At 73.1% G+C, this 55,911-nt stretch carries 53 protein-coding genes and 1 riboswitch (1 of these 54 only partly in view); of the genes, 36 read left to right on the top strand and 17 right to left on the bottom strand.

Features of this window, described 5'->3' with window-relative positions; translation table 11 throughout:
• From fmt to ABZ576_RS31290, 10 genes are all read left to right on the top strand, one after another.
• Positions 1 to 113: the 3' portion of a methionyl-tRNA formyltransferase gene (gene fmt, locus ABZ576_RS31335; RefSeq protein WP_360748410.1), read on the top strand. The gene continues 820 nt to the left of window position 1, outside the view; the window shows 113 of its 933 coding nt (coding positions 821-933); its start codon lies beyond the left edge, outside the window; the stop codon is at positions 111 to 113.
• Positions 114 to 192: 79 nt separating this feature from the next.
• The gene (locus ABZ576_RS31330; protein ID WP_360748407.1) at positions 193 to 1,620 is read left to right on the top strand and encodes a transcription antitermination factor NusB; all 1,428 of its coding nucleotides are present in this window, start codon (positions 193 to 195) and stop codon (positions 1,618 to 1,620) included.
• 149 nt (positions 1,621 to 1,769) lie between these two features.
• The gene (gene rpe, locus ABZ576_RS31325) at positions 1,770 to 2,456 is read left to right on the top strand and encodes a ribulose-phosphate 3-epimerase (protein ID WP_360748404.1); all 687 of its coding nucleotides are present in this window, start codon (positions 1,770 to 1,772) and stop codon (positions 2,454 to 2,456) included.
• A 90-nt stretch (positions 2,457 to 2,546) separates the two neighbouring features.
• On the top strand, positions 2,547 to 3,590 hold the full coding sequence (locus ABZ576_RS31320; RefSeq protein ID WP_360748401.1) for a sugar-binding domain-containing protein: 1,044 nt from the start codon (positions 2,547 to 2,549) through the stop codon (positions 3,588 to 3,590).
• 213 nt (positions 3,591 to 3,803) lie between these two features.
• Positions 3,804 to 4,133: a barstar family protein gene (locus ABZ576_RS31315; protein WP_360748398.1), complete on the top strand. Its 330-nt coding sequence runs from the start codon at positions 3,804 to 3,806 to the stop codon at positions 4,131 to 4,133.
• Positions 4,134 to 4,266: 133 nt separating this feature from the next.
• Positions 4,267 to 5,709: a GuaB1 family IMP dehydrogenase-related protein gene (locus ABZ576_RS31310; RefSeq protein WP_360748395.1), complete on the top strand. Its 1,443-nt coding sequence runs from the start codon at positions 4,267 to 4,269 to the stop codon at positions 5,707 to 5,709.
• A gap of 376 nt (positions 5,710 to 6,085) precedes the next feature.
• Positions 6,086 to 7,573 (top strand): amino acid permease, encoded by a 1,488-nt coding sequence (locus ABZ576_RS31305; protein ID WP_360748392.1) that lies wholly within the window; start codon positions 6,086 to 6,088, stop codon positions 7,571 to 7,573.
• 27 nt (positions 7,574 to 7,600) lie between these two features.
• On the top strand, positions 7,601 to 8,053 hold the full coding sequence (locus ABZ576_RS31300) for an Lrp/AsnC family transcriptional regulator (RefSeq protein ID WP_121789788.1): 453 nt from the start codon (positions 7,601 to 7,603) through the stop codon (positions 8,051 to 8,053).
• A 253-nt stretch (positions 8,054 to 8,306) separates the two neighbouring features.
• Positions 8,307 to 9,095, top strand: a complete 789-nt coding sequence (locus ABZ576_RS31295) for a carbon-nitrogen hydrolase family protein (protein ID WP_360748389.1) — start codon at positions 8,307 to 8,309, stop codon at positions 9,093 to 9,095.
• 53 nt (positions 9,096 to 9,148) lie between these two features.
• Positions 9,149 to 10,846: an NAD(P)/FAD-dependent oxidoreductase gene (locus tag ABZ576_RS31290; protein ID WP_360748386.1), complete on the top strand. Its 1,698-nt coding sequence runs from the start codon at positions 9,149 to 9,151 to the stop codon at positions 10,844 to 10,846.
• A 73-nt stretch (positions 10,847 to 10,919) separates the two neighbouring features.
• Here the strand turns inward: ABZ576_RS31290 and ABZ576_RS31285 are convergent, their stop codons facing one another.
• Both ABZ576_RS31285 and ABZ576_RS31280 read right to left on the bottom strand, forming a co-directional pair.
• Positions 10,920 to 11,606, bottom strand: coding sequence for a DUF5995 family protein (locus tag ABZ576_RS31285; protein WP_360748383.1), 687 nt, complete (start codon positions 11,604 to 11,606; stop codon positions 10,920 to 10,922).
• 77 nt (positions 11,607 to 11,683) lie between these two features.
• A complete protein-coding gene (locus ABZ576_RS31280; RefSeq protein WP_360748380.1) occupies positions 11,684 to 13,123 on the bottom strand; it encodes a solute carrier family 23 protein in 1,440 nt (479 codons plus the stop codon).
• A gap of 223 nt (positions 13,124 to 13,346) precedes the next feature.
• Here ABZ576_RS31280 and ABZ576_RS31275 point away from each other — a divergent pair, with 223 nt between their 5' ends.
• Entirely contained in the window at positions 13,347 to 13,805 is a 459-nt protein-coding gene (locus tag ABZ576_RS31275; RefSeq protein ID WP_360748377.1) for a thioesterase family protein, read from the top strand.
• Here the strand turns inward: ABZ576_RS31275 and ABZ576_RS31270 are convergent.
• Positions 13,765 to 14,979, bottom strand: coding sequence for an MFS transporter (locus tag ABZ576_RS31270; RefSeq protein WP_360748374.1), 1,215 nt, complete (start codon positions 14,977 to 14,979; stop codon positions 13,765 to 13,767). The two genes, ABZ576_RS31275 and ABZ576_RS31270, sit on opposite strands and share 41 nt — an antisense overlap.
• 139 nt (positions 14,980 to 15,118) lie before the next feature.
• Between ABZ576_RS31270 and ABZ576_RS31265 the strand changes: the two genes are divergently transcribed.
• The 10 genes from ABZ576_RS31265 to ABZ576_RS31220 all read left to right on the top strand — a co-directional run bounded on the left by ABZ576_RS31265 (position 15,119) and on the right by ABZ576_RS31220 (position 24,302).
• Complete coding sequence (locus ABZ576_RS31265) at positions 15,119 to 16,396, top strand: ROK family transcriptional regulator (RefSeq protein ID WP_360748371.1); 1,278 nt, start codon at positions 15,119 to 15,121, stop codon at positions 16,394 to 16,396.
• Between the two features lie 313 nt (positions 16,397 to 16,709).
• Positions 16,710 to 16,840, top strand: a riboswitch (FMN riboswitch).
• Between the two features lie 161 nt (positions 16,841 to 17,001).
• Positions 17,002 to 17,607 (top strand): riboflavin synthase, encoded by a 606-nt coding sequence (locus tag ABZ576_RS31260; RefSeq protein WP_360748368.1) that lies wholly within the window; start codon positions 17,002 to 17,004, stop codon positions 17,605 to 17,607.
• On the top strand, positions 17,604 to 18,245 hold the full coding sequence (locus tag ABZ576_RS31255) for a nicotinamide mononucleotide transporter family protein (protein ID WP_360748365.1): 642 nt from the start codon (positions 17,604 to 17,606) through the stop codon (positions 18,243 to 18,245). The genes ABZ576_RS31260 and ABZ576_RS31255 overlap by 4 nt, the downstream gene beginning before the upstream one ends.
• Positions 18,242 to 19,537 carry a bifunctional 3,4-dihydroxy-2-butanone-4-phosphate synthase/GTP cyclohydrolase II gene (locus ABZ576_RS31250; RefSeq protein ID WP_360748362.1) on the top strand — a complete coding sequence of 432 codons (1,296 nt, stop codon included), beginning with the start codon at positions 18,242 to 18,244 and terminating at the stop codon, positions 19,535 to 19,537. The genes ABZ576_RS31255 and ABZ576_RS31250 overlap by 4 nt, the downstream gene beginning before the upstream one ends.
• Positions 19,538 to 19,559: 22 nt before the next feature.
• The gene (gene ribH / locus ABZ576_RS31245) at positions 19,560 to 20,045 is read left to right on the top strand and encodes a 6,7-dimethyl-8-ribityllumazine synthase (RefSeq protein ID WP_360748359.1); all 486 of its coding nucleotides are present in this window, start codon (positions 19,560 to 19,562) and stop codon (positions 20,043 to 20,045) included.
• Between the two features lie 34 nt (positions 20,046 to 20,079).
• The gene (locus ABZ576_RS31240; protein WP_028423093.1) at positions 20,080 to 20,352 is read left to right on the top strand and encodes a phosphoribosyl-ATP diphosphatase; all 273 of its coding nucleotides are present in this window, start codon (positions 20,080 to 20,082) and stop codon (positions 20,350 to 20,352) included.
• 51 nt (positions 20,353 to 20,403) lie between these two features.
• Positions 20,404 to 21,252, top strand: coding sequence for an ATP phosphoribosyltransferase (gene hisG, locus ABZ576_RS31235; RefSeq protein ID WP_360748356.1), 849 nt, complete (start codon positions 20,404 to 20,406; stop codon positions 21,250 to 21,252).
• A 16-nt stretch (positions 21,253 to 21,268) separates the two neighbouring features.
• Positions 21,269 to 21,736: a PH domain-containing protein gene (locus ABZ576_RS31230; RefSeq protein WP_360748353.1), complete on the top strand. Its 468-nt coding sequence runs from the start codon at positions 21,269 to 21,271 to the stop codon at positions 21,734 to 21,736.
• Positions 21,737 to 21,900: 164 nt separating this feature from the next.
• Positions 21,901 to 23,232: a hemolysin family protein gene (locus ABZ576_RS31225; protein ID WP_360748350.1), complete on the top strand. Its 1,332-nt coding sequence runs from the start codon at positions 21,901 to 21,903 to the stop codon at positions 23,230 to 23,232.
• On the top strand, positions 23,229 to 24,302 hold the full coding sequence (locus ABZ576_RS31220; protein ID WP_360748347.1) for a hemolysin family protein: 1,074 nt from the start codon (positions 23,229 to 23,231) through the stop codon (positions 24,300 to 24,302). The genes ABZ576_RS31225 and ABZ576_RS31220 overlap by 4 nt, the downstream gene beginning before the upstream one ends.
• Positions 24,303 to 24,441: 139 nt before the next feature.
• Here the strand turns inward: ABZ576_RS31220 and ABZ576_RS31215 are convergent, their stop codons facing one another.
• Positions 24,442 to 26,304: an AAA family ATPase gene (locus ABZ576_RS31215; RefSeq protein WP_360748344.1), complete on the bottom strand. Its 1,863-nt coding sequence runs from the start codon at positions 26,302 to 26,304 to the stop codon at positions 24,442 to 24,444.
• A 427-nt stretch (positions 26,305 to 26,731) separates the two neighbouring features.
• Positions 26,732 to 27,394 carry a hypothetical protein gene (locus ABZ576_RS31210; protein ID WP_360748341.1) on the bottom strand — a complete coding sequence of 221 codons (663 nt, stop codon included), beginning with the start codon at positions 27,392 to 27,394 and terminating at the stop codon, positions 26,732 to 26,734.
• A 218-nt stretch (positions 27,395 to 27,612) separates the two neighbouring features.
• On the opposite strand from ABZ576_RS31210, the gene ABZ576_RS31205 reads away from it, so the two are divergent.
• The 4 genes from ABZ576_RS31205 (at position 27,613) to ABZ576_RS31190 (ending at position 31,979) form a co-directional block, all read left to right on the top strand.
• Positions 27,613 to 28,569 carry a hypothetical protein gene (locus ABZ576_RS31205; RefSeq protein WP_360748338.1) on the top strand — a complete coding sequence of 319 codons (957 nt, stop codon included), beginning with the start codon at positions 27,613 to 27,615 and terminating at the stop codon, positions 28,567 to 28,569.
• Between the two features lie 41 nt (positions 28,570 to 28,610).
• Positions 28,611 to 30,137: an amino acid permease gene (locus tag ABZ576_RS31200; RefSeq protein WP_360748335.1), complete on the top strand. Its 1,527-nt coding sequence runs from the start codon at positions 28,611 to 28,613 to the stop codon at positions 30,135 to 30,137.
• Positions 30,138 to 30,370: 233 nt separating this feature from the next.
• The gene (locus ABZ576_RS31195; RefSeq protein WP_360748332.1) at positions 30,371 to 31,735 is read left to right on the top strand and encodes a peptidase C39 family protein; all 1,365 of its coding nucleotides are present in this window, start codon (positions 30,371 to 30,373) and stop codon (positions 31,733 to 31,735) included.
• Between the two features lie 103 nt (positions 31,736 to 31,838).
• Positions 31,839 to 31,979, top strand: a complete 141-nt coding sequence (locus ABZ576_RS31190) for an SCO1431 family membrane protein (RefSeq protein ID WP_360748329.1) — start codon at positions 31,839 to 31,841, stop codon at positions 31,977 to 31,979.
• Positions 31,980 to 32,042: 63 nt separating this feature from the next.
• Here ABZ576_RS31190 and ABZ576_RS31185 read toward each other — a convergent pair whose 3' ends face one another.
• The gene (locus ABZ576_RS31185) at positions 32,043 to 33,275 is read right to left on the bottom strand and encodes a glycoside hydrolase family 18 protein (protein ID WP_360748326.1); all 1,233 of its coding nucleotides are present in this window, start codon (positions 33,273 to 33,275) and stop codon (positions 32,043 to 32,045) included.
• Positions 33,276 to 33,604: 329 nt separating this feature from the next.
• Between ABZ576_RS31185 and ABZ576_RS31180 the strand changes: the two genes are divergently transcribed.
• Positions 33,605 to 34,777 carry an acyl-CoA dehydrogenase family protein gene (locus ABZ576_RS31180; protein ID WP_360748323.1) on the top strand — a complete coding sequence of 391 codons (1,173 nt, stop codon included), beginning with the start codon at positions 33,605 to 33,607 and terminating at the stop codon, positions 34,775 to 34,777.
• Here the strand turns inward: ABZ576_RS31180 and ABZ576_RS31175 are convergent.
• Positions 34,740 to 34,982, bottom strand: coding sequence for a hypothetical protein (locus ABZ576_RS31175; RefSeq protein ID WP_360748320.1), 243 nt, complete (start codon positions 34,980 to 34,982; stop codon positions 34,740 to 34,742). The two genes, ABZ576_RS31180 and ABZ576_RS31175, sit on opposite strands and share 38 nt — an antisense overlap.
• A gap of 225 nt (positions 34,983 to 35,207) precedes the next feature.
• Positions 35,208 to 35,642 carry a hypothetical protein gene (locus tag ABZ576_RS31170; protein WP_360748317.1) on the bottom strand — a complete coding sequence of 145 codons (435 nt, stop codon included), beginning with the start codon at positions 35,640 to 35,642 and terminating at the stop codon, positions 35,208 to 35,210.
• A 232-nt stretch (positions 35,643 to 35,874) separates the two neighbouring features.
• Here ABZ576_RS31170 and ABZ576_RS31165 point away from each other — a divergent pair, with 232 nt between their 5' ends.
• The 4 genes from ABZ576_RS31165 (at position 35,875) to fxsA (ending at position 39,971) form a co-directional block, all read left to right on the top strand.
• Positions 35,875 to 36,315 carry an Lrp/AsnC family transcriptional regulator gene (locus ABZ576_RS31165; protein WP_360748314.1) on the top strand — a complete coding sequence of 147 codons (441 nt, stop codon included), beginning with the start codon at positions 35,875 to 35,877 and terminating at the stop codon, positions 36,313 to 36,315.
• A gap of 51 nt (positions 36,316 to 36,366) precedes the next feature.
• On the top strand, positions 36,367 to 37,980 hold the full coding sequence (locus ABZ576_RS31160; protein ID WP_360748311.1) for an amidohydrolase: 1,614 nt from the start codon (positions 36,367 to 36,369) through the stop codon (positions 37,978 to 37,980).
• Between the two features lie 570 nt (positions 37,981 to 38,550).
• The gene (locus ABZ576_RS31155) at positions 38,551 to 39,345 is read left to right on the top strand and encodes a polyprenol monophosphomannose synthase (protein WP_360748308.1); all 795 of its coding nucleotides are present in this window, start codon (positions 38,551 to 38,553) and stop codon (positions 39,343 to 39,345) included.
• A gap of 68 nt (positions 39,346 to 39,413) precedes the next feature.
• On the top strand, positions 39,414 to 39,971 hold the full coding sequence (gene fxsA / locus ABZ576_RS31150; RefSeq protein ID WP_360748305.1) for an FxsA family membrane protein: 558 nt from the start codon (positions 39,414 to 39,416) through the stop codon (positions 39,969 to 39,971).
• 115 nt (positions 39,972 to 40,086) lie between these two features.
• On the opposite strand, the gene ABZ576_RS31145 is transcribed toward fxsA, so the two are convergent.
• From ABZ576_RS31145 to ABZ576_RS31130, 4 genes are all read right to left on the bottom strand, one after another.
• Entirely contained in the window at positions 40,087 to 40,461 is a 375-nt protein-coding gene (locus ABZ576_RS31145) for an RNA polymerase-binding protein RbpA (protein WP_009187548.1), read from the bottom strand.
• Positions 40,462 to 40,739: 278 nt separating this feature from the next.
• Positions 40,740 to 42,083, bottom strand: a complete 1,344-nt coding sequence (locus tag ABZ576_RS31140; RefSeq protein WP_360748302.1) for an MFS transporter — start codon at positions 42,081 to 42,083, stop codon at positions 40,740 to 40,742.
• Positions 42,084 to 42,140: 57 nt separating this feature from the next.
• Positions 42,141 to 42,917 (bottom strand): glycerophosphodiester phosphodiesterase, encoded by a 777-nt coding sequence (locus ABZ576_RS31135; protein WP_360748299.1) that lies wholly within the window; start codon positions 42,915 to 42,917, stop codon positions 42,141 to 42,143.
• Positions 42,914 to 43,567: a hypothetical protein gene (locus tag ABZ576_RS31130; RefSeq protein WP_360748296.1), complete on the bottom strand. Its 654-nt coding sequence runs from the start codon at positions 43,565 to 43,567 to the stop codon at positions 42,914 to 42,916. Before ABZ576_RS31130 ends, ABZ576_RS31135 begins: the two co-directional genes overlap by 4 nt.
• Positions 43,568 to 43,669: 102 nt before the next feature.
• On the opposite strand from ABZ576_RS31130, the gene ABZ576_RS31125 reads away from it, so the two are divergent.
• Positions 43,670 to 45,178 (top strand): PLP-dependent aminotransferase family protein, encoded by a 1,509-nt coding sequence (locus tag ABZ576_RS31125; protein WP_360748293.1) that lies wholly within the window; start codon positions 43,670 to 43,672, stop codon positions 45,176 to 45,178.
• Positions 45,179 to 45,338: 160 nt separating this feature from the next.
• Here ABZ576_RS31125 and ABZ576_RS31120 read toward each other — a convergent pair whose 3' ends face one another.
• Together ABZ576_RS31120 and ABZ576_RS31115 are read right to left on the bottom strand one after the other, a co-directional pair.
• Positions 45,339 to 46,949, bottom strand: coding sequence for a hypothetical protein (locus tag ABZ576_RS31120; RefSeq protein WP_360748290.1), 1,611 nt, complete (start codon positions 46,947 to 46,949; stop codon positions 45,339 to 45,341).
• Positions 46,950 to 46,989: 40 nt separating this feature from the next.
• Positions 46,990 to 47,184, bottom strand: coding sequence for a hypothetical protein (locus ABZ576_RS31115; RefSeq protein WP_030620070.1), 195 nt, complete (start codon positions 47,182 to 47,184; stop codon positions 46,990 to 46,992).
• Positions 47,185 to 47,550: 366 nt separating this feature from the next.
• Between ABZ576_RS31115 and ABZ576_RS31110 the strand changes: the two genes are divergently transcribed.
• The 5 genes from ABZ576_RS31110 (at position 47,551) to ABZ576_RS31090 (ending at position 53,066) form a co-directional block, all read left to right on the top strand.
• Entirely contained in the window at positions 47,551 to 47,943 is a 393-nt protein-coding gene (locus ABZ576_RS31110; RefSeq protein WP_360748287.1) for an ankyrin repeat domain-containing protein, read from the top strand.
• A 298-nt stretch (positions 47,944 to 48,241) separates the two neighbouring features.
• Positions 48,242 to 49,660 (top strand): HEAT repeat domain-containing protein, encoded by a 1,419-nt coding sequence (locus tag ABZ576_RS31105; RefSeq protein WP_360748284.1) that lies wholly within the window; start codon positions 48,242 to 48,244, stop codon positions 49,658 to 49,660.
• A 183-nt stretch (positions 49,661 to 49,843) separates the two neighbouring features.
• A complete protein-coding gene (locus ABZ576_RS31100; RefSeq protein WP_360748281.1) occupies positions 49,844 to 51,010 on the top strand; it encodes a glycosyltransferase family 1 protein in 1,167 nt (388 codons plus the stop codon).
• A complete protein-coding gene (locus tag ABZ576_RS31095) occupies positions 51,007 to 52,227 on the top strand; it encodes a glycosyltransferase (protein ID WP_360748278.1) in 1,221 nt (406 codons plus the stop codon). The genes ABZ576_RS31100 and ABZ576_RS31095 overlap by 4 nt, the downstream gene beginning before the upstream one ends.
• Complete coding sequence (locus tag ABZ576_RS31090; protein ID WP_360748275.1) at positions 52,224 to 53,066, top strand: SGNH/GDSL hydrolase family protein; 843 nt, start codon at positions 52,224 to 52,226, stop codon at positions 53,064 to 53,066. Before ABZ576_RS31095 ends, ABZ576_RS31090 begins: the two co-directional genes overlap by 4 nt.
• A gap of 227 nt (positions 53,067 to 53,293) precedes the next feature.
• Here the strand turns inward: ABZ576_RS31090 and ABZ576_RS31085 are convergent, their stop codons facing one another.
• The 3 genes from ABZ576_RS31085 to ABZ576_RS31075 form a co-directional block, all read right to left on the bottom strand.
• A complete protein-coding gene (locus ABZ576_RS31085; protein WP_360748272.1) occupies positions 53,294 to 54,163 on the bottom strand; it encodes a biotin-dependent carboxyltransferase family protein in 870 nt (289 codons plus the stop codon).
• 193 nt (positions 54,164 to 54,356) lie between these two features.
• Positions 54,357 to 54,974, bottom strand: a complete 618-nt coding sequence (locus tag ABZ576_RS31080) for an allophanate hydrolase subunit 1 (RefSeq protein WP_360748269.1) — start codon at positions 54,972 to 54,974, stop codon at positions 54,357 to 54,359.
• The gene (locus tag ABZ576_RS31075; protein WP_360748266.1) at positions 54,971 to 55,729 is read right to left on the bottom strand and encodes a 5-oxoprolinase subunit PxpA; all 759 of its coding nucleotides are present in this window, start codon (positions 55,727 to 55,729) and stop codon (positions 54,971 to 54,973) included. The genes ABZ576_RS31080 and ABZ576_RS31075 overlap by 4 nt, the downstream gene beginning before the upstream one ends.
• Positions 55,730 to 55,911: the final 182 nt, after the last annotated feature.

Genomic DNA, 55,911 nt, shown 5'->3' with positions numbered 1-55,911 from the left:
GTTCGTACGCCGTCGAGCTGCTCTGGGTGCAGGCCCAGGGCAAGAAGCCGATGCGGGCGGCCGACTGGGCCCGCGGGGTGCGCATCGCCGAGAGCGAGACGCTCGGCGGCTGAACCCGGACGGCGGGGGTGACGGTCCGTCGACGTAGGCTGGTACCGCACCCCCCTTCATCACATCCGGAGCACCTTTTTCGTGAGCGAGCAGTCCCGGCGGCCGCGCAGGCCCGCCAAGCCCTACCGCCGTCCCCAGAAGGACCCCGTCCGCATCCTGGCCTTCGAGGCGCTGCGCGCGGTGGACGAGCGGGACGCGTACGCCAACCTCGTGCTGCCGCCGCTGCTGCGCAAGGCGCGCGAGAAGGAGGGACCGGACGCGTTCGGCGCCCGGGACGCCGCGCTGGCCACCGAGCTGGTGTACGGCACGCTGCGCCGCCAGGGCACCTACGACGCCGTCATCGCCGCCTGCGTCGACCGCCCGCTGCGTGAGGTCGACCCGCCGGTGCTCGACGTGCTGAGCCTGGGCGTGCACCAGTTGCTCGGCACGCGCATCCCGACGCACGCCGCCGTCTCCGCCACCGTGGAGCTGGCGCGCGTGGTGCTCGGGGACGGGCGGGCCAAGTTCGTCAACGCCGTGCTCCGCAAGGTCGCGCAGGACGACCTCCAGGGATGGATCGGGAAGGTCGCGCCGCCGTACGACGAGGATCCCGAGGACCATCTGGCCGTCGTGCACTCGCACCCGCGCTGGGTCGTCTCCGCGCTCTGGGACTCCCTCGGCGGCGGCCGCGCCGGCATCGAGGAGCTGCTGGCCGCGGACAACGAGCGGCCCGAGGTGACGCTCGTCGCCCGGCCCGGCCGGGCCACCACCGAGGAACTGCTCCGGGAGGACGCCGCCGTACCCGGGCACTGGTCGCCGTACGCCGTGCGGCTCGCCGAGGGCGGCGAGCCCGGCGCGGTCGCGGCCGTGCGCGAGGGGCGGGCCGGCGTCCAGGACGAGGGCAGCCAGCTGGTCGCCCTCGCGCTGGCGAACGCCCCGCTCGACGGTCCCGACGAGAAGTGGCTGGACGGGTGCGCGGGACCGGGTGGCAAGGCCGCGCTGCTGGCCGCGCTCGCCGCCGAGCGCGGGGCCGTGCTGCTCGCCTCGGAGAAGCAGCCGCACCGGGCCGGCCTGGTGGCCAAGGCCCTGCACGGCAACCCCGGGCCGTACCAGGTCGTCGCCGCCGACGGCACCCGTCCCCCGTGGCGCCCCGGCAGCTTCGACCGGGTGCTGGTGGACGTGCCGTGCACCGGCCTCGGCGCCCTCCGCCGCCGCCCCGAGGCCCGCTGGCGCCGCCGCCCCGAGGACCTGGACAACTTCGCCCCGCTCCAGCGCGGACTGCTGCGCACCGCCCTGGACTCCGTGCGCGTGGGCGGCGTCGTCGGCTACGCCACCTGCTCCCCGCACCTGGCGGAGACCCGCGCGGTCGTCGCCGACGTCCTCAAGCAGCGCCCGGACACCGAGCTGATCGACGCCCGCCCGCTGCTGCCCGGCGTCCCCGACCTGGGCGACGGCCCCGACGTGCAGCTGTGGCCCCACGTGCACGGCACGGACGCGATGTACCTGGCCGTGATCCGCAGGACCGGATAACGCCGCCGGGGACGCCCACCCAGGGGCGCGGGGCCGTATCGACGCGCGGCCCCGCCGCGTGGGCGCGAGCGGCCCCCAGCGGCCCGGCAGCCGGACCGACCCGAGGACCGCCGCTGCATCCCGGCGCGGCGGCATGGCAGGCTTGGGTCATGGCCGTGCAGATCAACCCCAGCATCCTGTCCGCCGACTTCGCCCGCCTGGCGGAGGAGGCCGAGGCGGTCCGAGGCGCCGACTGGCTCCATGTCGACGTCATGGACAACCACTTCGTCCCGAACCTGACGCTCGGCGTCCCGGTCGTGGAGTCCCTGTCCCGTGCGACGGACACCCCGCTGGACTGCCATCTGATGATCGAGGACCCCGACCGCTGGGCGCCGCAGTACGTCGAGGCGGGCGCTTCGTCCGTCACCTTCCACGTGGAGGCCGCCGCCGCGCCGGTGCGGCTCGCCCGTGAGATCCGGGCCAAGGGCGCCCGGGCCTCCATGGCACTGAAGCCCGCCACGCCGATCGAGCCGTTCGAGGACCTGCTGCCGGAACTCGACATGCTGCTGATCATGACGGTCGAGCCCGGCTTCGGCGGCCAGGCGTTCCTCGACATCATGCTGCCCAAGATCCGCCGCACCCGTGAGCTGATCGGCAAGCACGGCCTGCAGCTGTGGCTCCAGGTGGACGGCGGCGTCTCGGCCTCGACGATCGAGCGGTGCGCGGACGCGGGAGCGGATGTGTTCGTCGCCGGCTCGGCCGTCTACGGTGCCGACGACCCGGCGGAAGCCGTACGCGCGCTGCGCGCGCAGGCGGAGTCCGCCACCGCCAAGGCGTCCTGGGCATGCGACCACTGAGCCACGGCGAAGTGAACGCTTGAGTGAACGCCGCCCATCAGGGCGGATCAGCCGCGCCGAATCTGCAAGGATGAACGGCGAATCCAGAGTGTGAACAGCAGTGAGGAGATCGCCGTGTCGGGTATGTCGGCGGGCCGGTCAGCCATGCGGATGGGACCCGCTGAGCTGGTGCAGGCGGCGGCCATGGCCCGCCGCTTCTACCTCGAGGGCAAGTCCAAGATCCAGATCGCGGAGGAGTTCGGCGTCAGCCGCTTCAAGGTGGCCCGGGTCCTGGAGACGGCCCTCGAACGGGATCTCGTACGCATCGAGATCCGTGTGCCGGCCGAACTGGACGCCGAGCGCTCCGACGCGCTCCGCGCCCGGTACGGCCTGAGGCACGCCGTCGTGGTCGAGTCCCCGCCCGAGTCGGAGGAGACCCCCGACCCGGAGAACCTCGGCGAGGTCGCCGCCGATCTGCTCGGCGAGCTCGTCAACGAGGGGGACGTACTCGGGCTGGCCTGGGGCCGCTCCACCATCCACATGGCCGCGGCGCTCGACCGGCTGCCGCCGTGCACGGTGGTGCAGCTGACGGGCGTGTACGACGCCGGGACCGCCGAGCGCGGCTCGGTGGAGGCCGTCCGCCGGGCCGCCCAGGTTTCGGGCGGCGACGCGCACCCCATCTACGCGCCGATGCTGCTGCCGGACGCGGCCACCGCGGTGGCGCTGCGCAACCAGACCGGCATCGCGCGGGCCTACGAGTACTTCGACAAGGTCACGGTCGCCTGTGTCTCCATCGGATCCTGGGAGCCGGGCATCTCGACCGTGCACGACATGCTCAGCGACGAGGAGCGCGCGCACTACGCCTCGCTCGGTGTCGCCGCCGAGATGTCGGCGCACCTCTTCGACGCGGAGGGCCGCCGGATCGGGCGTGACCTGGGGGAGCGGTGCATCACGGTCAAGGCCGACCAGCTGCGCCGCATCCCGGAGGTCGTGGCGATCGCCGGCGGGCAGCGCAAGGCCTCCGCGATCGACGCGGTGCTGCGCTCCGGGCTGGTCACCAGCCTGGTGACGGACACCTCGGCCGCCGACTACCTGATGACGGCCGGCCCGGCGCCGAAGCCGGCGCTCAGCCGTGCGGACCCGGACGGTGCCTGAGCGGGGTCGTGACGCCGTCGTGACGGGACGGCGGTGGCGGTATCCCGGGATGCCGCCACGGTCCGTCGCCCCGCCGCGCGGGCGCCGGCCGGTCCCTGGCCCGCGAGCGCTCCCGGATCCCACGACCGCGGGCCCCGGCGCGTCCTCGCCCGGCAGGGCGGGAGTCGCCGTACCCACCGAAGACCACGACGACTCGTACCGGGCGGTGCCGAGATGACGCGAGACCCGGGCGGCCGGTACACGGTCACCCTCGACCTGGACGGTGTCACGGACAAGGCCGGCCTGATGGACCGGGTGGCCCTGGCCCTGGCGCTGCCCGACTGGTTCGGCCGAAACTGGGACGCGCTCGCCGACTCGCTCGCCGATCCGACACTCTGGCCGGAGCGCGCGGCGGGGCGGGGACTCCTGGTCGTCGTCCGCGGCTGGCGGCCGTACGCCGACGCCCGGCCGGAGGAGTGGCGCACCGCCCAGGAGGTGTTCGCGCAGGCGGCGGACCGGTCGCCGGCGCTCACCGTCACCCTGGACCTTGGAGGAACCTCCTAGGTGATCGGCGGGGACCCTGGAGGTTCTGTCGGGGGATGACACCACCCCCGACATGGGAGAATGAAGTACGTGCTCTTTCCCCCGCGGCACACCTGCCCGGGGGTCACCTCTGATCGACTGGGATGTGCAGCACGTGCGTTTCCTCAATGACATCCAGCCCGCGTACGACCTGACGTACGACGACGTGTTCATGGTGCCGAGCCGCTCGGCGGTGGGCTCGCGTCAGGGCGTGGACCTCAGCTCGCCGGACGGCACGGGCACCACCATCCCGCTCGTCGTCGCCAACATGACCGCCATCGCCGGCCGCCGCATGGCCGAGACGGTCGCCCGCCGCGGCGGCCTCGTGGTCATCCCGCAGGACATCCCGATCGACGTCGTCACCGACGTGATCACCTGGGTGAAGAGCCGTCACCTGGTGCTGGACACCCCGATCGTGCTGGCCCCGCACCAGACCGTCGCCGACGCCCTGGCGCTGCTGCCCAAGCGGGCGCACAACGCCGGTGTCGTCGTGGACGAGGACCACCGCCCCGTCGGTGTCGTCACCGACGCCGACCTGTCCGGCGTCGACCGCTTCACCCAGCTCGAAGTGGTCATGTCCAAGGACCTGCTCCTGCTGGACGCCGACATCGACCCGCGCGAGGCCTTCAACACCCTCGACCACCACAACCGCCGCTACGCCCCCGCCGTCGACAAGGAAGGCCGGCTCGCCGGCATCCTGACCCGCAAGGGCGCCCTGCGCGCCACGCTGTACACCCCGGCCGTCGACGCGAACGGCAGGCTGCGCATCGCCGCCGCCGTCGGCATCAACGGCGATGTCGCGGGCAAGGCCAAGCAGCTGCTCGACGCGGGCGTGGACACGCTCGTCATCGACACCGCGCACGGCCACCAGGAGTCGATGATCAACGCCATCAGGACGGTGCGCGCGCTCGACCCGCAGGTGCCGATCGCGGCGGGCAACATCGTCTCCGCCGAGGGTGTGAAGGACCTGATCGACGCCGGCGCGGACATCATCAAGGTCGGTGTCGGCCCGGGCGCGATGTGCACCACCCGCATGATGACCGGCGTGGGCCGTCCGCAGTTCTCCGCCGTGCTGGAGTGCGCTGCCGAGGCGAAGAAGTACGGCAAGCACGTGTGGGCCGACGGCGGTGTCCGGCACCCGCGCGACGTCGCCATGGCGCTCGCCGCCGGCGCGTCCAACGTGATGGTCGGCTCCTGGTTCGCGGGCACGTACGAGTCGCCCGGCGACCTGCAGCACGACGCCGGCGGCCGTGCCTACAAGGAGTCGTTCGGCATGGCCTCCGCGCGTGCCGTGGCCAACCGCACCTCGGACGAGTCGGCGTACGACCGCGCCCGCAAGGGGCTGTTCGAGGAGGGCATCTCCACCTCCCGCATGTTCCTCGACCCGTCCCGTCCGGGCGTCGAGGACCTGATCGACTCGATCATCGCGGGCGTCCGCTCCTCCTGCACCTACGCCGGTGCCGGCTCCCTCGCGGAGTTCGCCGAGAAGGCCGTCGTCGGCATCCAGAGCGCGGCCGGCTACGCCGAGGGCAAGCCGCTGCACGCCAGCTGGAACTGACCGCTCCTTCCCACCGACGGCCCCCGTCGTTCCCGAGCCCGGGAACGACGGGGGCCGTCGGCGTGTCCGCGTCACGGCACCCCCTGCGAAGAGCCGCGGAACGGGCCGGTGAGATCGCCGTGCAACGGTCGAAAGCCCGAGCGCAACGATTTGTCATTCTGGCCCCAGGAACGCAATGATCATGCGGGGATGCGCAAGGTTGCTGCATTACGCCCGTGAAGGCCCGCCTCGTAGGGTGCTTCGCTAGTACGTGGTGTGGCGGGGACCCCGCTCGGTGGGTGCCTGCCCTCGCAGGCCCACCGGTCCCCCTCCACGCGGGCCGGCGGTGATGCCGGTCCACACCCCCGACCGACCGGCAGCGAGAAGGAGCCAGCGCGTGCTCGACCAAGGCGCACCCACCCAGAACGAGAGATCGGCCGCCCCCGCGTCCCCGGGCGTCGCCGCGCGCCTGATGCGTCGCAAGCCCGTGGAACGCCTGGTCGCGGAGGGCGGCCAGGGTGAGGGAGGACAGCTTCGGCGCTCCCTCGGGCTGTGGCAGCTGACCATGATCAGCATCGGTGCCACCCTCGGCACCGGCATCTTCGTCGTCCTCGGCGACGCCGTCCCGGAGGCCGGTCCCGCGGTCACCCTGGCCTTCGTGATCGCCGGACTCACGGCCCTCTTCTCGGCGCTGTCCTACGCCGAGCTGGCCGGCAGCATCCCGGTCGCCGGCTCCTCCTACTCGTATGCGTACGCAACGATGGGTGAGCTGGTCGCCTGGGTCTGCGGCTGGTGCCTCGTGCTCGAGTACGGCGTGTCGGTGGCCGCGGTCGCCGTCGGCTGGGGCGAGTACCTGAACGAGCTGCTGGACGGCACCATCGGCGTCACCATCCCCGCCGCGCTGTCCTCGGCGCCCGGCGAGGGCGGCGTCATCAACCTGCCCGCCCTGATCGTCGTCCTCCTGGCGATGGTGTTCCTGCTCGGCGGCGCACGTGAGTCCGCCCGCGCCAACACGATCATGGTCTGCGTGAAGATCGCCGCCCTGGTGCTGTTCTGCGCGATCGGTTTCCTGGGCTTCAAGTCCGGCAACTACCGCGACTTCATGCCGCTGGGCATGGCCGGGGTCAGCGCCGCCGGTGCCACGCTGTTCTTCTCGTACATCGGCTTCGACGCCGCCTCCACCGCCGGTGAGGAGGCGAAGGACCCCAAGCGGGACCTGCCCCGGGCGATCATGCTCTCGCTGATCATCGTCACCGCGCTGTACGTGCTCGTCGCGGGCGTCGCGGTCGGCGCCTGGAACTGGAAGAAGTTCGACGGCTCGGAGGCCACCCTCGCCGCGATCATGAACGACGTCAGCGGCCAGACCTTCTGGGGCACCCTGCTCGCGCTGGGCGCCGTCATCTCGATCGCGAGCGTCGTCCTCACCGTGCTCTACGGCCAGACCCGCATCCTGTTCGCGATGTCCCGCGACGGGCTGGTGCCCAAGGCCCTCGGCAAGGTCCACCCGAAGACCGGCGCCCCCCGTCTCAACACCGTGATCGTCTCCCTCTTCTGCGGTGTGCTCGCGGCGCTCATCCCGCTGGGCAAGCTCGTCGACGCCACCAGCATCGGCACGCTGTTCGCCTTCGCCCTGGTCAACATCGCGGTCGTCGTCCTGCGCTACACGCAGCCGGGTCTGGAGCGCACGTTCCGGGTGCCGCTCGGGCCGGTTCTGCCGGTGCTGGGCTTCCTGTTCTGCGCGTACAACATGTTCAGTCTCGACACCGTCACCTGGGTCGTCTTCGGATGCTGGATGGCCGTCGGGCTCGTGTTCTACTTCGTATACGGCTATCGCCGTTCCCGTCTCGCGACCGGTGAGGACCTCGCGGTGACGGCAGAGAAGTGACCGAACCGAAGAAGTGAACCACCCCCTGTGCTGAACGATCTCGACGAACGCATCGTGCACGCCCTCGCCGAGGACGCCCGCCGCTCCTACGCGGACATCGGGCAGATGGTCGGCCTGTCCGCGCCCGCGGTGAAGCGGCGCGTGGACAGGCTGCGGGCCACCGGAGCCATCACCGGGTTCACCGTCCGGGTGGACCCGGCGGCGCTCGGCTGGGAGACCGAGGGCTACATCGAGATCTACTGCCGGAGCAACACGTCTCCGGAGACCATCCAGCGGGGGCTGGAGCGGTACCAGGAAGTCGTGGCCGCGTCCACCGTCACCGGTGACGCGGACGCGATCGCCCAGGTCTTCGCCTCCGACATGCGCCATTTCGAGCGGGTGCTGGAGCGCATCGCCGGCGAACCGTTCGTGGAGCGGACCAAGTCGGTACTGGTCCTGTCGCCGCTGCTGCGGCGCTTCTCCTCCGGGGCACCGGGGTAGACGGGGGCGCGAGGGCGCGAGGGCGCCCACTGCGGCGGGGCAGGGCCTGTCGCCGGCTACCGCGGCCCCCTCGTGACCTGCCCTTCCGCGAAGCCGGGGACCGCTCGCGAGGGTGCGCAACGAATCGCCGCCGAAGGCTCCGCGCACGCAACGAACCGCGCACAGGCGCGCAACGGCTCCTGCTTGTCCGGCCGAGCGCGCCGACCGTACCTTCTTCGTGACCCCCGAAAACCCCGTCCGGTGAGGATCCCGTATGCGCACCGCCCTGCTCCAGAGCTCCGGCCGCCCCGGCTCGATCGCCGAGAACCTCAAGGTCCTCGACGAGGCCGCGGGCCGGGCCGCCGCCGCTGGGGCCGGCCTGCTGGCCGCGCCGGAGATGTTCCTCACCGGGTACGCGATCGGCGACGACATCGCCCGCCTCGCCGAGACCGCCGACGGCGACTCCGCCGACGCGGTCGCCGAGACCGCCACGCGGCACGGCCTGGCGATCGTCTACGGCTACCCGGAGCGCGACGGCGAGACCGTCTACAACTCCGCCCAGCTGATCTCCGCCGACGGCACCCGGCTCGCGAACTACCGCAAGACCCACCTCTTCGGCTGCTTCGAGCGCGACCACTTCACGCCGGGCGAGCAGCAGGTGGTCCAGGCCGAGCTGAACGGCCTCACCGTGGGCCTGCTGATCTGCTACGACGTCGAGTTCCCGGAGAACGTCCGCGCCCACGCCCTGGCCGGCACCGACCTCCTGATCGTCCCGACCGCGCAGATGCACCCCTTCCAGTTCGTCGCCGAGTCGATGATCCCGGTGCGCGCCTTCGAGAACCAGATGTACGTCGCCTACGTCAACCGGGTCGGACAGGAAGGGGAGTTCGAGTTCATCGGCCTCTCCGTCCTCGCCGGTCCCGACGGCGTCGCGCGTACCCGCGCCGGCCGCGCGGAGCAGCTGGTCCTCGCCGACGCCGACCCCGCCTTCCTGGCCGCCTCGCGGGAGAACAACCCGTACCTCACGGACCGCCGCCCCGGTCTGTACGGGTCCCTCGTCTGAGCCGCCGCCCGAGCCTCCCCTCTGTTTCACCTCGCGCAAGGAGTCCGTACCCCATGACGTCCACGGTGCCCAACGCCGTCGAGCACACCGACGAGCAGCAGCCGCCGATCACCATGTTCGGCCCGGACTTCCCCTACGCCTACGACGACTTCCTCGCCCACCCGGCGGGCCTGGGCCAGATCCCGGCCACCGAGCACGGCACCGAGGTCGCGATCATCGGTGGCGGTCTGTCCGGCATCGTGGCCGCCTACGAGCTGATGAAGATGGGCCTCAAGCCCGTCGTCTACGAGGCCGACCAGATCGGCGGCCGGCTCCGCACGGTCGGCTTCGAGGGCTGCGACGACTCGCTGACCGCCGAGATGGGCGCGATGCGGTTCCCGCCGTCCTCCACCGCCCTCCAGCACTACATCGACCTGGTCGGCCTCGAGACCAGGCCCTTCCCGAACCCGCTGGCCGAGGCCACCCCCTCGACCGTCGTCGACCTCAAGGGCGAGTCGCACTACGCCGAGACCATCGACGACCTGCCCCAGGTCTACCGGGACGTCGCCGAGGCCTGGAACAGGTGCCTCGAAGAGGGCGCCGATTTCTCCGACATGAACCGCGCCATGCGCGAGCGGGACGTCCCGCGCATCCGCGAGATCTGGGCGAAGCTGGTCGAGAAGCTCGACAACCAGACCTTCTACGGCTTCCTCTGCGACTCGGAGGCCTTCAAGTCCTTCCGGCACCGGGAGATCTTCGGCCAGGTCGGCTTCGGCACCGGCGGCTGGGACACCGACTTCCCCAACTCCATCCTGGAGATCCTGCGCGTCGTCTACACCGAGGCCGACGACCACCACCGCGGCATCGTCGGCGGCTCCCAGCAGCTGCCGCTGCGCCTGTGGGAGCGCGAGCCGGAGAAGATCGTCCACTGGGCCTACGGCACCTCGCTCGCCACGCTGCACGAGGGCGGCCGGCCCCGGCCGGCCGTGACCCGGCTGCACCGCACCGCGGGCAACCAGATCACCGTGACCGACGCGAACGGCGACATCCGCACCTACAAGGCGGCGATCTTCACCGCCCAGTCCTGGATGCTGCTGTCCAAGATCGCCTGCGACGACTCGCTGTTCCCGATCGACCACTGGACCGCGATCGAGCGCACCCACTACATGGAGTCCAGCAAGCTCTTCGTGCCCGTGGACCGGCCGTTCTGGCTGGACAAGGACGAGGAGACCGGCCGGGACGTCATGTCGATGACCCTGACCGACCGCATGACCCGCGGCACCTACCTGCTGGACGACGGACCCGACAAGCCCGCCGTGATCTGCCTGTCGTACACCTGGTGCGACGACAGCCTGAAGTGGCTGCCGCTGTCCGCGAACGAGCGGATGGAGGTCATGCTGAAGTCGCTCGGCGAGATCTACCCGAAGGTCGACATCAGGAAGCACATCATCGGCAACCCGGTGACGGTCTCCTGGGAGAACGAGCCCTACTTCATGGGCGCGTTCAAGGCCAACCTGCCCGGCCACTACCGCTACCAGCGGCGCCTGTTCACCCACTTCATGCAGGACCGGCTGCCCGAGAACAAGCGGGGCATCTTCCTCGCCGGCGACGACATCTCCTGGACGGCCGGCTGGGCCGAGGGCGCCGTGCAGACCGCGCTGAACGCGGTCTGGGGCGTGATGCACCACTTCGGCGGCGGGACCGACCCGGTGAACCCGGGCCCGGGTGACGTCTACGACGAGATCGCGCCGGTGGAACTTCCCGAGGACTGATCCCGGGAAACAGACGAAGGCGCGGGCGGCCGGCTCGGACTCCGGCCGCCCGCGCCTTTTCCAACGCCCGCGCTCAGTCGGCGAGCGGCGTCAGCAGCATCCGGCCCGCGAACCCCACCGCGGCGTCGAGCCGGTCGGTGAACTCCTCGGCGACATCGCCGCAGTGGCGCAGCGCCCACAGGGCCCGGGCCGCCGCCCACGTCGCGTCCCGGGCCCGCTCCAGGCTCCAGGAGCCCAGCAGATGGGTGAGCGGGTCGGCGATCTGGAGGAGGTCGGGGCCCGGCATCAGGTCCTCGCGGATGCGCTCCTCCAGCGAGACCAGCAGCTCGCCCACGCGGTCGAACTCGTCCTCCAGCTCGGCCGGTGCGCAGCCGAGCGTGCGGCAGGTGTCGACCACGGCCAGGGCCAGGTCGTGCCCGATGTGGGCGTTGATGCCCGCCAGGGCGAACTGGAGCGGCCGTACCCCCGGATGGCGGCGGAGCTGGAACAGGGGCCGCCAGCAGGCGGGCGGGCGGCGGTCCGCGGCGGTCGCGTCGACCGCCGCCAGGTAACGCTCGGCGAACCGCACGTCCAGCGCGGCCGCCGCGCCCGGATCCGTGAACTCCCCGGCGTCCAGGCGCCGGTCGACCTCCTCGGTGACGGCGAGGTACACCCGGTTGAACACGGCGACGCCGTCCCGTGCGGGCAGGACCGCGTCGAGCGCGCGCATCCGCGCGAGGACGGCGTCGACGGGGGCGGTGAGTTGTTCCGGCTGCGCCATGAGGGGAAGGGTCCCAGTCCGGGACCGGCCGGCGCGCCGACCGGCCCGGTGCTTCGCCGGAACGGGGGAACGCCTCACTACGAGGTGGCGCGCGGCGTCTTCCTGTCCGTCTCACCGCCGGGGCCGGCACCGGCGTCGGCGTCCGCCTCCGTGTCGTAGGAGGACGTGCCCTCGTCCAGCAGCGGCTCCTGCTCCTTCAGGTGGGCCGGGGCGAAGGCGCGCAGCGTGTGGTAGCCGGTGATGACGACCAGGGTGCCGAGGGCGATGCCGCTGAGCGAGAAGGTGTCGGTGAACTTCATGGTGACGTCGCCGACGCCGATGATGATGCCCGCGGCGGCCGGCACCAGGTTCAGCGGGTTGCGCAGGTCCACCTTGGCGTTGATCCAGATCTGGGCGCCGAGCAGGCCGATCATGCCGTACAGGATCACGGTGATGCCGCCGAGGACCCCGCCGGGGATCGCGGCCACGACCGCGCCGAACTTGGGGCAGACGCCGAAGAGCAGCGCGAAGCCGGCGGCGGTCCAGTAGGCGGCGGTGGAGTAGACCCGGGTCGCGGCCATCACGCCGATGTTCTCCGAGTAGGTGGTGTTCGGCGGGCCGCCGACGGCCGTCGACAGCATGGAGGCGACGCCGTCCGCGGAGATCGCCGTGCCGAGCTTGTCGTCCAGCGGGTCGCCGGTCATCTCGCCGACCGCCTTGACGTGGCCCGCGTTCTCGGCGACCAGGGCGATGACCACCGGCAGCGCGACCAGGACCGCCGACCACTGGAAGGACGGCCCGTGGAGGGAGGGCAGGCCGATCCAGTCGGCGTGGGAGACGCCGGAGAGGTCCAGCCGCCAGTGGTCGGTGAGCTTGCCGCTCGCGTCCACCGAGTGGATCTTCCCGAAGATCCGGTCGGACGCCCAGGAGATCCCGTACCCGAAGACCAGGCCCAGGAAGATGGCGATGCGGGACCAGAAACCACGCAGACACACGACGGCCAGACCGGTGAACAGCATCACCAGCAGGGCCGTCCACTGGTCCTGCGGCCAGTAGGTGGAGGCGGTCACCGGGGCCAGGTTGAAGCCGATCAGCATGACGACCGCGCCGGTGACGATCGGCGGCATGGCGGCATGGATGATCCGCGCGCCGAAGCGCTGCACGGCGAGCCCCACGAGGAACAGCGCGGCGCCGACGACGAAGACGGCACCGGTCACGGTGGCGCTCGAACCGCCCTGGGCGCGGATGACGGCGGCCACGCCCACGAACGACAGGGAGCAGCCGAGGTAGCTGGGCACCCGGCCGCGCGTGGCGAGCAGGAAGATCACGGTGGCCACGCCCGACATCATGATGGCCAGGTTGGGGTCCAGGCCCATGAGCACCGGCGCCACGAAGGAGGCGCCGAACATCGCGACCACGTGCTGGGCGCCCAGGCCCACGGTACGGGGCCAGGAGAGCCGTTCGTCGGGGCGTACCACCGCTCCGGGTGCGGGCGTGCGCCCGTCACCGTGCAGTTTCCAGCGCACGCCGAGGTCCATGGTGGGGTTTCGCTTTCTTACGTACGTCCAAGCGGTCTCGCACCATTGTCAGGGGTATCCGGCCTCCCCCTGCCCGGACGGTCCGCCCAGGGGCCGGGCCGGACCCGCGCGGCCGGACCTCCCGGCGGGGCCCACGGACTCGCGAACAGGGCTGCTGAGCGGTCGCTTAGTATGGAAACGTCTCAGCCACGATGTCCAGCCGCAGTGTTCAGGAGCCCGACCCGTGACCGCCCACGCCCCGATCGCGCCCGCCGTCGCCTACGGCCGGCTGATCCCCGTCACCGTCCACTTCGACGACCTCGACGCGCTCGGGCTGCTGCACAACGCCCGCTACCCGCTGATGGTCGAACGCGCCTGGACCGAGCTGTGGAACGGGTACGGCGTCCGCTTCGACGGCGACTGGGCGGCGGCCGGCGACGCCTGCAACGCGGTCCGCGAGCTGCGCATCGGCTACGAGGCACCGGTCACCCGCCCCGGCCCCTACGCCGTCCACCTCTGGCTGGAACGCCTCGGTACCACGGGCGTCACCTACGGGTTCCGGTTCTGCTCGGCCGACGGCACCGAGACCTACGCACGGGGCACCCGGGTGCTGGTGCGGCTGGATCCTGCGACCATGCGTCCCGCGCCCTGGAGCGAGACCTTCAGGGCCGCGGGTCGGGAACTGCTGCGGCCTGCCGGCTGACCTCCGGCCGGCCGCCGCGCTCGGCGGTGCGCAGCACACCCGCGAACACCGTGAGGCCGCACGCCAGCGCGGTCACCACGCCGAAGGACACCGTCAGGCTGGTCGCCTGGGCCACCCCGCCGATCAGGCTCGGCGCGATCAGCCCCGAGGTGTAGGTGATGGTCGCGACGCCCGCGATGGCCTGGCTCGGGTTGGGGCCGGCGTGCCCGGCCGCCGCGAAGCACAGCGGTACGACCACCGCGATGCCGAGCCCGGTCAGCGCGAACCCCGCCATCGCCACCGCCGGGTGCCCGGCGAGCACGATCAGCAGCCCGCCCAGCCCGGCCAGGACACCGCCGGCCCGTACGGTACGGACCGCTCCGAAGCGGTTCACCACCGCGTCCCCGGCGATCCGGGCCACGGCCATGGTCAGCATGAAGCCGGTCGTTGAGGCGGCCGCCAGCCCGGCCGAGCTGTCCAGCCGGTCCCGCAGGAACACCGCCGACCAGTCCAGGCTCGCGCCCTCGGCGAACACCGCGCAGAAGCCGACCGCGCCGATGAGCAGCGCCGAACGCGGCGGCAGCGCGAACCGCGGGGGCGGCTCCTCGTCCTCGGCGGGCTGGAGGTCCAGCACCCAGCGGCAGGCCATGAAACCGAGCAGGGTGAGGACGGCCGAGGCGAGGGCGAAGTGCAGGCGCGCGTCCGCACCCAGATGCGCGGCGAGCGTGCCGGCCGCCGAACCGATCAGGGCGCCCGCGCTCCACATACCGTGCAGCCCCGACATGATCGACTTCCCCAGCAGCCGCTCGACCTCGACCCCGAGCGCGTTCATCGCCACGTCCGCCATGCCCGCGGTCGCGCCGTAGGTGAACATCGCCAGGCACAGGCCGGCCAGGTTCGGCGCGAGCGCCGGCAGCACCAGGGACAGCGTCCACAGCGCCAGCAGGCCGCGCAGCGCCGTCCGGCTGCCGTAGCGGTGGCTGACCCGGCCCGCCAGCGGCATGGCGCAGGACGCCCCGAACGCGGTGAAGGCGAGCGCGAACCCCAGCTGCCCCGCGCCCAGCGAGGTGTGCTCCTGGATCCACGGCACGCGCGTGGCGAACGAACCGGTCACCGCGCCGTGCACGGCGAACACGGCCGCCACGGCGTACCGGGCGCGCCTCACCCCGTCGCGCGCATGACTCGTGTCACTCATGTTCCTGCCCCTCCCCGGGAGGTTCCCCGCCTCGCTCCGACGCCACGCACCGTAAACTATCAGGGACCCTGCCTGATAGATAGCGGCCGCGCGCCACGTCGGGCCGGGCGGTCCCCGCCGATCTGGGAGGATTCCCCTCATGCCCGCATCACCCAGCACCGCCCGGGCCATCAACGACCGGCTGGCCCTGCGGCTGCTGCAGCAGCACGGCCCGCTCACGGCAGGCCAGTTGAAGCAGCTGACCGGACTGTCCCGGCCGACGGTGGCGGACCTGGTCGAACGGCTCTCGGCCTCCGGCCTGATCACCGTGGTCGGCGAGTCGGGCGAACAGCGGCGCGGCCCCAACGCCCGGCTCTACGGCATCGTCGCCGACCGCGCCCACCTGGCCGCGCTGGACGTCCGTACCGGGGGCGTCCTCGTCCTGGTCTCCGACCTGGTGGGCCGGGTCCTCGCCGAGGCGTCCGTGCCGATCGACGGGCGCGGCGGTACCGGGGTCGCGGTGGAGCAGGCGGTGACCGCGGTGGAGCAGACCGCCAAGCGGGCCGACGCGATGGGGCCCCCGGCGCGCGAGGACGGCCGGGCCTGGGGGCGGCTGCACACCGTCGGCATCGGCGCGCCCGGCCTGATCGACCCGGCCACCGGCGACCTCCGCGACTCGGCGGGGCTGCCCGCCTGGCACCGCAGCCTGGTCGCCGCGCTCCAGGAGCGCCTGCCCGGCGCCCGGGTCACCGTCGAGAACGAGACCAACCTGGCCGCACTGGCCGAACAGCGCGAGGGTGCCGCCCGGGACCGGGACACCTTCGTCCTGCTCTGGCTCGGCCACGGTGTCGGCGCCGCGGTCGTCCTGGACGGCACCCTGCGCCGCGGCGCCTCGGGCGGCACGGGGGAGATCGGTTTCCTGCCCGTTCCCGGAACGGACACCCTGCCCTCGGCGACCGACTGCGGCGGGGGGTTCCACTCGCTGGCCGGAGCGGCCGCCGTCGCGTCCCTGGCCGCGGAGTGCGGACTGCCGGAGCCCGGGACGGCGGACGGCGCGGGGGTGGCCGCGGTGGTACGCGGCGCCGCGGCCGAGGTGGCAGGGGAGCCGGCCGGGAGCACCGGCCGGGCGGCGGCCTCGCCCGCCCGCCGCTTCCTCGGCGCCCTGGCCGACCGTGTCGCCGTCGGCGCCGCCTCCCTCGTGGCCGTCCTGGACCCGGGGTGCGTGGTGCTCGGCGGGGAGATCGGCCGGGCCGGGGGAGCGGTGCTCGCCGAGCTGGTGGCCGAGCGGCTGCGCCGTATGTCGCCGCTGGCCACCGAGGTGCGCCCGAGCGGCCTGGGCGGCACGGCCGTACTGCGCGGCGCCCTGCTCACCGCCCGGGATCGCGCCCAGGACGAACTGTTCGGACCGCCGGAGCGCTTCGGGCCGCCGGAGCGCTAGGGGGTGTCTCGTCGGTCAACCCGGCGTCGCAGGGCCTGGCCACACGTCTGCTGCACGTCTGCTGCGTTGTTCCTCTGGGCGGCCCGGCGGCGGGCAAGGGCCGTCGTCACCGCCGCCGGGCCCGTCCGCACCCTAAAAGGACTAGACCAGTGTGGTCAATGGGTCCGGACCAATGTCAACGTCCGCCCCCTGCCACCCCGTTGACCAGGGCGGCCGCACCGCGTGCGGCCCACGACACGCACTGTGAGCGAACCCACACCCCTCACCTGTCTGGGCGAGTACCGGGCGTGGCACACTGGCCCTGTACCAGAAGCAGCGCACTCCGGGGTCGGTGAAAGTCCGAACCGGCGGTTACAGTCCGCGACCCGGTCGCTTCCAGCGGCCGGTTGACCAGGTGAAATTCCTGGACCGACGGTTAAAGTCCGGATGGGAGGCAGTGCGCGGCGGGCGGGCACGTGTCACGTGTGCGCGCCGCTGTATCTGGGCTCGTCCGCATGCGGACGAGTCCTTTTCGGCGACGCCCCCGACGTGTGTTCACCCGTACATTCTGTCGTCATCGACAGGCCCCGGAGTCCGTGCCCGAACGAGGCAGGAGGACCCGGGAAGTGTTCACCGGAATCGTCGAAGAGCTGGGTGAGGTCACCGCCGTCGAGAACCTCGGCGACGCCTCCCGTTTCCGGCTCCGCGGCCCCGTCGTGACCGAGGGCGCGCAGCACGGCGACTCCATCGCCGTGAACGGGGTCTGTCTGACCGTCGTCGAGCACGAGGGTGACGAGTTCACCGCCGACGTCATGGCCGAGACCCTGAAGCGCTCCAGCCTCGGCGCGCTCACCGTCGGCTCCCGGGTCAACCTCGAACGCCCCACCGCCGTCGGCGCCCGCCTCGGCGGACACATCGTGCAGGGGCACGTGGACGGCACCGGCGAGGTCCTCCAGCGCACGCCCTCCGACCACTGGGAGATCGTCAAGATCTCGCTGCCGGCCAACCTCTCCCGGTACGTCGTGGAGAAGGGCTCCATCACCGTCGACGGCATCAGCCTCACGGTCGTGGAGGCCGGCCCCGACCACTTCACCGTCAGCCTCATCCCGACGACCCTCGACCTGACCACGCTCGGCCACAAGGAGCCCGGCGACCCGGTCAACCTCGAGGTGGACGTCATCGCCAAGTACGTGGAGCGGCTGCTCGCGGCCGGATCGGGGGCCGACCGGTGAGCTGGCTGAACTCCGAGGCCTTCACCGCCTTCGGCCAGCACATCATCTGGTCGGACATGGTCGGCAACATCCTCGGCCTCGTCGCCCTGGCCCTCGGCTGGCGCCGCTCCCTGTGGACCTGGCCCGTCCAGTTCCTGTCCGGCCTCGTCCTGTTCGCCGCCTTCTACGGCCACCTGACCGGCAGCGCCGGCAAGCAGACCGTCGTCATGGCCGTCGCGCTCTACGGCTGGTGGCAGTGGCAGCGCACCAGGGGCCGGGCCGGGGACGGCCACATCGCCCCCCGGTTCGCCCGCTGGCCCGAGCGCGCGGCGATGCTCGCGGCGGCCGCCGCCGGCACGGTCGCGGTGGCCCTGCTCTTCACGGCCTACCCGAGCCTTTCCTGGGACCCCTGGCCCGACGCCTACATCTTCGTCGGCACCATCGTCGCCATGTACGCCCAGGCCAAAGGCATGGTCGAGTTCTGGTTCGCCTGGCTGCTCGTCGACCTCGTCGGCGTCCCCCTCAACTTCGCCAACGGCTACGCCTTCTCCGGCTTCGTCTACGTCATCTACGGCGCACTCGTCCTGTGGGGCATGCGCGACTGGTGGCTGCGCTCCCGCAGGGACGCGCGGCCCGCACTGGAAGGAGTGCCGGTATGACCTCGGCACCGCTGCTGTACGGCACCGACGACACCGACGACATCGAGGACTTCCGGCTCGACCCGGTCGAGCGGGCCATCGCCGACATCGCGGCCGGCCGCCCGGTGGTCGTCGTGGACGACGAGAACCGGGAGAACGAGGGCGACCTCGTCATCGCCGCCGAGAAGGCGACCCCCGAGATCGTCGCCTTCATGATGAGCGAGTGCCGCGGCCTGATCTGCGCCCCCATGGAGGGCGAGGAGCTCGACCGGCTGCGGCTGCCGCAGATGGTCGAGGACAACACCGAGTCGATGAAGACCGCGTTCACGGTCTCCGTGGACGCCTCGGCCGCGCACGGGGTCACCACCGGCATCTCGGCCGCCGACCGCGCCACCACGCTCCGGCTGCTGGCGAGCGGCACGGCCGAGCCCACCGACCTCGTGCGGCCCGGACACGTGTTCCCGCTGCGCGCCCGGTCCGGCGGCGTCCTGGTCCGCAACGGCCACACCGAGGCCGCCGTCGACCTCGCCCGCCTCGCGGGGCTCCGCCCGGCCGGCGCCATCGTGGAGATCGCCGGCGAGGACGGCCGGATGCTCCGGCTGCCCGAGCTGATCCCGTTCGCCCGCAAGCACGGCCTGACGATCATCTCCATCGAGGACCTGATCGCCTACCGCCGCAGCAGCGAGCCCACCGTCCGCCGCGAGGCCGAGACCCGCCTGCCCACCGCGCACGGCACCTTCACCGCCTACGGCTACCGGTCCACCGTCGACGGCGTCGAGCACATCGCGCTCGTCCACGGCGAGATCGGCGACGGCGAGGACGTCCTGGTCCGGATGCACTCCGAGTGCCTCACCGGCGACATCTTCGGTTCCCAGCGCTGCGACTGCGGCCCCCAGCTGGACGCCGCCCTGGAGCGCATCCAGACCGAGGGCCGCGGAGTCGTCGTCTACCTGCGCGGACACGAGGGCCGCGGCATCGGCCTGCTGTCCAAGCTGCGCGCCTACGAGCTCCAGGAGCAGGGCCACGACACCCTGGACGCCAACCTCGAACTCGGCCTGCCCGCCGACGCCCGCGACTACGGCGCCGGCGCGCAGATCCTCGCCGACCTCGGCGTGCGCGGCGTCCGGCTGATGACCAACAACCCCGACAAGACCGACGCGCTGCTGCGCCACGGCCTGCGGGTGGCCGGCCGCGAGCCGATGCCCGTCCAGGCCGGCGAGCACAACCTCCGCTACCTGCGCACCAAGCGGGACCGGATGGGGCACGACCTGCCCTGGCTCGACACGCCCGTGTCGGCCTGCGGCAACCAGTAAGCGAAAAGCACTTAGGAGAGACGTGAGCGGCAAGGGTGCACCGGAGCTGTCCGTACGCAACGCGAGCGACCTCAGGGTCGCCGTCATCGCGGCGCAGTGGCACGAGAAGGTGATGGACGGTCTGGTGAACGGCGCCCTGCGCGCCCTGCACGACCTGGGCATCGACGAGCCGACCCTGATCCGGGTCCCGGGCAGCTTCGAGCTCCCGGTCGCCGCCAAGGTCCTGGCCGGCCGCGGCTACGACGCCGTGGTCGCCCTCGGCGTCGTCATCCGGGGCGGCACACCCCACTTCGACTACGTGTGCCAGGGCGTCACCCAGGGCCTCACCCAGGTCTCCATCGAGACCGGCGTCCCCGTCGGCTTCGGCGTGCTCACCTGCGACACCGAGGAGCAGGCCCTGGACCGGGCCGGCCTGGAGGGCTCCCACGAGGACAAGGGCCACGAGGCGGTCACGGCCGCGGTGGCGACGGCGGCCACGCTGCGCTCAGTATCCGAACCCTGGCACTAGGCAAGCCGCCACAACGGCTAGGGTGGGGCTCACCATGTCCAAGAAGACGTTCGAGGAGCTCTTCACCGAGCTCCAGCACAAGGCCGCCCACGGCGATCCCGCCTCCTCCCGCACCGCAGAGCTGGTCGGCAAGGGCGTCCATGCCATCGGCAAAAAGGTCGTCGAGGAGGCCGCCGAGGTCTGGATGGCCGCCGAGTACGAGGGCAAGGAGGCGGCCGCCGAGGAGATCTCGCAGCTGCTCTACCACGTCCAGGTGATGATGGTCGCCCGCGGGATCTCCCTGGACGACGTCTACGCCCACCTGTAAGCCCCGCCCCGCACCCCACCCCGTAGAGAACGAGCAAAGGAAGCCGACCTCATGCTGCGCATCGCCGTCCCCAACAAGGGTTCACTGTCCGGCCCTGCGGCGGAGATGCTGCATGAGGCCGGCTACCAGCAGCGCCGGGAGTCCAAAGAGCTGCGCATCGTCGACCCGGAGAACGAGGTCGAGTTCTTCTACCTCCGCCCCCGCGACATCGCGATCTACGTCTCCTCCGGCCGCCTCGACATCGGCATCACCGGTCGTGACCTGCTGATCGACTCGGGCGCCGAGGCCGAGGAGATCCTGCCGCTGGGCTTCGCCCGCTCCACCTTCCGCTTCGCCGCCAAGCCCGGCACGGCCGACGGTGTCGAGGACCTCAAGGGCAGGACGGTCGCCACCTCCTACGAGGGGATCGTCGCCCGGCACCTCGCCGACAGGGGGGTCGACGCCTCCGTCGTCCACCTGGACGGTGCCGTCGAGACCGCGATCGAGCTGGGCGTCGCCGAGGTCATCGCGGACGTCGTCGAGACCGGCACCAGCCTGCGCAACGCCGGCCTGGAGGTGTTCGGCGAGCCGATCATGAAGTCCGAGGCCATCGTCGTCCGGCGCACCGGCGCCGACGCCGAGGAACCCAAGGTCCAGCAGTTCCTGCGCCGCCTCCAGGGCGTCCTGGTCGCCCGGACCTACGTGATGATGGACTACGACTGCCGGGTCGAGCAGCTGGAGAAGGCCGTCGCGCTCACCCCCGGCCTGGAGTCCCCGACCGTCTCGCCGCTGCACAACGAGGGCTGGGTCGCGGTCCGTGCCATGGTCCCCGCCAAGGAGGCCCAGCGGATCATGGACGACCTCTACGGGATCGGCGCCCGCGCCATCCTGACCACGGCCATCCACGCCTGCCGCCTGTAGAGGGAAACGCCGAGCGATGTCCGACCCGACCCCCCTTCCCGACCTGCCCGTCACCTTCCGGCCGGGCCACACCCGGGCCATCCTGCTCACCGCCGGTGTCGCGATCTTCGTGGTGATCTCCGGGGTGGCGATGCTGCTGGACATCGGCCCCGGGTCGCGGCTCAGCTTCGTCGTGACCGGGGCGCTGATCTTCTGGGCCCTGGCCCGGCTGGCCCGCGTCAAGGTGGTCGCCGACGAGTCCGGCGTCACCGTCGTCAACATCGCGGGCAAGCGCCGGCTGGCCTGGCCGGAGATCCTCCGGGTGAACCTCCGGCCGGGCGACCCCTGGGTGTTCCTCGACCTCAGCGACGGCACCAGCCTGCCCGCGCTCGGCATCCAGCCCGGCCTGGCCAGGCAGCGGGCCATCGCCGACGCCAAGGCCCTCCGCGCGCTCGCCGAGACCCACTCCACGCGGTCCGCCCTGCCGCACGAGCCCAGATCTTGATTAATCTGGTGGGCGGAGACCCGCTCGAGGTGTCTCCGCCCCTGCGCTCCGCCCGGTGCACAGGGGCTCCTGCTATCCGAGGAGTGACTCCCCCCGGCGATGGACGGATCGTCCTGTAGTACCTGCGCCACCCCTGCCCCCGACAGCGGGAAGGCGGTGGCAGCGTGACCATCCCCCTGCTGCTCCTCGGAGCGGCCTTCCTGCTGATCCTCGCCAACGGCTTCTTCGTGGCGGCCGAATTCGGCCTGGTGACGGTCGAGCGCCCGGACGCCGAGAAGGCCGCCGCCGACGGTGACGCCCGTGCCCGTACGGTCGTGGAGTCGCTGAAGGAACTCTCCTTCCAGCTCTCCGGCACCCAGCTCGGCATCACCATCACCTCCCTGGTCGTCGGCATGCTCGCCGAGCCGGCCCTGGCCGGGCTGCTGCACGGCCCGTTCGCCGCGCTCGGCGTCCCCGAGGGCGCCGCCTCCGGCGTCGCCGTCGTGGTCGGCATGCTGCTGGCCTCCGCGATCCAGATGGTGATCGGCGAGCTCGTGCCGAAAAACTGGGCGGTGTCCCGGCCGCTGCAGGTCGCGCGCTTCGTCGCCGGCCCCCAGCACCACTTCTCCCGCCTGTTCCGCCCGGTGATCTCCGCGCTGAACACGGTCGCCAACCGGCTCGTGCGCGCGCTCGGCGTCGAGCCCGCCGAGGAACTGGCCTCCGCCCGCACCCCGGGCGAGCTGGTCTCCCTGGCCCGGCACTCCGCGCGGGCGGGCGCCCTGGAACAGGACACGGCCGACCTGTTCGTGCGCACCCTGTCCCTGGGCGAGCTGACCGCACAGCACGTCATGACCCCCCGGGTGAAGGTGAGCGCCCTCCAGGACTCGGCCACCGCCGAGGACGTGGTCAACCTCGTCCGCGCCACGGGCCTGTCCCGCTTCCCCGTCTACCGCGAGAAGATCGACGAGATCGTCGGCATGGCCCACCTCAAGGACGCCCTGGCCGTCCCGGTCCAGGACCGGCTGCGCACCCCGGTCGGCCGCATCGCCCGCAAGGCGCTCCTCGTCCCGGAGACCCTGCCGGTCCAGCCCCTGCTCACCCGGCTGCGCAGCGAGCAGCCCATCGCGGTCGTCGTCGACGAGTACGGCGGCACGGCCGGCGTGGTCACCCTGGAGGACATCGTCGAGGAACTGGTCGGCGAGGTCCGCGACGAGCACGACGCCAAGGACACGCCCGAGCTGGCTCCCGCCCCGCCGGAGGACGGCAGGCCCGCCTGGGACGCGGACGGCAGCTGCCGTGTCGACATCCTCCAGCGCATAGGTCTGGACGTGCCCGAGGGACCGTACGAGACCGTCGCCGGACTGGTTGCCGATCTGCTCGGCCGGATCCCGGCCCCCGGCGACCGGGCCGAGCTGCCCGGCTGGCGGCTCTCGGTCCGCCAGGTCGGCCACTACCGCGCCGAACGGGTCCGCCTGGTCAGGACGGTCCCGGCCGGTGTCGTGGAGGCCGCCCGGTGAGCGTCCTCCAACTGCTCTTCGCCGCGCTGCTCGTGCTCGCCAACGGATTCTTCGTCGGCGCCGAGTTCGCGCTCGTCTCCGTCCGCCGCAGCCAGATCGAACCGCTCGGCACGGCCCGCGCCCGCCAGGTGCTGTACGGCCTGGAGCGCCTGCCGCAGATGATGGCCGCCGCCCAGTTCGGCATCACCGTCTGTTCCCTGACGCTCGGCGCGGTCGCCGAGCCGACGGTGGCCCACCTGCTGGAGCCGGTCTTCGAGTGGGTCCACCTGCCGCACGGCATGGTCCACCCCCTCGGCTACGTCATCGCCCTGGCCGCGGTGGTCTTCTTCCACCTGGTCATCGGCGAGATGGTCCCCAAGAACCTCGCCATGGCGGCGCCCGAGAAGGCGGCACTGTGGCTCAGTCCCGGCCTGGTCTACTTCGCCCGCCTGTGCAGGCCGATCACGGTGGCCCTCGGCGCCTGCGCCCAGGCCGTCCTGCGGCTGTTCCGGGTCGAGCCGAAGGACGAGGTGGAGGCGGTCGTCACCACCGAGCAGCTCAACCGGCTGCTGGAGGACTCCGGCCAGGCGGGCCTGCTCGATCCCGAGGAGCGGGAGCGGCTGGAGGACGCCCTGGAGCTCGGCTCCCGCCCGGTGACGGACGTCCTGCTGCGCCGGGAGTCCCTGGTCACGGTGACCCCCTCGGTCACCCCCGGGGAGATCGTCGAGCTGACGGCCCGCACCGGCTACTCCCGCTTCCCGGTCGCGGCGAGCGGGAAGGGCCCGTTCATGGGGTACGTGCACGTCAAGGACGTCCTCGACCTGGAGGACTCCGACCGGGCCGTCCCGCAGCACGTCTGGCGCCCGATGGCCACGCTCCGCTCCGAGCTGCCGCTCGACGACGCCCTCACGGTGATGCGCCGGGCGGCCACGCACCTGGCCCAGGTGGCGGACGCGAGCGGCCGGGTGCTGGGCCTGGTGGCCCTGGAGGACGTCCTGGAGCTGCTGGTGGGCGAGGTGCGGGACCCGGCGCACCGGGAGATGCCGGAGCCCAGGGTGAGCGGTGAGCCGGAGGAGGTCCTGGCCACGTAGCCGGGTGCCCCCGGGAGCGCGGGGGGCCGGCCGCGCCCACACCGCGCGGCCGCTTTCCGCCGCGTACCGGCACGGCCCCGCGCTCTCGGCACGTACCGGCACGGTCCCGCACCGGCGGTTGCCGGTCCTCGGGGCGGCGCTACATGCCCGACGGGTCCTGCGGCCCCCGCCCGGACAGCACCTCACCGTACGCCTGCATCAGGTCCGGCAGCCGCAGCGTCGCGAGGTCCTGCCGGGACAGCGCCCCGGGGTACGCCGACAGGCGCAGGTCCCGGTAGGCGCAGCTCTTCTCGTACAGCGTGCGCAGGAACCGCCCGTTGCCCAGCTCGTCGATCCAGCCCTGGTCGACCACGTGCCCGGCGATGGACCGCAGCTCCTCCTGCGCCTCCTCGTCCCACAGGTCCCCGTTCTCCGCGGCGAGCACCTTGCCGATCTCGGTGAGTTCCGGCGGCCGGTAGGAGGGGAAGTCCACGCGGGTCGTGAAGCGCGACGAGAGTCCGGGGTTGGCGGCGAGCAGCCGGTCCATGCCCTCCGGATAGCCGGCCAGGATCACCACCAGGTGGTCCCGGTTGTCCTCGGCCCGCTTCAGCAGCACCTGGAGCGCCTCGTCCCCGTAGGCGTCGCCCTTGCCGTACCCGGAGTTGGACAGCGAGTACGCCTCGTCCACGAACAGCACCCCGCCGATCGCGGAGTCGATCAGCTCGTTGGCCTTCACGGCCGTCTGCCCCAGGTACTCGCCGACCAGGTCGGCCCGCTGGGCCTCCACGAGGTGGTCGCCGCCGAGCAGGCCGAGGGCGTAGAACACCCGGCCCAGGATGCGCGCGACCGTGGTCTTGCCGGTGCCGGACGGGCCGGAGAAGACGAAGTGCCGCTTGGGCGGCTGCACCGGCAACCCCTGCCCGGCCCGCAGCCGGGCCATGTTGAGCTGCGCCGACAACGCCTTGACCTGCCGCTTCACCGGTTCCAGCCCCACCATGCGCTCCAACTCGGCGAGCGCCTCCTCCAGTAACGCGGGGTCGGTGGGCCCCGCCGGGAAGGGGGAGACGGTGACACCGGATTTCGTCCGCACCGAGGCATCCGCCGCCGACGGCAGCGGCCCGGTCGGCAGATCCGGCTCCGGCAGCCGCAGGTCCCGGCCCTCCGTGCCGAACAGCGGATCGAAGCCGTCCGGCCCGTCCACCGTGTCCTGCCCCACACCGGACAGCGTGATCGAGGCGAGGTCGGCGGTGTCGTCGTAGCCGTCGCCCTCGGCGATCGCGGCGAGCCGGGCGGAGGTGTCCATGAAGGCCGGGTCGACCCGGTGCACCGCGCGGTACAGGGGGAGCGCGGCGGCGCTGCGGCCGGTGCCCTCGTGGGCGCGGGCCAGCCAGTAGCGCAGCTCCTTGCGCTGCGGCTGCTCGCTGCGGCACCGCATCAGCGCCGCCGACAGCAGCGGCTCGGCCTGTCCGTACATCTCCAGCCGGACCCGGGCCATACCGCCGAACAGACCGGCCTCGATCCCCAGCACGGGGTCGTCCAGCAGCGGGTCGGTGTGCCGCACCAGCTGCTCCCAGTCCTTGACCAGATAGGCGCGGCAGGCGTGCAGGAAGCGGACCTGCGGATCGGTGTCCACCGGGGGCAGCCCGGCGAGGGCCCGGTCCAGTTCCGGGACGTGCCGGCCGTCCAGCCAGTGCGAGGCGTGCGCGAGCAGCAGGTCGCGCGGGGTCTCCAGCACCGGCTGCACCCACCAGCCCAGCCAGTACCAGGAGTTGAGGGCCCGGCGGTGCCGGCCGCGCTGTTCGCCGAAGCGGTCGCGGTGGCGGAACATCCGCAGCAGCGCGGTGGTCGTGTCGATCCGGAGCGCGTGCAGCCCGAGCCAGGCGTCCGCCATGCCCGGGTCCATCCGGACCGCGGCGCGGAACTCCTCCTCCGCCTGCGGGTAGGCCCCCATCGTGTAGGCGTCCACACCCCGCAGCCAGGCGAGGTCGGCCGGTGCCTCGGGGCCCCGCGTGCCGAAGTCCATCACGTCCCCCCACAGACCGTGCCCCCGTGGTTCACCACCGGGCGGTCGCCCGACGGCCGCCGCGGTCGAACCGCTGTGCCGCGGACCGCAGTTGCGGGTGCGCGAGGCAGCGGCTCGGTCGCACCGAGGGCATCGTACCCGCGCCACCGCCACCCGCCGAAGGGTGCCGCGCAGGGCGTTCGGCGAGGTGGGAGCAGACGGGGCGCACGGCCTTTCGTGACCGAGGGTGAGAAGACGGGTGCGCGGGGCGGCCGGGAAACGGGCCGCGGACAGAACGAAGCCCCCGGTCACGGGGGAACAACCGGGGGCTTCGCGTCGAGGGGGCGGCTCCGAAAGCCGCACATTGAGAACGTAAGTCCTGTACGGGCCCCGGGTCAAGCGGAGTTGGGGCACTCGGAGAACTTGGCCCGCAAGAGTCTTCACAGCTTCACCACATCGCGGACGACCCATCACTCTGGGTGACATCCGGTGCCCCGTCGGCGGTCGCGCCGGGTCCCGGCAGCACCTCGTACCCCTTCGGTCGCTGGAGCACCAGGAGATCGGCATGGGGGCGCGAGGGGTCGGCGGCGAAATGCGCCTGCTCCGCCGCGACCCAGCCGTCCCAGAACTCCCGCTGCTCCGCCCCGTCCCGCAGCCGGCCGCGCGCCCAGGACTCCTCGCGGGGCAGCTCCATCCACAGCAGCCGGGCCAGGTGCGGCCGCAGTGCCCGGCGGCCGGCGCCGACCCCCTCGATCAGGACGACGGGCGCGGGCGGCAGCGGACGCGGTGCTCCGAAGGCGCGGGCCCGCCAGTCGTAGGGGGTGTAGCGCGCGCTCTCGCCGCGCGCCAGGGGCTCGATCACCTGGGTCATGAGCCGGCCGGTCCACGCGAAGAGCTGGGCGTGGCTGGCGAGGTCGTCGAGGTGGAGCACCGGTGCCCCGCCCAGCGCCCCGGCGAGCCGCCCGGCGAAGGTGGACTTGCCGGAGCCGGCGTGCCCGTCGACGCCGATCAGCCGGACCGGTCCCAGCGAAGGGGGGAGCCCGCGCAGCCGGGCGGCGAGGTCGTGAATGGTGAATCCCGGGGTGTGGTGCGGAGCGGGGGTTTCCGCCAATCAGTGTAGTGGCGGCCCCGCGTGACCCCTCCGGCGGATCCATCGGACGGGAAAAGTCACACCTTGAACCACCGGCCGGTGGCCAGTCAAAGGTGTGAATAAACATTCCCCGCCGGCTGACCGATATGTGATATTCGGCGTTCCGGGTGTGGCTCCTGCTGAGTAAGGTGCCTCATGCGCAACCCGTGATGCGCCGAACGGGGACTGACAGGGGGAACATGGCCGCGGACTTATTCGAAGGGCACTATGTGTGGCATCCGGCGGCCGACGACCGCGTCCTGGCACGCGTATGCGTCGATGTGCGCGCCGGACGATATCGATACGCCGACGAGGCGCTCGCCGAGACGCGCTCCGACTTCGCGCTGCGCGCCCACCGCTCGCTGGTGCTCGCCTCGGAGGCGGCCGACACCGATCTGGTGGAGCGCTGGCTCGCCGAGGAGCCGACACCCGAGGCCGCGCTCATGTACGCCCGGGTCGCGGTGCAGCGCGCCCTGCGGGCCGCCGACGCCCGCGACGAACGTGCCGAGGCGCTGGAGCGGATCGCGCTGACGGCCTGCGACCGGGCCGCCGAGGCGGCTCCCGCGGACCCCACGCCCTGGGTCGCCAGGCTCGCCATGGCCCGGCTGCACCGGCTGCGCGACCCGGCCCCGCAGGGCCTGCTCACCGCCCCGCCCGGCCCTTGGCGGCTCTTCGCGCACATCCTGTCCCTGGACCCCTGGCACCGCGAGGCCCACCACCGCTTCCTGTCCTTCTTCTTCACGCGGTACGGCGGTTCGGTCAACGCGGCCTGGGACGTGGCCGCCTTCCTCAGCCAGCGGGCGCCCGCCGACTCCGCCCTCCGGCTGCTGCCCCTGGTGGCGCTGGTGGAGAGCTACAACCCCACCCAGCTGCTCGCCGACCGCGTCTGGGAACAGCCGCAGTGGCGCTCCACCGCGCTGGCGATCTACCACAACTGGCTCCCCGCGGCGGCCGGTTACCGCTTCACCCCGGTCCTGGACCTCGCCTACCTGGCGCACGCGCTGGTCATGGCCCGGCGCGAGTTCGAGGCCCGGGCGGTGTTCGCGGCGATGGGCCCGTACGCGTCGCGCATGCCCTGGAGCGCCTTCGGCGACCCCGCCGAGCAGCTCACCCGGGCCCGGCGCGCCTGCGGGCTGCCCGTCCCCGGGGCCCCCTGATCCCGCTCCTCCCACCCCCCATCCAGAGAAAGGCCGATCAGATGCCGACCTCCCGGACACGGGCCCGCGCGGCGGGATCCGTCGTGCACGACGACGACGCGACACTGCACGCGATGGGTTATCCGCGGAAACTCACCCGGCGTTTCCAGGCATTCGACAATTTCGCCATCTCCTTCACCATCATCAATGTCCTCTCGGGTATTTTCTCGTCCTTCGGGTTCGGTATGGGCGCGGGCGGCCCCCGCGTTCTCGTATTCGGCTGGATAGGTGTCTCCGTCATGGTGCTGCTCATCGGCGCCGCCATGGCGGAAGTGGCCTCCGCCTATCCGACGAGCGGTGCCCTGTATTTCTCGGCGGGCAAACTCGCCAAACGGCACAAGGGTGCCTGGTCCTGGTTCACCGGATGGCTGAACTTCGTCGGCCAGATCGGCGGTACGGCCGCCACCGGCTACGCGGCCGCCACGTTCATCCAGGTCTTCGTGCAGTTGCAGTGGCCCTCCTACGAGCCGACCGCGCACCGGACCGTCTTGATCACGACCATGGTCATCGTCCTCCAGGGACTCGCCAACACCTACACCGTCCAGCTCGTCGCCGTACTGAACCGTATTTCCGTGTGGTGGCTGCTGATCGGACTCGTCGTGATCGTGGGTGCACTCATAGTGATGCCCGACCAGCACCAGCCGGCGTCCTTCGTCACGCATTTCGAGAACAACACCGGCTTCACGAGCGGACTTTACGGCGGCATGCTCGGCCTGCTGGTCACCAGCTGGACCTTCACCGGCTTCGACGGCAGCTTCCACATGTCCGAGGAAACGGTCCGCGCCACGGTCAGCGCCCCGAAGGGGATCACCCGCGCCATCGGCTATTCGGCGCTCACCGGCCTGGCCCTGATGCTGGCATTGGTCTACAGCATCGGCGACTACGGGAAGGTGGCGGGCGCGTCCGCGCCGCCGGTCCAGATCCTCATCGACGGCCTCGGCCTGCGCACCGCCAAGGTGATGCTCCTCATCGTCATCGGCGCGATGCTCTTCTGCGGCCTCGCCAACCTGACCAGCAACACCCGGCAGATCTTCGCCTTCTCCCGGGACGGCGCCATGCCCGGCTCCCGCTGGTGGCACTCGGTCTCGCTGCGCACCCGTACCCCGGTGAAGGCGGTCTGGCTCGCGGTCGCCTGCTCGCTGGCCCTGGTGGTGCCGGGCTGGTGGTCGCACACGGCGTTCACCGCCATCGTCAGCGTCAACGTCGTCGGGCTCTTCCTCGCCTACGCCGTACCGATCTTCCTGCGGCTGCGGCTCGGTGACGCGTTCCAGCCCGGCCCCTGGCACCTGGGCCGCTGGGGCAGGCCGGTCGGCTGGCTCGCGGTGACCTGGATCCTGCTCAGCAGCGTCCTGTTCATGCTGCCGCAGGCCTCGCCGATCACCGTCGACTCCTTCAACTACGCGCCGATCGCGCTCGCCGTCGTGCTGCTGATCGCCACGGTGTGGTGGTTCGCCACGGCCCGCCGCCGCTTCCAGGGCCCGGTGAGCTACGGCCGCCCCGACGAGGTCGCGGCGATGGACCTGGTCTGACCGGCCGTCCCGTCCGGGCGGACCGTGGATCCCGCAGTACCACCGGGGTGGGCGGCCACGCGGCACCGCCGTCCACCCCGGCGCCGCCGCAGCCCCGCGGGGGCGCCCCTCCAAAGGACGAGACCAATATTCGTTCCGCGGCACACGCCGAAGTGCTGGCAGGGCCCTGCCGGCTGCTTCATAGTTGGCGCACCGGATCCGCCCGCCTCGGACACCTGGGGGTCATCGCGCCCATGAGCAGAGCCCAACAGCCGTCCCGCAGAACCGTTCTGGCCGTCGCCGTCGCCGCCGCGGTGACCGGCACCGCGGCGCCCCCGGCCGTCGCGGCACCCGGGGCCGCCCCCGGCGATCCCGGCCCGGCGCAGGCCCGCCCGATCGACTACCACGCCTGGACGACGTACCGCGACTGGCGCTGCGGAACGGTCCAGGGCGCCCGGCCCGTCTCCGGCCGGCGCCCCGGCGTCGTGATCGGCGCCCCCGCCGGCCGCACCGACTACACCGATCCGCACACCGGGACCACCGCCCCGTGGGAGTACGCCACCTGGACCTCCCCGGTGCACCGGCTCACCGTCCCGGCGACCGAGGTCGTCGCCTCCTGGAACGCGCACACCCCCGCCGGCACCTGGCTCCAGGTGGAGCTGCGGGGCACGTACTCCGACGGCACCGACACGCCCTGGTACGTGATGGGCCGCTGGGCCGCCGGCGACCAGGACATCAAGCGGACCTCGGTGGACGACCAGACCGACGGCAAGAGCACCGTCTGGACCGACACCCTCGCCATCGACGACGCGAGCACCGGCCTGCGCCTGGCGTCGTACCGGCTGCGCCTGACCCTCCACCGCCGGCCCGGCACCTCCCTCACCCCGACCGTGTGGCGGCTCGGCGCGATGGGCTCCGACATCCCCGACCGCTTCACCGTCCCGGCCTCCACCCCCGGTCTCGCCCAGGAACTGGCCGTGCCCCGCTACTCGCAGGAGATCCACAAGGGCGAGTACCCGGAGTACGACAACGGCGGCGAGGCATGGTGCAGCCCCACCTCCTCGCAGATGATCATCGAGTACTGGGGCGGCCGGCTCACCCCCGAGCAGCTGTCCTGGGTCGACCCGTCCTACGCCGATCCGCAGGTCGACCACGCGGCCCGGTTCACCTACGACCACCAGTACCGGGGCTGCGGCAACTGGCCGTTCAACGCGGCCTACGCGGCCACCTTCGAGGGCCTGCAGGGCGTGGTCACCCGGCTCGCCTCCCTCACCGACCTGGAGACGCTGATCGCGGCCGGCATCCCGGCCATAACGTCCCAGTCCTTCCTGCGGACCGAGCTGACCGGCGCCGGGTACGGCACCTCCGGGCACCTGATGACGGTGATCGGCTTCACCGCCGACGGCGATGTGATCGCCAACGATCCGGCCTCGGCCGACGACGCGGCCGTACGGCGGGTCTACGTGCGCCGGGAGTTCGAGAACATCTGGCTGAGGACCAAGCGGTACAACGCCTCCGGCAAGGTCGTCTCCGGCACCGGAGGGGTCTGCTACCTCTACTTCCCGGCCCACCCGACCCCGCAGCAGCGCAAGGCGCTCGCCGCGGTGGGCGTGCACTGAGGCGTGTGACCAAGCTCATCGCCGCAAACCATGTCGCGGGTGGCAAAGTGGACGAGTGGTTGGGGGAGCCCTGTTTTCGTTTCCGATCTCTGTGAGTGACAGCATGAGCGCACACGCCGCCACCGCCGCCCGCGTCCGCACCGGCGGCCCCCGGGAGGACGGCCCGAAGATCGTCGAGCACGTCATGGGCTGGGTCCTCGTCGCGGTGCTCGCGATGCTCGTGACCCAGCTCGGCCTGCTCTGAACCGACCGCTCCGGCGAGGGAGCGGAGGCTCGTGGTCTCCGCTCCCGGTCCGTCGGCGCGGGGCTAGTTGATCGCCCTGATGAGCTCACCGCCTGCGGTGTCGCCGCTCAGCTCCCAGAAGAAGGTGCCGCCGAGGCCCTGCTGGTTCTTGTACGTCATCTTGGTGGCGATGGTCGCCGGGGTGTCGTAGCTCCACCAGTCGTTGCCGCACTTGGCGTAGGCGGTGCCGCCCACCGTGCCGGTCGCCGGGCACTTGGTCTTGAGCACCTTGTAGTCGTCGATGCCCTGCTCGTACGTTCCGGCCGCCGGACCCGTGGCCGTGCCGCCGGGCGCCGCCTGGGTGACACCGGTCCAGCCGCGCCCGTAGAAGCCGATGCCGAGCAGCAGCTTGGAGGCCGGGATGCCGAGGCCCTTGAGCTTGGCGATCGTCGCGGAGGTGTAGTAGTTCGCCTTGGGAATGCCCGCGTAGGAGTTCAGCGGGGAGTGCGGGGCGGTGGGGCCGCTCGCGTCCCAGGCGCCGAAGTAGTCGTAGGTCATCGGGTTGTACCAGTCGACGTACTGGGCGGCGCCCGCGTAGTTCGCCGCGTCGATCTTGCCGCCGCTGGTGGCGTCGGCGGTGATCGCCGCGGTCACCAGGTTCCCGGAACCGAACTTCGACCGCAGGGCGGCCATCAGGTTCCTGAACGCCTCCCGCCCGCTGGTGTCGCAGGTGGCGCCGCAGGCGTTCGGGTACTCCCAGTCGATGTCGATGCCGTCGAAGACGCCGGCCCACTTGGAGTTCTTCACCAGGTCGTAGCAGGACTGGGCGAAGGCGGCCGGGTTCTTCGCGGCCTCGCCGAAGCCGCCGGACCAGGTCCAGCCGCCGAAGGACCACAGGACCTTCAGCCCCGGGTGCTTCTTCTTCAGCTTCAGCAGCTGGTTGAAGTTGCCGCGCAGCGGCTGGTCCCAGGTGTCGGCGACACCGTCGACGGACTCGGCGGCGGTGTAGGCGCGGTCGGTGGCCGCGTAGGAGTCGCCCATGGCGCACTTGCCGCCGGTGACGTTGCCGAAGGCGTAGTTGATGTGGGTCAGCTTGGCCGCGGAGCCCGAGGTCTCGATGTTCTTGACGTAGTACTTGCGGTCGTAGGTGCCCCATTCGGTGAAGTAGCCGACGACTTTGGAGCCGGCCGTCGCCTGCGGGGCGCTCGGCGCCGCGGCGGTGGCCGTGCCGGTGCCGGCGAGCAGTCCGGCGCCGAGGGCCGCGGTACACGCGGCCGAGACGAGCGCCCGGACCAGGGAGCGGTGGGGAGAGTGCATTCGGGTGTCTCCTCGTGGGGGAGAGGGGAACGCGCGCCGATTGGCATGAACGCGGTAAAGCGTTGGTCATGCACAGTAGGAGGACTAGACCACTAGGTCAATGGTTCGGACCAATCTCGCCGCTCGGAGAGGGCTCGACTGGAATCTTGAAGTGAGCGGTCGTTAACTGGTGACTGGAGGTCGCCGATCGGGCATACTCACAGCGCATGCCGCTGGTCAGCAGCTTCCGAGACCCGGGAGCCGGTGCCTTCCGGCAGAGCGCGATCAGGCGGAGTCGCCCCCATCCCGGGCCCTGCCGCCGGTGTCCGAACAGGGAGGAGCCCGACGCCATGTCCGACCGCGACCCGCAGCCGGTGGAGCGTCAACTGCCCACGGAAGAGGCGAGGGATCTGCTCGCCCTCGTCCGGGAGATCGCCCAGCGCGAGATCGCGCCGAAGGCCGCACAGGAGGAGGACGCGGGACGCTTCCCGCGCGAGGTCTTCACCCTGCTCTCCGAGTCCGGCCTGCTGGGCCTGCCGTACGCCGCGGAGCACGGCGGCGGGGACCAGCCCTACGAGGTCTACCTCCAGGTCCTGGAGGAGCTCGCCGCGGCCCGGCTCACCGTCGGCCTCGGCGTCAGCGTCCACACCCTCGCCTCCTACGCGCTCGCCGCCCACGGCACCAAGCAGCAGCAGGTCGAGCACCTGCCCGCGATGCTCGGCGGCGGTCTGCTCGGCGCCTACTGCCTGTCCGAGCCGTCCTCCGGTTCGGACGCGGCCTCCCTGCGCACCAGGGCCGTCCGGGACGGCGACCGGTGGGTGATCACCGGCACCAAGGCCTGGATCACGCACGGCGGCATCGCCGACTTCTACACCGTGCTGGCCCGCACCGGCGAGGAGGGCCCGCGCGGGATCACCGCCTTCCTCGTGCCCGGCGACGCGCCCGGCCTGAGCGGTGCGGCGCCCGAGAAGAAGATGGGCATGAAGGGCTCGCCCACCGCCCAGGTGCACTTCGACGGCGTCAGTGTCGGCGACGACCGGCGCATCGGCGAGGAGGGCCAGGGATTCGCCATCGCCCTGGCGGCACTGGACTCCGGCCGGCTCGGCATCGCCGCCTGTGCCGTCGGCCTCGCCCAGGCCGCACTGGACGAGGCGGTCCGCTACGCCACCCAGCGCCGGCAGTTCGGCCGGCCCATCGCCGACTTCCAGGGCCTGCGGTTCATGCTCGCCGACATGGCCACCCAGATCGAGGCCGGCCGCGCGCTGTACCTCGCGGCGGCCCGGCTGCGGGACGCGGGCCTGCCGTTCGCCAAGCAGGCCGCCATGGCCAAGCTGCACTGCACCGACACGGCCATGAAGGTCACCACGGACGCCGTGCAGATACTCGGCGGCTACGGCTACACCGCCGACTTCCCGGCCGAGCGCTACATGCGCGAGGCCAAGGTGCTCCAGATCGTCGAGGGCACCAACCAGATCCAGCGGATGGTCATCGCCCGTCACGTGGCGGGACCCGAGGGTCGCTGAACTCCCCCCGGAGGATCGTCGGTGCCGCCAGCCGGACCCACTCCGGGTCGTGGCGGCCCGGCAGGGTCCGGCCCCGGTCGGCCCAGGTCCGCATGAGATCGCGGTAGATGGGCGGATCCAGCGGCCCGGCCGGCGGAACCGATTCCGCGGGGCGCGGCACGAAGACACGGCGCTGACGCCCGGTTGCCGAGTACATGGGGGTCATGCCTGGGCAACGCGGTGGCGGGCGGACAGGTCACCCCCCGGCGGAATCGAGAGTCAGTTCACGGACGTCCGGTCCGCGCTCCGGTCTCCCGGCCCGGCTGACGCACCGTCAGCCAGGCACCGTCCAGGGGGTGTCGGTGGCCGACGACCGTCCCGTACCGCTCGACGCGTACCCGGCGCGCCGGGTACCGCCCTCCATGAGTGGTACGGAACGGGGTGGGGCGGCTCAGGCCGCCTGGCGGCGCATCGCCGGCACGCGCATCGGGCGTGAGCCCGGGCCGCCGACGTGCGAGAAGGGCTGCGTCCGCCAGTCGAGACCCTGGGGGAGCGTCAGCAGCAGGGCGGTGTCCTGCTCCTGCGGTTCGAAGGACTCGTCCGCGGGGCGGGCGTCGGCCGCCGAACGGCCCGTGCCCGCGCACACCGTGAGCCCGAACGGGTTCCACGGCGAGGCGCACAGCGCGTGCTCCGGCAGGAACTCCTCGTCCGCCAGCAGCGCGATCGGCTGCGCGCAGTCCGGGCAGATCACCCGGTACATCTCGAAGGTGTCGTAGGCGTCCAGTTCCTCGTCGAAGGCGTCGGGTTCGACGCCCTCCGGCTCGGGCTCGGCGACCGGCTGCCGGCTCGTGGACGTGGATCGGCCAGGGTGATGGGCACTCTGCATGGGAACTCCCCCTAAGGCTGGGCCGTGAAGGCACTGCGGCCTCGACCACAGCAAGCACTTCCCGTCCCGTCTCGGCGGTAATCACGAGAACATCACGGAGCCCGCCCGGGGTGTGTGGCGTTGGTCACACGCCGTACGAGGTGCCCGTTGCGGTGGTCTTTCCGACGAACGCGGAGTGACCTGCGCCTCTCGGGTATCGGAGGAGATCAGCGGCACTGTAGGTTGTGGCGCCATGGAGGAGCTGGACCGTCAGATCGTGCAGCTGCTCGTCACGGACGGGCGGATGAGCTACACAGACCTGGGCAAGGCCACGGGCCTGTCCACGTCGGCCGTACACCAGAGGGTGCGCCGGCTCGAACAGCGTGGCGTCATCCGCGGCTACGCGGCGGTGGTCGACCCCGAGTCCGTCGGGCTGCCGCTGACCGCCTTCATCTCGGTGAAGCCGTTCGACCCCAGCGCCCCCGACGACATCGCGGACCGCCTCGCCGGCGTCCCCGAGATCGAGGCCTGCCACAGCGTGGCCGGCGACGAGAACTACATCCTCAAGGTGCGTGTGGCCACCCCGCACGAACTGGAGGAACTGCTGGCCCGGCTGCGCTCGCTGGCCGGCGTCTCCACCCGCACCACCGTGGTGCTGTCGACCCCGTACGAGGCACGGCCCCCGAAGATCTGATCCGGCCGCCCCGGTGCCCGGCGCGCCCCCCGCGCGCGAGAGACTGTGTCCATGAGTGAGCAGTCCGCCGAGCCCCAGACCGTCCTGCTGCGCCGCGGGGAGGTGCACAGCCCCGCCGACCCCTTCGCCACCGCGATGGTGGTGGAGCGCGGCCAGGTCGCCTGGGTCGGCTCCGAGGGCGCCGCCGACGCCTTCGCCGACGGTGTGGACGAGGTGGTCGACCTCGACGGCGCCCTGGTCACCCCGGCCTTCACCGACGCCCATGTGCACACCACCGCCACCGGCCTGGCCCTGACCGGCCTCGACCTGTCCGGCACGCCTTCCCTGGAGGCGGCCCTCGCGCGCGTCCGCGAGTTCGCCGCCGCCCGCCCCGACGACCGGGTCCTGCTGGGCCACGGCTGGGACGCGGCCCGCTGGCCCGGCGGCCGCCCGCCGACCCGCGCGGAGCTGGACGAGGCCACCGGTGGACGCCCGCTGTACCTCTCCCGCATCGACGTCCACTCGGCGGTCGTCACCACCGCCCTGCTCGACCTGGTCCGCGGTGACGTCCCCCGCGAGGACGCCCCGCTCACCCGGGACGCCCACCACGCCGTACGCGAGGCCGCCCTCGCCGCCGTCACCCCCGCCCAGCGCGCCGAGGCCCAGCGCACCGCCCTGGCCCACGCGGCCTCCCTCGGCATCGGCACCGTGCACGAGTGCGGCGGACCGCAGATCTCCTCCGAGGACGACTTCACCGCCCTGCTGCGGCTCGCGGCCGCGGAACCGGGCCCCCGGGTCGTCGGCTACTGGGCCGAGCGGGCCGACGAAGGCGTCGCCAGGGCCCGTGAGCTGGGCGCGGCCGGCGCCGCGGGCGACCTCTTCGCCGACGGCGCCCTCGGCTCGCACACCGCCTGCCTGCACGAGCCGTACGCCGACGCCGGCCACGCCGGGACCGCCTACCTGGACGCCGACGCCGTCGCCGCGCACGTGGTGGCCTGCACCGAGGCGGGCCTCCAGGCCGGCTTCCACGCCATCGGCGACGCCGCCGTCGCCGCCGTCGTCGAGGGTGTCCGCGCCGCCGCCGACAAGCTGGGCCTCGCCCGGATCCGCGCCGCCCGGCACCGCGTCGAGCACGCCGAGATGCTCACCCCCGAGACCGTCGCCGGCTTCGCCGAGCTGGGCCTGATCGCCTCCGTCCAGCCCGCCTTCGACGCCCTGTGGGGCGGCGAGCAGGGCATGTACGCCCGGCGGCTGGGCGCCGAGCGGGCCCGCACCCTCAACCCGTTCGCCGCGCTGCTCCGCGCCGGCGTACCGCTCGCCTTCGGCTCCGACAGCCCCGTCACCCCGCTCGACCCGTGGGGCACGGTCCGCGCCGCCGCCTTCCACCACACGCCCGAGCACCGGATCTCCGTGCGGGCCGCGTTCACCGCGCACACCCGGGGCGGCTGGCGGGCCGTCGGGCGGGACGACGCGGGCGTCCTGGTGCCGGGCGCGCCCGCCGACTACGCCGTCTGGCGCACCGACGAGCTGATCGTGCAGGCCCCCGACGACCGGGTGGCGCGCTGGTCGACCGACCCGCGCTCCGGCACGCCCGGCCTGCCCGACCTGACCCCGGGCCGCGACCTGCCCGTCTGCCTGCGCACCGTGGTGGGCGGGCGGACCGTGTTCGTACGGCCGGGCGAGTGATCTCCCGGGGCGGCGCCACGGCCCCCGGCCGCCGCGCCTCCGCCGCCCGACCTGCGCATCCTCCCCACCGCACGCACCGCCGCTGTCGTCGCCGCAGGTCAGAGAGGTGTTGACAGTCGGCAGCCGGGGGCCGGTAGGTTCGGCCGCGTCCACCACCGGACGCCCGACCGGGGGACGTTCAGACGACTCGTCGCAGCGCCGCTGGGTCAGGGACGGTGTGCCGCACCGGGGCACCGTAACTGGCAGCCAGGCTCAGTGCCCGCGCCGACAAGGGAACGTCCCCGCTGGCCGGCCAGGTGTGACCCGGGTGGGGCCCGGGCGCTCAGTAGACAACGGCTTTCGGTCGACCCGCAGCCAGCGGGTCCCAGGTCGGCCCGAAGGGCGCCGGGCCCCCATCCGTCGTGGCTTCCGCCGTGGCTCGAAGCCGCCGGGAACGCGTCGGCGAGGGGCCGGAAGGCCCACTCTTACCCCGCTGTCGTGCGATCGACACCACCATACGCGCGAGCTGTCACGTCTTCCCAGGCCGCGGCCACTATGGTGGACCCCTGCGTACGACATGAAGGGGCAGCAGTGAACGACGGCGACGGGACCCTCGCGGCCAAGGCCCAGGGGAGGCAGTTCGGCCCGCTCGGCACGGCCTTGGTGATCATCCCGACCTACAACGAGGCGGAGAACATCAAGTCCATCGTCGGCCGGGTGCGCAGGGCCGTCCCCGAGGCACACGTACTGATCGCGGACGACAACAGCCCCGACGGCACCGGCAAGCTCGCCGACGAGCTGGCCGCCGCGGACGACCACGTCCAGGTGCTGCACCGCAAGGGCAAGGAGGGCCTGGGCGCCGCCTACCTCGCGGGCTTCCGCTGGGGCATGGAGCACGACTACGGCGTGCTGATCGAGATGGACGCCGACGGCTCCCACCAGCCCGAGGAGCTGCCCCGGCTGCTCACCGCCCTGAAGGGCGCCGACCTGGTCCTCGGCTCCCGCTGGGTGCCCGGCGGCCGGGTGGTGAACTGGCCCAAGTCGCGGGAGTTCCTCTCGCGCGGCGGGTCCACCTACTCGCGGCTCCTGCTCGACGTGCCGATCCGGGACGTGACGGGCGGCTTCCGCGCCTTCCGCCGCGAGACCCTGGAGGGCCTCGGCCTCGGCGAGGTCGCCTCGCAGGGGTACTGCTTCCAGGTCGACCTGGCCCGCCGCGCGGTGAAGGCCGGATACCACGTCGTGGAGGTCCCCATCACCTTCGTCGAGCGCGAGCTGGGCGACTCCAAGATGAGCCGGGACATCGTGGTCGAGGCGCTGTGGCGGGTCACCGCCTGGGGCGTCGGGGACCGCCTCGGCAAGCTCACCGGCAAGGACAAGCACGCCTGACGGCCGGTACACCCCGGCGGATCACCCCCCTTATCCCGCGCTGAGCCGCGCCCAGGCACACTGGGGGCATGACGACTGGCGCTCCGACCTCTCCGTTCACCGCCCGCCGGCGCTCCCGGCTGCGCAGGTACCTGCCGCTGGGCATCGCCGCGTGGCTGGCGCTGGAGATCTGGCTGCTGACCCTGGTCGCCGGCGCGGCGGGCGGCCCGACGGTGTTCCTGCTGCTCGTCGCGGGTCTCGTGGCCGGCTCCGTGGTCATCAAGCGGGCCGGTCGGCGCGCCTTCCAGAGCCTGAACGCCGCGCTCCGGCAGGGCGGGGCGCCCGCGGGCAACGGCGGCGGCAACGGCCTGACGACGCTCTGCGGCCTGCTGCTGATGCTCCCCGGTCTGGTCTCGGACGCGGCGGGTCTGCTCCTGCTGCTGCCGCCGGTGCAGAAGGCGGTGAGCCGCTACACGGAGAACGCCCTGCACAAGCGGCTGCGCCAGGCCGTCCCGGGCAGCCTGGGCGACGCCTTCCAGCAGGCCCGCGTGTACCGGCCCGACGGCAAGGTCGTGCCGGGCGAGGTCATCAGGAACGACGAGCCGCACGACGCCCCGCAGGGGCCACGCCCGCCGCTGACCCGCTGAGGGCCGGCTCACGGGCGTCCGTGGAGGTACAACGACCGCGGGCGCCGTACGTGGAATCCACGCACGGCGCCCGCGGTCGGTTGTGTTGCGCTGAAAGGGCCGGGCCCCGCAGGGGCTAGGCGCTCTTGCGGCTGTCCCTCGGGTGGACCGCGATGTTCATCGCGCCCGAGCGCAGAACCGCCAGACGCTCCTCGAGGACCTCTTCGAGTTCCTCACGGGTGCGTCGCTCCATCAGCATGTCCCAGTGGGTACGCGCGGGCTTGGCCTTCTTCTCCTCCGGGCCGTCGCCGTCCACGAGGAGTGCCGGGGCCCCACAGACCTTGCACTCCCACTCCGGCGGGATCTCCGCCTCGACCGAGAAGGGCATCTCGAAGCGGTGCCCCTTCTCACATGCGTACTCCACGGCCTGGCGCGGGGCCAGGTCGATACCGCGGTCCGTCTCGTAGCTGGTCACCACGAGGCGCGTACCGCGAAGAGCTCGCTCACTCATGAATCGTGCCTCCCGGGCTTGTCGCCCACAGGACAGGTGTCGCTGTCGTCGTCATCCGGTCAACGTCCGGTCGGCGGTAAAGATTCCCGTTCCGAGTCCCGTTCCGGGTCATGCGTCGCCGTCGTAGCCGCCCCTTGTTCTACCCACAGGCGCCCGGTTTGTCACATCTGCTAGCAGATGTCACCCAGCGTTTCGGCATCTTTGACGCGCAGTAACGGTACGCCTGGCAGGCCAAAGGCGTACACTACCGCCCTTTCACGCCGAGTGCTAAATCGACGCTAGATCTTCTCCGGCAGCGGGTTGCCCGCCTCCGTGATCGCCCGCCGTACCGGTACCCGCGCGAGCAGGACGAAACCGACGACGAAGAAGGCCACGAGCGAGACGATCGCGGACCGGTAGCTCCCGGTCAGCTGGTAGGTCAGGCCGAACAGCAGCGGCCCGAGCCAGCTCATCCCGCGGTCGCTCACCTCGTAGGCGGAGAAGTACTCGGCCTCCTTGCCCGGCGGGACCAGGTGGGAGAAGAGCGACCGGGACAGCGCCTGGCTGCCCCCGAGGACCAGGCCGATCCCGGCGGCCAGCACGAAGAACCACACCGGCGTGCGCGCGGGCAGGAAGTAGCCCGCGGCCAGCGTCAGCGTCCACGCCACCAGCGAACCGAGGATCGTCCGCTGCGCCCCGTGGATCCGCGCCAGCCGGCCCATCACCAGCGCCCCCGCCACGGCCAGCACCTGCACCAGCAGCACCGCCACGATCAGGGTCGACTGCCCGAGCCCCAGCTCCTCGGAGCCGTAGACCGAGGCCTGCGTGATCACCGTCTGGATGCCGTCGTTGTAGACGAGGTACGCCAGCAGGAACGCCAGTGTCAGCGGGTGCCGGCGCATGTCGCGGACCGTCGCCGCGAGCTGGCGCAGTCCCGGCGCCGTGGTCCGCTCCACGCGCGCGTGGCGGTCGCGCAGCCTGTTCAGCGGTACGAGCGTGAAGGCACCCCACCACAGGCCCGCCGAGCCCAGGCAGACGCGGACGGCGGCACTCTCGGAGAGGCCGAAGGAGTCGTGCGCCGAGTACAGCACCAGATCGGCGACGAGGACCAGGGCGCCCGCGGCGTACCCGAGGGCCCAGCCCCGGGAGGAGACCGCGTCGCGCTGCTCCGGTGGGGCGATCTGCGGCAGGTAGGAGTTGTACAGCATCATCGCGACGGACTGCGCCGCGTTGGCCACGACGAGCAGCGCCCCGCCGAGCAGGTACCGGTCGCCGCCCAGGAAGAACATCCCCGCGGTCGCCGCCGCACCGGTGTAGGCCGCCGCGGCGAGCAGCGGCTTCTTGCGGCCCGTACGGTCGGCCGCCGCGCCCACCAGGGGCATGAGGACGACCGCCAGGATCACCGACAGCGACACCGAGTAGGCGAAGAAGGAGCCCGCGCGGACCGGGACGCCCAGCGGGTGCACATAGCCGTCGCCGTCCGCCGCGTGCTCGGCGACCGAGGTGAGGTACGGGCCGAGGAACACGGTCAGGACGCTGGTCGAATAGACGGAGCACGCCCAGTCGTAGACGTACCAGCCGCGCTGCTCCCGTTCGAGACCGGTCCGGCCGGCCCCCTGTGTACGCACGGTCTCGGTGCCCACCCGTGCCCTCGCTTTCCCCGTTCCACCGCGAAGGCTCGGGCCGGGGCGGCCGGGCGGTCAGACCCAGACGCCGCGGTCCTCCATGACCTTGCGCAACGTGTCGATGTGATCGGTCATGATGCCATCAACGCCGAGGTCCAGGAGCCGGTGCATCCGCTCCGGCTCGTTGATCGTCCACACGTGCACCTGCAGCCCGAGCGCGTGGGCGGCGCGGACGAAGCGGTGGTCGACCACGGGCACGCCCGACTGCGCCTCGGGGACCTGCGCGGCCACGGCCGACCGGCGCACCGCGGCCGGCAGTCCCCACGAGCGCAGCCGCAGGCTGAGCACCCCGCGCGTGCCGAACGAGGTGGCCAGCCGGGGACCGGCCAGCCGCTGCGCCCGCAGCACCCGCGCCTCGGAGAAGGAGCCCACGCAGACCCGGTCCCAGGCGTCCGTGCGCTCGATCAGCTCCAGCAGCGGGCGCAGCGCGGGCTCCGCCTTGACGTCGACGTTCCAGCGCACCCCGGGAAAGGTCTCCAGCAGCTCTTCGAACAGCGGCACCGGTTCCCGGCCGCCCACGCGCGCGTGCCGTACCTCCGCCCACGCCAGATCGGCTATCCGGCCCGCCCCGTCGGTGACCCGGTCCAGGGTGGCGTCGTGGAAGGCGACCAGCCGGCCGTCCGCGGTGGCGTGCACATCGGTCTCGATGTACCGGTAGCCCAGTTCCACCGCGCGCCGGAACTGCGCCACGGTGTTCTCCAGGCCGTCGGCCGCCCCGCCGCGGTGGGCGAAGGCGATCGGGCCCGGGTGGTCCAGGTAGGGGTGGCGCGGGGGCGGCGTCGAGAGGGTCACGGACGCAGTATGGCTCGCTCCGGTGGCGCCGCGGCAACGACCGTGCTGCCCGCGGGTGCCGAGGGGAGGGCGAACACCCGCAGGAACGCCTGCGCGAGCGGGCCGATGGCCACGGCGTACAGCACGGTGCCCACGCCGACGGTGCCGCCCAGCACGAATCCGGTGACCAGCACCGCCACCTCGATCACCGTCCGCATCAGGCGGATCGAGCGGCCGGTGCGCCGGTGCAGCCCGGTCATCAGCCCGTCGCGCGGGCCCGGCCCGAATCGCGCCGCGATGTACAGACCGGTCGCCGCTCCGTTCAGCACGGTCCCCGCGAGCAGCAGCGGGACGCGGACGGCGAGGGAGTGCGCGTCCGGGAGGAGCGCGAGCGTGCCGTCCATGGCGAGGCCGACCACGAAGACGTTGGAGACCGTGCCGAGGCCGGGCCGCTGGCGCAGCGGGACCCACAGGAGCAGCACCGCCGCGCCGACGATGATGGACACCACACCGATGGTCAGCCCGGTGAGCTTCGCGAGCCCCTGGTGCAGTACGCCCCAGGGCTCCAGTCCCAGCCCCGCCGTCACGAGCAGGGCGGCGCTCGCTCCGTACAGCGCCAGTCCGGCGTACAGCTGGAACAGACGTCGAGCAAGGTGGCCCGCAGCGGACACGACATACCCCCCTGGGTGGTGACGGTGGCCTGACACATGACACTCTGTGGCTTGGGATGTATCCCCATCCATGGCCAATCCGGGGAAGGTGGACTGATATTCATGGCGCAGTGGACCTCGGCCGTGGGGGCCGCACAGCTCGCCCGGCTCCTCAACTCGCAGCAGGACCGGCCGGCTGGCCCCGGCACCCGGCGTCCCCCCGCCTACCGCGCCCTCGCCGACGGCATCCGGCTGCTCGTGCTGGAGGGCCGCGTCCCGGTCGCCGCCCGCCTCCCCGCGGAACGCGAACTGGCCCTGGCCCTCTCCGTCAGCCGCACCACCGTCGCGGCCGCCTACGAGGCGCTGCGCGGGGAGGGCTTCCTGGAGTCCCGGCGCGGCGCGGGCAGCTGGACCGCCGTACCGGCCGGCAACCCGATCCCGGCCCGCGGTCTGGAACCGCTGCCCCCGGAGGCCCTCGGCTCGGTGATCGACCTGGGCTGCGCCTCGCTCCCGGCGCCCGAGCCGTGGCTCACCCGCGCCGTCCAGGGCGCCCTGGAAGAACTGCCGCCGTACGCCCACACGCACGGCGACTACCCGGCCGGACTGCCCGCCCTGCGCTCGATGATCGCCGAGCGCTACACCGCGCGCGGCATCCCCACCATGCCCGAGCAGATCATGGTCACGACCGGCGCGATGGGCGCCATGGACGCGATCTGCCACCTCTTCGCGGGCCGCGGCGAGCGCATCGCGGTGGAGTCCCCGTCCTACGCCAACATCCTCCAGCTCATGCGGGAGGCCGGCGTCCGCCTGGTCCCCGTCGCGATGGCCGAGGGCCTGTCCGGCTGGGACATGGACCGCTGGCGCCAGATCCTGCGCGAGGCCGCGCCGCGCATCGCCTACGTGGTCGCCGACTTCCACAACCCCACCGGGGCGCTCGCCGACGAGGACCAGCGGCGCCGGCTGGTGGACGCGGCCCGCTCGGCCGGCACGGTGCTCGTCGCCGACGAGACGATGACGGAACTGTGGCTGGAGGAGGAGTTCCGGGACGGCGGGATGCCCCGGCCGGTGTGCGGGTTCGACCCGGCCGGCTCCACGGTGATCACGGTGGGCTCGGCCAGCAAGGCGTTCTGGGCGGGGATGCGCATCGGCTGGGTGCGGGCGGCGCCGGACGTCATCCGCAGCCTGGTCGCGGCGCGCGCGTACGCCGACCTGGGCACGCCCGTGCTGGAACAGCTCGCCGTCACCTGGCTGCTGAGCACCGGGGGCTGGGAGCAGGCGGTGGAACTGCGCCGCGTCCAGGCCCGCGAGAACCGCGACGCCCTCGTGGCCGCCCTCCGCCGCGAGCTGCCCGGCTGGGAGTTCGAGGTGCCCCGGGGCGGTCTGACCCTCTGGGTCCGCGCGGGCGGCCTGTCCGGCTCCCGCATCGCCGAGGCGGGCGAACGCACCGGCGTCCGCGTCCCCTCCGGCCCCCGCTTCGGCGTCGACGGCGCCTTCGAAGGCTACGTCCGCCTTCCGTTCACCGTCGGGGGCGCGGTGGCGGACGAGGCGGCGGCCCGGCTCGCCGCCGCGGCCCGGCTGGTGGAGTCGGGGGCGACGGGCTCGGGCGAGGCTCCGCGTACGTTCGTCGCGTAGGGCGTAGGGCGTAGGGCGTAGGGCGTAGGGCGTAGGGCGTAGGGCGTAGGGCGTAGGGCGCAGGGCGTCGGGCGTCGGGGGGAGCCATGCGGTTTCCTCGTCCGCGTGCCCCGCGTGCCCGGCGTGCCCCGCGTGCCCGGCGTGCCGGCGGGGCGGCCGGTCAGCTCTCGGCGGCCATGGCCTCCGCGCCCACCGGTGCCGTGGCCGGCGCGGGCTTCGACAGGTCCGCCGGTTCCGCCTGCACCGCACCGGTGCGGGGCGGCAGCAGCTCCAGGACCGCCTGCCGGTCGGCATCGCTCGTGGCGTCGTCGTACGGATCCGGTGTGCGGGGGACCTGGAGCCGGTGCACGGGGCCCGACCCCAGCCGGGCGTACCCCCGCCCGGGCGGCACGTGCGTCAGCGGCGTCGTGTTGGGCGGAGCCCCCAGCACCGCCTCCACCTGCCGCGCGGCCGCGTGCCCGAGTACGACACGCGCGCGCGTGTGCTGCCGTACCGCGTCGGTCAGCGTCTCCGCGCTGTCGAGCTGCTCGGCCACGACCACGGTCACGTTCGCCGCGCGGCCGTGCCGCAGCGGCACCTGCAGCAGCTGCTGCGGGTCCTTGCGGCCGTCCGCCGTGGCGAGGTGGGCGAAGACGCTCGGCCGGTCCAGCACGATCCACAAGGGGCGCCGGGTGTCCGCGGGCGGCGGGTCGCCCGCCTGCCGGGCGAGGTTGATCGCGATGAGCCGCCGCTCGGTCTCCTGCGCGGCCCACTCCAGGCTGGCCAGCGCGCCCGGGAGCGCGCACTCCACGGCCAGTACGCCGTCCCGGCCGGTCAGGCACGCGTACTCGCCGGTGCCGCCGCCGTCGACGATCAGCACGTCGCCGTACCGCAGGGCCTGCAGGACGATGGAGCGCAGCAGCGTGGAGGTGCCGCTGCCGGGGTGGCCCATGGCCAGCAGGTGCGGCTCGGTGGAGCGGATGCCGGTGCGCCAGACGACCGGTGGGACGTCGATCTGTTCCTCCCCGTAGGAGAGGGGGAGCGTGCGCTGCACCTCGCTGGGGTCGGTGTAGCCGAGGACGGTCTCGCCGGGCGCGGTGACGAAGTGCTGCGCGGGGATGTCGGCGGGCAGCGGGGGCAGGACGGTCACCGTGAGCTGGTTGCCCTCCTCGTCCCACGTGAAGTGGTACTCGCGGCCCCGGCCGGCCTTGGAGGTGAGCACCTGCTCGATCCGCGCGCGGGCGGCGGGCTCGCCGTCCGGGAAGTACGCCGGGTAGCGGATCACGAGGTGTCCGACGCGCCCGGCGTCGTCGAACTCGTGTGCCGCGAAAGCCTTCTCCCATTCCCCGCCGTGCGCGTACAGCGGCGCCGGGTCCTCGGGGCCGGAGAAGTACGGCACCAGCGCCTCGTACAGCGCCTGGAGCCGTTCGGTCTGGGACTCGTCGGGCCCCTCGGGCGCCGACGGGGCGCGGTCGCGGCCCTGCCAGGCCGCTGCCGCCATCACGGTGACGACGGCGAGCAGCGGCCCGTACGGCATCAGGGCCACGACCAGGAAGACGGAGGCCACGAAGAACAGCAGCGGCCCTCGCTTGTCCTTCGGCGTGTCCGCCCACCTGCGCCGGCCGGCCGAGGCCAGCAGGCGCAGCCCGCGCGTGACGGTGATCAGCGGGTGGAGGACGTCGGTGGCGCTGTCGGCCGCCGTCCGGGCCAGCTCCCTGCTCCGGGCGATCTGCGTCCGGGCGATCTGGGCGCTGTCCTTGCTCAGGATGCGGGGGAGAGGGCGCCGGGCCACTGCTGACTCCTGTGGGTGCGTGCGGGTGGGACTGGCGGGATCAGAACTTGATGCCGCCCAGGAGGCTGGCCAGGCTCTCCCCGCCGGCTTTGATGCTCGGGGCGATGCCCGTGGTCGACAGGTAGAAGCCGAACAGGGCCGACACCGTGGCGTGCGAGCCCTTCAGCCCGTCCTTGCGGAAGAACAGGAAGACGACGATGCCGAGCAGCAGCACGCCGGAGAGGGAGAGGATCATTTCGGGCCTCCTGGTGTCGAAGGTGGGGGACAGTCACCATGAGTTCTTCCAGGATCACAGGATGTATCCATACGATTAAAGGTGCAACTGGGTGAAAATCGGTTGATTTCCCCCAGTCGGGGGAGGCAGTCTGCACCTGGTTGACCAGGTCTGTTGCCTCGCGGGCGGCGTGTTGGTGATCTTTACCTCGGGCACATCGGGTCATGTGCCGCGAGAGCCAGTACGCTGGCGATTCACTCGTACGGCTGCGGTCCGCTCGCTGCCGTACGCTCCCTCGGTTCGCGAAGCAGTCCCGAGGCAGTCCCGAAGCAGTCCGAAGCAGTCCCGTAGCGGTTCCCGCATACGCAAGGAGAGGTGGTCCGGCCGATGAGTGAAGCCCCCGACCCCGAGGTCGTGGAGCTGGCGACCAAGATCTTCGATCTGGCCCGGCAGGGGCAGACCGAGGCGCTCGTGGCCTATGTCGACGCGGGCGTGCCGGCCGGCCTCACCAACGACCGCGGCGACTCCCTGGTGATGCTCGCCGCCTATCACGGCCACGCCGACGCGGTGCGCGCGCTCCTCGCGCGCGGCGCGGCGGCGGACCAGGTCAACGACCGGGGCCAGACCCCGCTCGCGGGCGCCGTCTTCAAGGGCGAGACGGACGTGATCAAGGCCCTGCTGGCAGGCGGAGCCGATCCTTCCGCCGGTACGCCGTCGGCCGTCGACACCGCCCGGATGTTCGGCAAGACGGAGCTCCTGGAACTGTTCGGCGCACACTGAGCCGAGCGTCCTGATCAGCTGACACAGAACACGGGGGAGGCGGTACAGGGCCGCCGGAAATACGGTCGCGGCAGCACACACCGCGGGTCATCATGACGTCGTGATTCACGGACGCGATGGCTGGGCAGGTGTTGCCGCACCGCGCGGGCCGTGATGCGGTCCGCATGGGCCACCGACGAGAGGCAGAGAGAGATGGTCTACAGCAAGCAAGAGACGGCGGGCGCTCCGACGTTGTGTCACGCGGCCAGGTAATGCGTGTTCCCCGGTTGCGTCGACGCTTGATGTGAGGCTGTTTCCCATGTTCGATCCGGTCATAGCGCCCAGCGGTACGCTGCTCGGGCTGCTCCAGCGCGGCCGTGGTGACGGCACGCTGCACGCGCTCACGGCGCCGCGCGCCGAAGCGCTCGCGGCCCTGAACCACTGTGTGCTGCGCGACCCCCGCCACGACTGGCAGGTGGAGAACCGCTCCCTGTACTACGCCCGGCTCTACCTCGACCTGAACGGCGAGCTGGACGCCGTGGAGGCGCACCTCTTCGACCCCGAGGACGTCCTCGACACCGACGAGTCCCGCACCGGCCTGGCTCTGGCCGTCCTCGGGCACCTAGCCTCCTACGGCAGGCGGGACGCGCTCGAACTGCTGCGCAGGTACGCCGCGCACGGCTCCAACTGGGCCTGGGCCCTGGACGAGCTGGCCCTGCGGGACGACGACGCGGGCCTGCGCGCCCTCGCCGCCCCCGTCCTGGCCCGCTTCCCCGCCGACCCCGAGGGCGAGGCCGAGCTGGCCGCCGCCGTACGCGACGCCTTCGAGCCACGGCCCTGGCGGCTGTGGGCCGAGGACCCGCGGGAACCGATCGCCACCCGGGTGCGTGCCGCCCAGGAGACCGGCTGTTTCGACCGCTGGCAGCGGCAGCTGCGCCCCACCGGCCCGCGCCCGGGCTGGAGCGTGCGCGCCGTCTTCGAATGGGCCCAGCAGGGCCTCGACCGCGGCGCCGCCCTGCACGTGCCCGCCGCCCGCTGCCTGGTCGCCGTGGCCGGCCCCGAGGACCGGCCCGAGATTCTCCGGGCCGCCAGGGCCGGCGGCGACGGAGCCCGCTGCACCGCCCTGCGCTACCTCGCCGACGGCAACGACCCCGGCGCCCTCGACCTGATCGAGGCCGCGGTCGGCGACGGGACGGCGCTCGTCGTGGAGGCCGCCGTCGACGCCTTCGAGCGGATGCGCAGCGTCGCCGCCGTCGACCGCGCCCGCGGCTGGGCCCAGCGGCCCGACGCCCTCGGCGCCGCCGCCGGCCGCATGCTCGCCTGCCGCGGCGGCGTCCAGGACCGCGACCTCGTCCTCGCCGCCCTCCGCGAGGCCGTCCGCGGCGAGGGACCGGACGCACCGACCCTGTGGACCCTGGTCGACGGCGCCGGACGCCTCGGCATCGCCTGCGCGGCCCCCGTCCTGCGCCACATCTACCGCGAGACGGCCTCCTCCCACCTCCGTGGCCGCGCCGCCCGCGCGCTGGCCGCCACCGACCCCTCCTTCGCCGCCGGCTTCGCCGTCGAATGCCTGTGGGACTGCGAGGAGACGACCCGCGAGATCGCCGCCCGGCACGCCGAGACCGGTGACGCCCGGGTGGTGGAGCGCCTGCGCCGCCTGGCCGCCGATCCGGCCGAGGAGGACGAGGTGCAGACCGCCGTACGCAGCCGGTTCGGACCGGACGCGGCCCTCGGCTGACCCCGTCGCACATTCGCCCGGGCAGCGGGCCGCCCGCCGGGTGAACGCCGGGTGACCCGCAGGTCAGGCGGCCATGACGGCCGTCTGACCTGCGCGGGTGCGCGACCCAACGCTCATGGGACGTTCCCCGCCCGGAAAGATCGAAGACGACACGGGCACGTCCGGTACGGCGACAACACCCGTATGCGTGTCGTCATCGTGACCGAATCCTTTCCCCCCGATGTGAACGGCGTGGCCCACTGCGCGCTCCAGACCGCCCGGCACCTCGTAGATCGCGGTCACCACCCGCTCGTCGTCGCCCCCGCTCCCTCCCCCGAGTACTCGGCCGGGCTCGCACCGGGAGGCGCCCCCGCCGGCGGCCGCCCGGAGCCGGACGCCCCCTGCCCGGTCGTCCGGGTCCCCTCCCTCCCGCTCCCCGGCTACCCCCAGGTCCGCGTCGCCCTGCCCAGCCGGCGCCTCGCCGCGGCGCTCGCCGCCCACCGCCCCGACGTGGTCCACCTGGCCAGTCCCTTCGTCCTCGGCGTCCGGGGCATGGCCGCCGCCGCCCGGCTCGGCATCCCCGCCGTCGCCGTGTACCAGACCGACCTCGCCGGGTACGCCCGCACCTACATGGGCGCCGGAGAGGCCGCCGCCTGGCGGCGGATCCGCTCCGTGCACGCCGCCGCCGACCGCACCCTGGCCCCGTCCAGCGCCGCCCGGTCCGACCTCGAGGCGCACGGCGTACCGCGGGTGCACCTGTGGCCGCGCGGCGTGGACACCGTGCGTTTCCGGCCGGAGCTGCGGGACGAGGCGCTGCGCCGTGAACTCTCCCCGGGCGGCGAACCGATCGTCGGCTACGTCGGCCGGCTCGCACCCGAGAAGCAGGTCGAACTCCTCTCCGGGGTCTGCGCCCTGGCCGGCCTCCGGGTGGTGATAGTCGGCGACGGACCCAGCCGGGCACACCTGGCCGAGGCCCTGCCCGGCGCCCTCTTCCTGGGCCGCCGCACCGGTGCCGAGCTGGCCCGGATCTTCGCCTCGCTGGACCTGTTCGTGCACACCGGCCCCTTCGAGACGTTCTGCCAGACCGTCCAGGAGGCCATGGCCAGCGGTGTCCCGGTGGTCGCGCCCGCCGCCGGCGGCCCCCTCGACCTGGTCGCCCACGGCCGCACCGGCCTGCTCGTCCCGCCACGCGACCCCGCCGCCGTCCAGGAGGCCGTCCGGGTCCTGGCCGCCGATCCCGTGCGGCGGGCCGCCTACGGCGCCGCCGCCCGCGCGACGGTCGAGGGCCGCACCTGGGCCACCGTCGGCGACCGACTGCTCGCCCACTACGACGAGGTCCTCGCGGCCCGCAGAACGGCGGTGGCGGCATGACCGGCCCGGTGGCTCGCGGCCGGCAGGACGGCGGTGGCCGTACGAGCGGGTCGCCCCTGCGCATCGTCCGCCTCGCCAACTTCGTCGCCCCCGCTTCCGGCGGGCTGCGCACCGCCCTGCGGGAGCTCGGCAAGGGCTTCCGGGCCGCGGGCCACGAGCCGGTCCTGATCGTGCCCGGCGAACGGCACACCGACCGCGACACCGAGCAGGGCCGGGTCATCACCCTGCCCGGCCCGCTGCTGCCCGGCACCGGCGGCTACCGCGTCCTCACCGACAAGCGGCGCGTGGCAGCCCTCCTGGAGGAGCTGGCGCCGGACCGCCTGGAGGTCTCCGACCGGACCACCCTGCGCTGGACCGGCCGCTGGGCCCGCCGCGCGCGCGTGCCGGCCGTGATGGTCTCCCACGAGACCGCCGACGGCGTGCTGCGCACCTGGGGGCTGCCCGAGCACCTCGCCCGGCGCGCCGCCGACTCCCTCAACACCCGGACCGCCCACGTCTACGCGCGCGTGGTGTGCACCACCGAGTTCGCCGAGCGCGAGTTCGTCCGGATCGGCGCGCGCAACGTCGTACGCGCTCCCCTGGGCGTCGACCTGACGGAACGCAGTCCGGCGCTGCGCGACCCCGGGCTGCGGGGCCGCCTCGCACGCGGGGACGAGACGCTGCTGGTGATGGCCTCCCGGCTGTCCGTGGAGAAGCGTCCCGGCACCGCCCTGGACGCCCTGGAGCGGCTGCGGTCGCGCGGGCGGCGGGCGGTGCTCGTGGTGGCCGGGGACGGGCCGCTGCGGGCCCGGCTGGAGCAGCGTGCGCGGGACCGCGGGCTGCCGGTGACCTTCCTCGGACACGTCTCCGACCGGGCCGCCCTCGGCGCGCTCCAGGCGTCCGCCGACGTCTGCCTCGCGCCCGGGCCCGCCGAGACCTTCGGACTGGCCGCCCTGGAGGCCATGGCCTGCGGCACACCCGTGGTGGCGAGCGCGTCGTCCGCGCTGCCCGAGATCATCGGGTCGGCGGGGGCCGCCGCGGCGGGCGGCGGGGAAGCGTTCGCGGACGCCGTGGAACTGGTCCTGGAACGCGGCGAGGCCGAACGGCGCGAGGCGGCACGCGCGCGTGCCGAGTGCTTCGGCTGGGGGACGGCCGTGGAGGCGTTCCTCGCGGCCCACGACACCGAGGTCCTGCGCCGCGCCGACGCCCGTCCCACCGTCCCGGAGGGCGCGGCATGAGGCCCGTACGATTCGTCGCCCTCGGGGACTCGCTGACCGAGGGCGTGGGCGACCCGGTCGGCAGCGGGTGGCGGGGCTGGGCCGCGCTGCTGGCGCCCTCGCTCGCCGAGGACCGCGAGCGGGTGCGGTTCACCAACCTCGCCGTCAGCGGGGCCCAGACCCGGGACGTGCTGGAACGGCAGACGCCGGCCGCCCTGGAGCTGCGCCCCGACCTGGTGTCCGTGGTCATCGGCGTCAACGACACGCTGCGCCGCACCTTCGACATCAACGCCGTCGCCGCCCGCCTCGACCGGGTCTACGCGTCCTTCGCCCACCAGGGCGCCACCCTGCTCACCGCCTGTCTGCCCGACCCCGGCGCCATGCTGCGGCTCCCGGACGCCCTCGCCAGCCCGCTGGCCCGCCGGCAGCGGGCGGTCAACACGGTCGTCCACGCACTGTCCGACCGGTACGGCGCCCTCCACCTGCACGCGGCGGACGGGTCCTGGACCACCGACCGCACGCTGTGGAGCGCGGACCGGCTGCACCCGTGCGAGCGCGGGCACCGGCAGTTCGCCGTCCGCTGTCATGCTCTGCTCAGCGAGGCGGGCCGGGCGACCGGCCGGCCGCCCTCACCCGAGCCGGAGTTCCCCGCACCGACCCGCACGGCGAGCCTGGTGTGGCTGGCCACGGCCGGCACCGGCTGGGTCGTACGGCGCTGCGGCGACCTGCTGCCCCAGCTGCTGCGGCTCGCCGCCGACGAACTGCACCACGGCGTCCGGGGCACCCGCGCGCGGCTGGACGTGCACGCGTCGTCGGCGGTCACGGCGGCCCTGGCGGCGCTGCCGGGTCCCACGCCGTGACGACGCTGCCGGGCCGCACGGCCGTGGCGGCGCTGCCGGGTCCCACGCCGTAACGACGCTGCCGGGCCGCACGGCCGTGGCGGTGCTTCCGGGCCGCACGGCGGTGGAGGTGCTTCCGGACCCACGCCTTGGCGGTGCTTCCGGGCCCACGCCCTGGCCGTGCCGCCCAACCTCACTGCCCGGCGGGGCTGCCGTACCTCACGCCGGGGGGCTGCCGGATGCGGCTCCTAGCGGCGCCGCACCGGTACGAAGCGGAGCGGGGTGCCCGGTGGGGCCTGGGCGGCGGCGGGCAGGTCCGCGGTGCGGACCACCGCGATCACCGGATAGCCGCCGGTCGTCGGATGGTCCGCGAGGAAGACCACCGGGCGCCCGTCCGGTGGCACCTGGACCGCACCGAGGACCATGCCCTCACTGGGGAGCTCACCCGGCCGGGCCCGCTCCAGCGCGGGCCCCTCCGTGCGCAGTCCGATGCGGTTGCTCGCCGCCGAGACCCGGTACGCGCGCGTGGTGAGGTCCCGGACCGCCCGCGCCGTGAACCAGTCCGCGCGCGGGCCCGCCGTCACCCGCAGCACGAGTTCGGCCGGCGGACCCGGCCGCGGGGCGCCGTCCACGCGCGCGGGAGGCCTGGCCGGCACGCCCAGGGGCAGCACCATGCCGTCCGCGAGCGGCGCCGGTCCCAGGCCCGACAGCAGGTCGGTGGCGCGGCTGCCGAGCACGGGCTCCACGGCGACCCCACCGGAGACCGCCACATAGCCGCGTACGCCGGCCGTGGCCGCGCCCACCTCCAGCACCTCACCGGCCGGCACCACGACCGGGGCACCCCAGGCGGCCGGGCGGCCGCCCACCGTCACCGGGCAGGGCGCGCCGCCGACCGCGACGGTCACCGTCGAACGGGGGCGCAGCGCACAGCCGTTGACCGTGGTCTCCAGGACGGCGGCGTCCGGCGGGTTCCCGACGAGCCGGTTCACCAGAGCCGCCGCCGGCGGGTCGAGCGCCCCGGAACGGGGCACGCCGAGGTGGGCGTACCCGGGGCGCCCGCGGTCCTGCACGGTGGTCAGCGCCCCGGCGCGCACCACGACGAGCGCACGGTCGGTCACGCGCCCTCCCTGGGGGGTGTCGCACCGATCACGGGCTCCCGGCGCCTGGCACCGCGCCTCGCCGCGTCGTCGGTCGCCCATGCTCCGCATCGACTCCCTCCTCCGCCTCGCGATGCACGGCACCGGACGCCGCTCGCCGATCCGGCCTGATCGACGAGACACGTCCTGGGTCCGTCGTACCGGTCGGAGGCGTTCACGCGTCCTCCACCGGTACGAACCGCACGCGCGTCCCGGGTGCGAGCAGCGCGGCCGGTACGCGTGCGTGGTCCCACAGCACGGCGTCCGTCGTGCCGATCAGCTGCCAGCCTCCCGGCGAGGAGCGCGGGTACACGCCGGTGTACGGCCCGGCCAGGGCCACGGCACCGGCGGGGACCGCCGTCCGCGGGGTGGCGCGGCGCGGTACGTGCCGGTGCTCCGGGAGCCCGGTGAGGTAGCCGAAGCCGGGGGCGAAGCCGCAGAAGGCCACCGTGAACTCGGTGCCCGCATGGATGCGGGCCACCTCGTGCTCGGGTACCTGCCAGTACGCGGCGACCGCCGTGAGGTCCGGGCCGTCGTAGCGCACGGGCAGTTCGACCGCCTCGCCCGCGCGTGGTGGCACCTTCGGCACCGGCGCGGCGGTCAGTTCCGCCGCCCGGCGGGCGGGGTCGTCCAGCCCGTCGAGCAGGACCGTCCGGGCCGCCGGGACGATCTCGCGGACGGTCAGCGTGCCCTCGGCGCGGCGCCGCACCAGCTCGGCGTGCAGGGCCCGCGCCTCCGCCCCCGAGGCCACTTCGAGGAGCAGCGCGTCGTCGCCGACGGGAAGCGCCCTCACGCGAACGCCTCCACCCGCACGCCCGCCGCCACCAGATGCTCGCGGACCCGGCGGGCCAGGCCGACCGCGCCGGGTGTGTCGCCGTGCAGGCACAGCGACCGGGCGCGCACCAGGATGCGTGCGCCGGAGTGCGCGACGACCGCGCCGGACCGGGCGAGGCTCACCGAGCGCTCCACGACGGCGTCCGGGTCGGTCACCACGGCGCCCTCGCGGCCCCGCGGCACCAGCGTGCCCTCGTCGGTGTACGCGCGGTCCGCGAACGCCTCCGTGACGGCCGGCAGCCCCGCCTTCCCGGCCAGCTCCAGCAGCCGCGAGCCGGGCAGGCCGAGCACGGGCAGCGCCGGGCCGGCCAGCCGCACGCCCTCGATCACGGCGGCGGCCTGCTCCTCGTCGTGCACGACCCGGTTGTAGAGGGCGCCGTGCGGTTTGACGTACGCCACGCGCGCGCCCGCCGCCCGCGCGAACACCTCCAGGGCGCCGATCTGGTAGGCCACTTCGGCGGCCAGCTCGGCGGGCGGCACGTCCATCGCGCGCCGGCCGAAGCCGGCCAGGTCCCGGTAGGAGACCTGCGCGCCGATCGTCACCCCGCGCGCGGCCGCCAGTTCACACACCCGGCGCATGGTGGCCGCGTCCCCCGCGTGGAAGCCGCAGGCCACATTGGCGCTGGTGACGACGGAGAGCAGCGCTTCGTCGTCGGTCAGCCGCCAGCGGCCGAAGCCCTCGCCGAGGTCGGCGTTCAGATCGATCGCGGTCATGGTGTCGTCGTGTCTCCGGTTCTCGTGATCTCGTGCTCACGGGATCTCGTGCTCTCGGGATCTCGTGTTCTCGTGTTCTCGTGCGGACGGGCGCTCGCCGCCGCCGGGCCGCGGCGCACCTCGTGACCGGGGCGACGGCGTGCGCCGGTGCGACCGTTCGCCGCCGACAACCTTGACGCCCC

Origin of the sequence: Streptomyces sp. NPDC013455, from assembly GCF_040632975.1 — a bacterium.
GTDB lineage: Bacteria > Actinomycetota > Actinomycetes > Streptomycetales > Streptomycetaceae > Streptomyces.
This window is presented reverse-complemented; position numbering and strand designations above follow the sequence as displayed.

Bases quoted from the DNA above. Each gene is read 5' to 3' on its own strand.
- ABZ576_RS31285 (WP_360748383.1), bottom strand. From the start codon at position 11,606: ATGGCGCAGCCGGAACAACTCACCGCCCCCGTCGACGCCGTCCTCGCG.
- ABZ576_RS31165 (WP_360748314.1), top strand. From the start codon at position 35,875: ATGGAGGAGCTGGACCGTCAGATCGTGCAGCTGCTCGTCACGGACGGG.
- ABZ576_RS31290 (WP_360748386.1), top strand. From the start codon at position 9,149: ATGACGTCCACGGTGCCCAACGCCGTCGAGCACACCGACGAGCAGCAG.
- ABZ576_RS31090 (WP_360748275.1), top strand. From the start codon at position 52,224: ATGAGGCCCGTACGATTCGTCGCCCTCGGGGACTCGCTGACCGAGGGC.
- ABZ576_RS31315 (WP_360748398.1), top strand. From the start codon at position 3,804: ATGACGCGAGACCCGGGCGGCCGGTACACGGTCACCCTCGACCTGGAC.
- ABZ576_RS31175 (WP_360748320.1), bottom strand. From the start codon at position 34,982: ATGACCCCCATGTACTCGGCAACCGGGCGTCAGCGCCGTGTCTTCGTG.
- ABZ576_RS31280 (WP_360748380.1), bottom strand. From the start codon at position 13,123: ATGGACCTCGGCGTGCGCTGGAAACTGCACGGTGACGGGCGCACGCCC.
- ABZ576_RS31185 (WP_360748326.1), bottom strand. From the start codon at position 33,275: ATGCACTCTCCCCACCGCTCCCTGGTCCGGGCGCTCGTCTCGGCCGCG.
- ABZ576_RS31145 (WP_009187548.1), bottom strand. From the start codon at position 40,461: ATGAGTGAGCGAGCTCTTCGCGGTACGCGCCTCGTGGTGACCAGCTAC.
- ABZ576_RS31115 (WP_030620070.1), bottom strand. From the start codon at position 47,184: ATGATCCTCTCCCTCTCCGGCGTGCTGCTGCTCGGCATCGTCGTCTTC.
- ABZ576_RS31230 (WP_360748353.1), top strand. From the start codon at position 21,269: ATGTCCGACCCGACCCCCCTTCCCGACCTGCCCGTCACCTTCCGGCCG.
- ABZ576_RS31295 (WP_360748389.1), top strand. From the start codon at position 8,307: ATGCGCACCGCCCTGCTCCAGAGCTCCGGCCGCCCCGGCTCGATCGCC.
- ABZ576_RS31250 (WP_360748362.1), top strand. From the start codon at position 18,242: ATGACCTCGGCACCGCTGCTGTACGGCACCGACGACACCGACGACATC.
- ABZ576_RS31265 (WP_360748371.1), top strand. From the start codon at position 15,119: ATGCCCGCATCACCCAGCACCGCCCGGGCCATCAACGACCGGCTGGCC.
- ABZ576_RS31105 (WP_360748284.1), top strand. From the start codon at position 48,242: ATGTTCGATCCGGTCATAGCGCCCAGCGGTACGCTGCTCGGGCTGCTC.
- ABZ576_RS31125 (WP_360748293.1), top strand. From the start codon at position 43,670: ATGGCGCAGTGGACCTCGGCCGTGGGGGCCGCACAGCTCGCCCGGCTC.
- ABZ576_RS31110 (WP_360748287.1), top strand. From the start codon at position 47,551: ATGAGTGAAGCCCCCGACCCCGAGGTCGTGGAGCTGGCGACCAAGATC.
- ABZ576_RS31180 (WP_360748323.1), top strand. From the start codon at position 33,605: ATGTCCGACCGCGACCCGCAGCCGGTGGAGCGTCAACTGCCCACGGAA.
- ABZ576_RS31095 (WP_360748278.1), top strand. From the start codon at position 51,007: ATGACCGGCCCGGTGGCTCGCGGCCGGCAGGACGGCGGTGGCCGTACG.
- ABZ576_RS31100 (WP_360748281.1), top strand. From the start codon at position 49,844: ATGCGTGTCGTCATCGTGACCGAATCCTTTCCCCCCGATGTGAACGGC.
- hisG (WP_360748356.1), top strand. From the start codon at position 20,404: ATGCTGCGCATCGCCGTCCCCAACAAGGGTTCACTGTCCGGCCCTGCG.
- ABZ576_RS31195 (WP_360748332.1), top strand. From the start codon at position 30,371: ATGAGCAGAGCCCAACAGCCGTCCCGCAGAACCGTTCTGGCCGTCGCC.
- ABZ576_RS31170 (WP_360748317.1), bottom strand. From the start codon at position 35,642: ATGCAGAGTGCCCATCACCCTGGCCGATCCACGTCCACGAGCCGGCAG.
- ABZ576_RS31190 (WP_360748329.1), top strand. From the start codon at position 31,839: ATGAGCGCACACGCCGCCACCGCCGCCCGCGTCCGCACCGGCGGCCCC.
- ABZ576_RS31215 (WP_360748344.1), bottom strand. From the start codon at position 26,304: ATGGACTTCGGCACGCGGGGCCCCGAGGCACCGGCCGACCTCGCCTGG.
- ABZ576_RS31240 (WP_028423093.1), top strand. From the start codon at position 20,080: ATGTCCAAGAAGACGTTCGAGGAGCTCTTCACCGAGCTCCAGCACAAG.
- ABZ576_RS31075 (WP_360748266.1), bottom strand. From the start codon at position 55,729: ATGACCGCGATCGATCTGAACGCCGACCTCGGCGAGGGCTTCGGCCGC.
- ABZ576_RS31205 (WP_360748338.1), top strand. From the start codon at position 27,613: ATGGCCGCGGACTTATTCGAAGGGCACTATGTGTGGCATCCGGCGGCC.
- fxsA (WP_360748305.1), top strand. From the start codon at position 39,414: ATGACGACTGGCGCTCCGACCTCTCCGTTCACCGCCCGCCGGCGCTCC.
- ABZ576_RS31200 (WP_360748335.1), top strand. From the start codon at position 28,611: ATGCCGACCTCCCGGACACGGGCCCGCGCGGCGGGATCCGTCGTGCAC.
- ABZ576_RS31160 (WP_360748311.1), top strand. From the start codon at position 36,367: ATGAGTGAGCAGTCCGCCGAGCCCCAGACCGTCCTGCTGCGCCGCGGG.
- rpe (WP_360748404.1), top strand. From the start codon at position 1,770: ATGGCCGTGCAGATCAACCCCAGCATCCTGTCCGCCGACTTCGCCCGC.
- ABZ576_RS31270 (WP_360748374.1), bottom strand. From the start codon at position 14,979: ATGAGTGACACGAGTCATGCGCGCGACGGGGTGAGGCGCGCCCGGTAC.